This window comes from Parabacteroides sp. AF48-14 (assembly GCF_003477465.1).
GTDB classification, from domain to species: Bacteria; Bacteroidota; Bacteroidia; order Bacteroidales; family Tannerellaceae; genus Parabacteroides; species Parabacteroides acidifaciens.
The window spans coordinates 1-57,671 of the sequence record NZ_QUDI01000030.1 but is presented as its reverse complement, the minus strand read 5'-3'; the positions used below and the strand labels follow the sequence as shown (position 1 = coordinate 57,671).

Here is a 57,671-nt window from a genome sequence, read left to right as displayed (position 1 = left end):
TACAGTTGAAATGGCGTTGGTGATACCGGGATTGGTATTCCCGATTATCGGTATTTGGGGACTGCGGGAAATCCTGGCACAGAAAGTGGACGAGGCCCGGTTGAAGAAAGGATTCCTTTGGTCGTTGGGCTTGACGGGTGGTATTTGTGTGATTCTTTGGTTGATGCCGTCTTTGTTGTTGAATTTCCAGTCTGCTTATGATGCCCAGTTCCAGAATCAGGTTCCGGAATGGTATTATACGGCTTTGTTGATGGACCGTGCTTCATTGGCTTCGGCTGATGCACTGCGCTCTTTGATCTTTATTTTGTTGGGAGCCGGTTTGCTTGTCTGGTTCTGGAAAGCGAAGAATAAAAAAACGGCTGCTACGGTAGTGAGTGCAGGTGTGGCAGTTCTGATTTTGGCTGACCTTTGGACGGTGGACCGCCGCTATTTGAATGACAGCAATTTTGTAAAACAGCAGCCGAGTGAAATGTATAAGGAAACAGTGGCCGATAAGGAAATCCTGAAAGATACGGATTCGACTTTCCGCGTTCTGAATATCAATAATCCCTGGCAGGAGACGAATACTTCCTATTATCATCATTCGATTGGCGGTTATCATGCTGTCAAGCTGCGCCGTTATCAGGAACTGATCGACCATCGTCTGGATGGAGAATTGCGTGGCATTATCGGGGCTTTGCAGAAAGCACAGACGGTAGATGATGTGATGTCTGCATTGGCGGCTTGTCCTTCTTTGAATATGCTGAATACCCGCTATATTATTTATAATCCGGAGCAGCAGCCGTTGAGAAATCCATACGCGTTTGGAAATGCGTGGTTCGTTGATAAACTGGATATTGTGGAGAATGCGGATGCCGAGATCGAGGCGTTGAATACAATTAATCCGTTAGAGACGGCTGTTGTCGATAAGCGTTTCCAGAAAGATTTGGAAGGATTTGTACCGCAGAAAGATTCAACAGCGACAATCGTGTTGGAAGAATACCGTCCAAACCGCTTGACATATAAGAGTAAAGCTGATAAGGAACAATTGGCTGTCTTTTCTGAAGTCTATTATCAGCCGGGATGGACGGCAACGATTGATGGTAAAGAAGTGCCGCATTTCCGTGCAGACTGGATCTTGCGAGGAATGCGTGTTCCGGCAGGCGAGCATACGATTGTGTTCGACTTCAGACCGCAAGGTTATGTCACGGCTGCTTATGTGGCTTCCTATAGCTCATTCCTGATCTTATTGCTGTTGATTGCAGCAGTCGGTTGGTCGGGGTGGCAGTATTGGAAAAAGAATAAAGAATAAGGATATGGTAGGGGCGAGGTTTTCTCGCCCTTATTTGTAGAATGTCTTTTGAAATGCCGAAAACTCCTCTTTTTTTAGGATTAACCGGTTCCATGTGGCATCCAGGAAACCGCAGCCGTATCCTAACAGCTGGATAAACGAGGCAATGATCGACAGGAAGCCGATCTTGATGCTTTTATTCTGTATGGTGGAATCTGCAAAGATCAGCAGGCAGAATAGGCCGAGCGGTAATAAACTCCATGCACAGAAGATACTGCCGATCAGGAAGAATAATACGCCTAAAGTAAAGATTGCCGGCAGTAGGTGGACCAGTTTAAGTGAATCCGGATATTTCTTATACAGATTGATTCGGGCAATACCCGAATTGTAGACCTGGCGGAAAAACTTGCGCCAGTCTGTGCGCCGTTTGTGATAGACCCATGCAGATGGGAACAGGCATACTTTATATCCGTTTTTAAAGAGGCGGATGCTGAAATCGATATCTTCTCCAAAGCGCATGGCGGAAAAGCCGTTGAGCGCCTCGTATGTGCTTTTACGGATTCCCATATTGAAGCTGCGAGGATAGAACTTATCCATTTTCTTCTTGCCTCCTCGGATGCCTCCTGTGGTGAAGAAGGAAGTCATGGAGTAGTTGATGGCTTTTTGAACATCCGTAAAGCTGTCTGAGGCCTTGTCCGGTCCTCCGAAAGCGTCCGCTCCTGTTTCCTGTAATTCTTTGTTTACCGATTTGATATAATCGGGGGGGAGGATACAATCCGAATCAAGAACGATCAGATAATCGCCTTTACTTTGTTTTGCTCCGTAGTTACGGGCATTTCCGGGGCCTCCGTTGGGAATATAGTAATAGGAAATAGCCAATTTATCCTTAAAAGCATCGACAACATGTTCACAAGTCTCTTTGGAGCCATCTTCAACGATGACGACTTCGAAGTTTGTTTCGCTTTGCCGTGTAAGACTGTCCAGCAGCTCCTCCACCTCATTCGGGCGGTTGTAGACAGGGATAATCAGGGATAAATGGGATGTTGCCATATCTATGAATTCTTTAAAATGTAATACCCGCAGGTCGTATAGAAATTACGGATATAAGGGATATTCAATATGCCCCATAGTTTCCGGGGACGGAGATTGAATTTTGTTTCGTAGTTCGGATTGATGAAGTAAAGGACTTCTTCGAGTATCTGGTAGTTCTCTTTATGCACGATTGAAAGAAAACGCTCCAATGAAATGCCGGTATCTTTGATCTCCAACAGTCCGTCCGGATTGACGCTACCCCATTCCAAAACTTTCTTATAGACAGGACGGGGCAATAGATGAATCCAGGGTGAATGGCTGAGAAGCTTGTTGCCGCATATTTGTTGATGTCCGCCGAATGGATTCTGCCAGGGAGGAAAAGCAACAAAAATGATACCGTAAGGATTCAAGAATCTTTTAATAAAAGGCAAGAATAATTCTTGGTTTGGGATGTGTTCTATCACATCCCGGATAATGATGATATCAAATGTGTTGTTTAGTTCTGTTACTTTGTAGATATCCTCACAGATCAGTGTCAGGTTTTTATTGTTGGGGTGTGTACTGTAAATATCTTTTGCAATGGCGATCTGACCTCCGTTGATGTCGATACCTGTCACTTTACAACCGAGATCCAGGAACGGTTTGATATTACCGCCTTCACCACAACCTATTTCGAGAATATTGGATTCGGCAGTTATCTGTCGATGTTTTTCGATAAACGGTATTACATATTTTTGTGTAGTAATACTTTGTTCCTTGAAATATAATTGTCTGTCTGCGTGTCTTGTTTGCATGTCTACAAAATAGAAATCCGGAAGGAATCCCTGATTTAAACAAGATCCTTCCGGAGAGATATTAATATCTGTAATGTTCAGCTTTGTACGGTCCTTCAACCGGCACGCCGATATAATCAGCTTGCTTCTGTGTCAACTTGGACAGCTTGACACCGATACGTTCCAGGTGGAGGCGGGCTACTTCTTCGTCCAAACGTTTGGGCAGGCGGTAAACACCGATTTCATAAGGCATTGTCCACAAATCCATCTGAGCCAGAACCTGATTCGTGAATGAGTTACTCATGACGAAAGACGGATGGCCTGTTGCACAACCTAAATTGACCAGACGGCCTTCTGCCAGCAGGAAGATGGAGTTTCCTGTCGGGAAAGTATATTTGTCTACCTGCGGTTTGATGTTAGTGTGCTTGATATTCGGATAGCTTACCAGCTTGTCTACCTGGATTTCGTTGTCGAAGTGGCCGATGTTACATACGATAGCCTGGTCTTTCATCTGAGCCATATGCTCGATAGTCAGGATATCGCAGTTGCCGGTAGTTGTAACAAATACGTTACCTTCCTTAACCGCTTCTTCCATTGTTGTTACTTCGAAACCTTCCATCGCAGCCTGTAAAGCACAGATCGGGTCGATTTCCGTAACCAGGACACGGGCGCCGTATGAACGCATGGAATGGGCGCAACCTTTACCGACATCGCCATATCCGGCAACTACTACCACTTTACCGGCGATCATTACATCCGTAGCACGCTTGATACCGTCAGCCAGTGATTCGCGGCAACCATACAGGTTGTCGAATTTGGATTTCGTAACGGAGTCATTGACGTTGATAGCCGGAACCAGCAACTCGCCTCTTTCCATCATCTGGTACAAGCGGTGTACGCCGGTTGTCGTTTCTTCGGAAACACCTTTCATTTCGGCTACTGTACGATGCCAGCGGGTATTGTCTTCAGCCAGGATACGGTTTAATGTATCCAAGATCACCTGTTCTTCATGGTTGCTACCTTTGCGGTTGATTGTTTCGGCATCGTTCTCTGCACGGTAACCCATGTGAACCAGCAGGGAAGCGTCACCACCGTCATCCACAATCATCTGCGGACCTTTACCGTCGGGGAAACGGAGCGCCATGTCGGTACACCACCAGTATTCTTCCAGTGTTTCACCTTTCCAGGCGAAAACGGGAACACCATCGGCAGCGATTGCTGCGGCAGCGTGGTCCTGTGTGGAGAAGATGTTACAGCTTGCCCAGCGAACATCTGCTCCCAACGCAACTAATGTTTCGATTAACACTGCGGTCTGAATCGTCATGTGCAGTGAGCCGGTGATACGAGCCCCTTTCAGGGGTTTCTGGTCGGCGTACTTCTTGCGGAGTGCCATAAGTCCCGGCATTTCGTGTTCGGCGATTTCGATTTCCTTGCGACCGAATTCTGCCAAACTCATATCTGCTACTTTATAAGGCAGATTAGTTGGAAATAATTGTGACATAAATTGATACTAAAATGTTAATGCCGCAAAGGTAGTAAAAAAACTTATACAGGCGTAATCCCTTGCTCTGCCAATAACTTTAATCCTAAGTCTTTCAATTTGAATTTCTGGATCTTTCCGCTACCGGTCATAGGGAAAGTATCGACGAAGAAGATATATTTCGGGATTTTATGGCGGGCGATTTTTCCGCGGCAGAAATCCTTGACGATATCTTCAGTCATTGTGACGCCGTCATGCAGAATGATGAAAGCGCCAACCTCTTCCCCGTATTTCTTCGATGGGACGGCTGCGACTTGTACATCTTTCACGCCTTCCAGGTGGTAAAGGAATTCTTCCAGCTCACGCGGATAGATGTTCTCACCTCCGCGAATAATCATATCTTTGATACGGCCGGTGATCCGGTAGTTGCCGCTTTCGTCTTTCACGCCCAGGTCACCGCTATGGAGGAAGCCGTTCTTGTCGATCACTTCAGCGGTTGCCTGCGGGTTATTATAGTAACCTTTCATGTTATTATAACCCCGGTTACACATTTCGCCCTGTACGCCAACCGGACATTCTTCTCCGGTCTCGGGGTCAATCACGCGTACTTCAGTAAACTCGTAGTCGTGTCCGACCGTATTATAGCGCACTTCTGCCGGATCTTCGATACGGGAATGCGTCATGCCGGGCGATGTCTCGGTCAATCCGTACACGCTTGTTACACGCATATACATTTTCTCTTCCACCTGTTTCATCAACTCGACAGGACAGAGAGAACCTGCCATGATGCCTGTACGCAGGGAAGTCAGGTCGAACATGCTGAACATCGGATGGTTGAGCTCGGCAATGAACATGGTCGGTACGCCGTATAGCGCCGTACAACGTTCTTTATGGATAGAAGCCAACACAACCAGCGGATCGAACTTCTCGACCATAACTTGCGTGCAGCCGTGTGTCAAGACATTCATGGATGCCAGTACGACACCGAAGCAGTGGAACAGCGGCACACAGCAGCAGAGTTTGTCCTCTCCCGTGAATTTCATATGCTCACCCGTCAGCAAACCATTATTGGCAATGTTATAGTGAGTCAACATGACCCCTTTCGGGAAACCGGTTGTACCGGATGTGTATTGCATGTTGACAACATCGTGCGGTGTTACCAACTTTTTGGCTTCAATTAAAGTCTCGTCACTTACATTTTCTCCTAAGAGCAGCAATTCGGGTGTGTTATACATCCCTCTGTACTTTTCCTGTCCGATGTAAACTACGTTCTTCAGGACCGGAAAACGCTTGCTTTTCAGGTAACCGCGTTGCGATTCTTTCAGTTCCGGAAGCATCGTGTACATCATGTCGACATAGCTGCCGTCGAATACGCCATCGGTAATACACATTGTATGGATATCGGCGTTTTCAACTAAAAACTCCAACTCGCTTTGTTTATAGTTTGTATTGACTGTAACAGCTACTGCGCCTATCTTGGCTGCTGCATACAGGAAAGTCAACCAGTCCGGGACATTTGTTGCCCAGATGCCGACATGCGTACCATGCTTGATCCCGATCGAAAGCATGCCTTTTGCCATCCGGTCTACACGTTCGTTAAATTCTTTCCAGGTGAAACGCAAGTCGCGGTCTGAATATACCAGGTATTCCCTGTCCGGCGTTGTCTCGGCCCAGTGTTCCATCCATTGGCCGAGTGTTTTATCTTGTAATTGTATTTCCATAAAGGCAGCGGATTAATAGGGGGTGTAAACGACTCCGAGTATTTTCGCCGTATTGTCGGCAGCGGCGTGTACATGGTGGGCCACGATCGAATCATAGTAGATGCTGTCGCCTTCTTCCAGAATGTAGGTATTTTTGCCATAGTTGATTTCGAGAATGCCTTCCAGTACATAGATGAACTCTTCCCCTTCATGAGTAGACAGGACAAAATCGACACCTTCTTTTGTCGGCGCAACGTCGATCAGGAACGGCTCCATGTGGCGTCCGGATTTATCCTGCGACAAGGAGTGATATTCCATGTGCTTGCGTGCTTTGCTGTCGTTATTGCTGAAGCCGATACTGTTCGTATCGTTGCTGTCTTTTTTACGGCAAATAACAGGACCGAGTTCGGCCTGATCGTCCAGGAATGTACCCAGGCGGACGCCCAATACGCGGGCTATCTTGATTAACGGGGCCAGAGACGGGAAGTCGATGTTGCCCTCGATGCGTTCTATTTGATCAATGCCTAAGCCTGAGCGTTCGGATACTTCCTCGATAGAAAGTTGTTTGGATTCACGGATGCTTTTGATTTTCGCTCCGATGATTTTGTTGTTTCCCATGAGTATTATTCGTTTATTGTTTGTTGATTCTTTTAATTTGTAACTGAACGGCGCAAAATTACATTAATTTTTCATTAATCAAAGTCCTTTCGTAAAAGAAAAAAAGGATGCCCTCCGTAGAGACCATCCTTTTCTGTAACTTCTTGCGAAGAAATTGTTTCTTACTTTCTGATACCAAGCTCTTTGATGATAGTACGATATCTTTCGATATCAGTCTTGATCAGGTAGTCCAGTAAACGGCGACGTTTACCTACCAACATCTTCAGAGCTCTTTCAGAGCTATGGTCTTTGTGATTAACCTTCAGATGTTCTGTTAAATGTGCGATACGTACTGTAAACAGTGCGATCTGGCTTTCTGCTGAACCTGTGTTTGTAGCAGATTTGCCATACTTTTCGAAAAGTTCTTTTTTCTTTGCTGAATCTAAAAACATGATTCTTTTGTACTTTAATAAATTAATACTATGTTATCTAAGCGGGGACAAAGGTAGGTATTCCTTTTTGATTGACCAATCTTTTTCAGTATCTTTTTTTATTTTGAAGCGCCATTGTCATATACTTCTCGCAAATTTATTGTAATTTTGTCGCCAATAAATTAGTTTTCAATGCAAAAGATTAGAAACATCGCGATTATCGCGCACGTAGACCACGGTAAGACAACGCTCGTGGATAAGATGTTATTAGCTGGTAAGCTTTTCCGTGAAGGACAGGCAGAGCCGGATCAGTTCCTGGATAACAACGACCTGGAACGCGAACGAGGGATCACGATCCTCGCCAAGAATGTCTCTATTAATTATAAAGGTTATAAAATCAACATTATCGATACTCCGGGCCACGCCGACTTTGGAGGTGAAGTGGAACGCGTATTGAACATGGCCGATGGCTGTCTGTTGTTGGTCGATGCTTTTGAAGGTCCGATGCCGCAGACGCGCTTCGTGCTTCAGAAGGCTATCCAGCTCGGGCTGAAACCGATCGTTGTGATTAATAAGGTAGACAAGCCGAACTGTCGTCCGGAAGAAGTACAGGAAATGGTATTTGACCTGATGTTCAGTCTTGACGCGACGGAGGAACAGCTCGATTTCCCGACTATTTACGGTTCTGCAAAGCAGGGTTGGATGTCGGAAGACTGGAGAGAACCGAAAGAAGATATTACGGCAGTGCTTGATGCTATCATTAAGTATATACCGGAACCTACGGTTTTGGAAGGAGCTTCACAGATGTTGATTACTTCATTAGACTATTCCAAATATGTAGGTCGTATCGCCGTAGGTCGCGTACATCGTGGAGAACTGCGCGAAGGGCAGGACATCATGCTGTGTAAACGTGACGGCTCGATGGTGAAATCCAAGATTAAGGAAATCGACGTATTTGAAGGTTTGGGACGTACAAAGGTGGATGCGGTCCAGTCCGGTGATATCTGCGCTGTTATCGGCGTAGAAGGCTTCGAGATCGGTGAAACGATTGCCGATGCAAACGAGCCGGAAGCGTTGCCGACAATTGCTATCGACGAGCCGACAATGTCTATGCTCTTTACCATCAATAACTCTCCGTTCTTCGGAAAAGACGGTAAGTTTGTGACATCCCGCCATATCTACGACCGTTTGATGAAGGAGCTGGATAAGAACCTCGCATTGCGTGTTGTTCCGACAGATTCTGCCGATGCCTGGTTGGTTTACGGACGTGGCGTGCTCCACTTGTCTGTGTTGATCGAAACCATGCGTCGTGAAGGCTACGAGTTGCAGGTCGGCCAGCCGCAGGTAATCATTAAGGAGATCGACGGTGTGAAATGCGAGCCGGTTGAACAATTGACAGTCAACCTGCCGGAAGAGTGTTCCAGCCGTATCATCGATATGGTAACCAAGCGTAAAGGTGAAATGACGATGATGGAAAGCAAGAACGACCGTATGCATTTGGAATTTACGATTCCTTCACGTGGTATCATCGGTTTGAATAATGCTGTCCTGACTGCTTCCGCCGGTGAAGCGATCATGGCGCACCGCTTCCTTGAATACCAACCGTGGAAGGGCGAAATCGAACGTCGTACGAACGGTTCCATTATAGCCATGGAGACAGGCACGGCTTATGCTTATGCCCTGAATAACTTGCAGTCTCGCGGACGTTTCTTCATCGCTCCCCAGGAAGAGGTTTACGCCGGACAGGTTGTTGGCGAACATACAAAAGACAATGATTTGGTTGTAAACGTAACGAAGTCCAAGAAGCTGACAAACATGCGTGCTTCCGGTTCCGACGATAAAGTATCTTTGGCTCCTCCTACTGTCTTTAGTTTGGAAGATGCTCTGGAATATATCAAAGGTGATGAATACGTGGAAATTACGCCGAACAGTATGCGTATGCGTAAGATCATTTTGGATGAACTGGAGCGCAAGCGTCAGGGAAGATAAGCGATAATGTAAGAGAAATCTGTTTATGGCGGCGTCGTGTATATTTTCGACGTCGCCATAAATATTTTCGGCGGCGTCAAAAATATACACGGCGTTGTCATAAATGGATTTTCCGTAGAATATCTTATATTTGCCATCCGAAATGATAGCTTTGCTAATTAATAATGATGAAAAATGTATTTAAGGCTGTTGTGTGCCTCTGTTGTGTTGTTACTTCTCTTTCTGCTCAGGAGCGTGTAGTCGAATTGACAAATCCGGATGAAAGTTGTACGAGTATTGCTGCCGGAAAGTTGGCTACAGCCGATGGTTCGGTTATGACATCCCAAACCTGTGATGGAACTTCACGGACTTGGATGGAAGTCGTACCTGCTCATGATTGGCCGGATACGGCGAAGGTCGACATCTATTGGGATCTCCGCCATACCGAAAGTAAAAACGACCGTTTGGGAGTAATTTTGAAAGGCTCCATACCTCAAGTCCCTCATACGTTTGCTTATCTGAACACTGGCTATCCTTGTATGAATGAGAAGCAGTTGGCAATGGGTGAAACGACAATTGTAGGACGTAAAGAACTGCGTAACCCGAAGGGACTTTTCCATATAGAAGATTTACAAGGAATAGCCTTGCAACGTTGTAGCACTGCGCGTGAAGCCGTCCTGTTGATGGGACGCCTGGCTGAACAATACGGCTACCGCGATGGAGGCGAATGCCTGACAGTTGCCGATAAAAAAGAACTTTGGTTTTTTGAGATTACCGGTGCGGGACCGGATGATCCGAGTGCATTATGGGTTGCCCGGCGCATACCGGACGATCATGTGACGGTGTCGGCCAATACGCCCCGTATCTCGGATGTGGATTTTAAGGATAAAGATAATTTTATGTATAGCAAAGGGCTGAAAGAAAAAGCCCTTAAACTGGGATATTGGGATGGGAAAGAACCGTTCAAATTCTGGAAGGTTATCCACGAAACAGGGAAAAAGCCTTTTACGATTCGTGATTTCTTTGTCTTGAAAACACTGGCGCCTTCTCTGGATCTGACGATGGATATGGAGGAACTTCCTCTGTCTGTCAAACCGGACCGGCAAGTGTCATTGGCAGACATCAACCGCCTGCTGCGTGAAACATACGAAGGTACGGAGTGGGATATGACAAAAGATATAATGATCACAAAAAAGATCAAAGATAAAGATGGAATAGAACGTGATACCACTTATAAAAGCCCTCTGGCGCAAAACTGGATGACGAACGACATGTTAGAATTCTTGAATGCGCAGCGGGGTGAAGAAAGGAAGATCGAGAAACAACGTACGATATCTGTCGTCTGGTGCTCTTATTCATTTGTGATACAATGCCGTGATTGGTTGCCGGATGCGGTAGGAGGTGTTTGTTGGTGGTCGGAAGATAATCCGGGAGAAAGTCCCCGCGTTCCGTTGTTTGCCGGGATGACGGATGTTCCCGAGAGCTTTAAGGTTTGCGGGCATAAACGTTACCGGCCGGATGCTGCTCTGTGGACATATCGCCGCACAAACCGGTTGGCGCAGGTTAGCTGGGGGCATGGGCGTAAGTTGATCGAACCGGCCGTTCTTTCTTTTGAGCAAAAAGCGGCAGACGAGATGCCTCTGATCGAAAATAAAGTATTGACCCTGATTAAAGAGGGTAAAGAAGAGGAAGCCAAGGCCTATCTCACCCGCTATTCGTCCGACTTTATCTATTCCACCCTTCGTTGCTGGGAAGAGATGGAAGGAGAGCTCTGGCATAAGTTCGGGCGGGGATTCTGAATGGAATCCCTTAGTGTAAATTCTTTTGAGCTTTTTCGCGCTGCTTCTCGATTTCTTTTCGATAAGAAAGCGGGTTTATGCCCGTTTTGCTCCTGAAGAAGTAGGAAAAATAATCCGCCGATTCGAAATTCAGTTTCATGGCGATGTCTTGTATGGACATATCCGTACTACTTAGCAAATCTTTGATCTTGCTGAGCTTCAGCTGCAACATGTATTGGTGTGGGGCGATTCCCGTATATTGTTTGAATGATTTCCTGAAATTGGAATAGCTCATGTTAATCGATTCTGCAACATCCTCGGGAGTAAATTTGTCATAGATATTCTCCCGCATCAGGACACACGCTTCCTGTATTTTCTGCATGGATGCCGAACCGGAGTCCTGATTTTTGCTGATGGAATAGATCAAACCTATGGTGTGCATGACAATTCCGGCTAACACTGCCTGGAATCCAGTCCTCTGTGCCCTGGCACAGTCAAGCATTTCCCCGAAATGCTTGACTATTTGATCGTTTATGCCAATATGAAATATAGGGTTTGCGTTATTCACAATCTTGTTTAATAAATTTTCAAAATATTCTCCGTGAAATGTAACGTAATATTCATCCCATCCGATATTAGGTTTGGGTTGATAATTATGCCATTGCCCCGGGAAAAGAAAAAAAGCGTCACCTTTGGAGAGCTTTTTTTCCGGACAGGTTATAGAAGAAAAGGTCCCTTCTCCTTTTATAATGTAGACTAATGCAAATTCATCGATAATTCTACCTCTTTCAGGATTGAATGTATATCCGATCGGATGCCCTTTGAGAGGGTAGCTGTCTTTTGAGTCAATAGATTGAAATCCAATTCCGCTAATAGACATGCTCCAGATGTTTTCATCATTATTTGTCGGTAAGTACTTTATGACATTATGTTTGCTACGGTCGAAATCCATTTGGTGCTTTTTTGAAGTTATAGAATGAAATTTTATTATGTGAAATTTGCATCTTACTCGCAAAGATCATAATATATATAGTGTATCCTAATCACGCAAACATAATATTTATTTTTCAATTTCCTTTGCTACTTGTTTATTTTTTTAGCAATATACTTGTTTGTAAGTTTTTTTGTTTCGTAAAGAAATCCCTGAAAAACAGGATTTGATATTCGATTGAATTTCTCCAATAGTCGATTTGGGAAATAATAGAGAATCTTATGTTCAAACCAGCATATATCAGGAATGTTATTTTTTTATTTCCAAGGACTTATTGTATAAAACGCATTTTTTAGACTCAAAAGATATCCGAAACCAAACAAATGTTAATCTGCTTTTTGGGCCTCAAAAAGGGACTTTTTCGCCTTTTTTTGAGCGTTTTCCACAATTACGACCGTCCTCTTTGCCATTACGACCGTGCTAATAGGCAGTGCACTCGGCACCTCGCGAAGATTAGGACGGTCGTAATGGCGATTTGCACGGTCGTAATTGAAAAGAGGACCGTCTTTAGGGCAAAAAAGCACCTGAATTTCCTTGAGATATTTGGAACGCCGTCCGTTTTATTTTCAAATATCCGATTCTCCGGGAGTTAAGGTTTATCACTTTGCTGGTGTTTCCCATTTCTGGCAATCAAATTGCACGGTTTTTCAAACTGCCTGCGCACCTCGCTCCATCTGTTGTCAGTAAAGAAGATTAAAACCGTGAAAAGAGTCAATTTAAAATCGATCAAGATTTCGGACGAAATAGAAAAATAGAAGGGATAGGGGGTTATTGTAAATTTAACTTGTTTTGTAGGATATGGCAGTCGGGGATATTGCCACTCTTGATTTCCTTCCCTTAACATTTGCGGTCATTTTAGTAAATCATAGAATGGCATTATGTAAACTGAGTTTTTATACATATATAATATTGTCTACTAATCAAGTTGAACAGATATTCTCAGGGAGGCACAATTATACTAAAATTATTGTATCTGTCAAAAACCGAGGGAAAAATATCATTTTTTCATGATTTTAAAGATAACAAAGGCGGATATTTGTGAAAATAAATATCGTTTAACCTAATAAAGTTTGGAGATTATGAGGAATCGAATTCTATTATTGCTATGTTTCCTATGCGTAGGATTGCAAGCATTTGCCCAGATTTCTATTTCAGGAAAGGTGGTTGATGCTGAAGGTTTGGAACTTCCGGGCGTAAATATCGCGGTTAAGGGTCAGACAATCGGTACGATGACAGGTGCTGATGGTACATTTATACTTCCGAATGTTCCGGGAGGTAGTAAGGCTGTTTTGGTATTTTCATTTGTCGGGTTTAAAACTCAAGAGGTGGAAGTCGGCAATCAAAAAATTATTAATGTGACACTTCTGGAAGACACAGAACAACTTGATGAGGTTGTCGTTGTCGGTTATGGTACTGCACGTAAACGAGATGTGTCCGGTGCCATTTCTAATGTAAGATTTTCGGATAGTGAAATTACTGCGTTACCGAACCCGAATGCAATTGCTGCATTGTCAAGTAAAGTAGCCGGTATGAAGTATGCTCCGACGAACAGTGCCGGAGGCGACAATATGGGATCTATGACCCTTCGTGGTAAAAATGCGATTCCTACTGCTGCAACGTCTGATAAACAGGGAGTCAATGCCCCGTTGCTTATTGTCGATGGCGTTATCTCTTTTGGATCGATCAATGAAATCAACACAAATGATATTCAAAGTATCGATGTGTTGAAGGATGCCTCTGCTGCTGCTATCTACGGTTCTCGTGCCGCTAATGGTGTGATCATTATTACGACGAAGAGAGGGCAAAGTGAAAAGCCTGTTATTAACGTTAATACGAACTGGAGCTTTTCAGATTGGACCCGTCAACCCAAAATGGTTTCAAATGAAGAGAAATTCTTTAGAAATCGTTTCTACTCAAAACAGGCAAGCGGTGACATTCCTGGGGATGCTGTTTGGTCTATGGATTACGACAAAGCACAGCTGCTGAATACGGTTGAATTGGATGCTTACAACGAAGGAATGTACACGGATTGGATTGATGAAGTATCGCGTGTCGGTGTTGCACAGAAGTATGATGTCAGTGTTTCCGGTAAATCGAAAGCTGTCAACTATTATATCTCCGGTGACTATTATCGCCAAGAAGGTATTATGAAAGGAAATGATTATGAAAAATACAACGTCCTTTCCAAATTGGATATTAAGGCAAAAGAATGGTTGACCTTTGGTTTAAAGGGGAATTTTTTAAGTACTAAGAGTTGGGGCGTTCCGGCTCGTATCCAGAATGCGACTTGGATGACTCCTTATTCTTATACGCATGCACGCCAGCCGGGGTATGAAGATTGGTATAACTCTCATCCTGATGGCAACGTAGTCAGTCCATTTTGGGGTACCGGTTCGGATGACTCATATCTGTGGACGGATAAACAAGATCGTGGCTATAATGTTAACGGAGTATTTTATACTCAAGTAGATTTTCCATTTTTGGAAGGGCTGTCTTATCGTATCACATTGAACGGTCAACGTAATACCGGTACACGTGATTTATTTAACGATCCCCGTATTTGGGTAAATACTGATAACACGGCTCAGATGGATGATCCTTCACAGTTCGGAGCAAATGCCGGAGGTTATTCTTATTCTTCCCGTTCAGCAACATGGAACGTTGATAATATCTTTACTTATACAAAGGATATTAAAAATCATCATATCGATGCGTTGTTTGGATATACACGTGAAGCCTATAATAATGAATACCATAGAACGGACTTTGAAAACTTCTCTGTCCCGACTATTCTGGGCGTCTACAAACAGGATCTGGCCGGTACTGTTAAAGTTAGACGTGAACGTACCAGCAGTTCTTCTATCGCTTATTTAGGCCGTATTAATTATAACTTTAATGGCAAATATTATGCAACTTTCAACTACCGTCGTGACGGTTATTCAGCATTTGCAGCGGGTCGTAAATGGGGTAACTTCTATGGTGCATCTGCCGCATGGGTTCTGAGTAATGAAAGCTTTATTAAAGATAATGCCAATTGGTTGGATTATTTGAAACTCCGTCTTTCTTGGGGACAGAATGGTAGTCGTTCCGTAGATCCGTATGCTACGGTAGCAAGCGTAAGTACGACTTACACTTGGTTTGGCGATACAAGCTCAGGTAGTGCATTTGGTATCTCTCCTGCTTCCCTTCCGAATAAAGCTTTGACATGGGCAACAGTGGAGAAATATAATTTAGGTCTTGATTTCAGCGTATTGAACGGCCGTTTGGATGGTAGCGTAGATGCCTATGTGGGTAAGACGACTGATATGTTGATGAAACGTTCCGTTCCTTATCCTACCGGTTTTCAGGAAGCCTTTGACAATGCCGGTAAAGTGACAAATAAAGGTATTGAGATTTCCTTGAATTCTGTGAATATCGATGGTGACGGTAAAGACAAACTCCGCTGGACTTCTAATCTGGTATTCGACCTTAATAGAAACACGGTTAAGAGCTTGTACGGCAAAGATTATAAAGGAGAAGAGGCTGATGATGTGGCTAATGCAGTTGCTTATGGCTTCGATTCCTATTATGCACTCCAAATCGGACATGCAATCGGTTCTGCCTATGATCTGAAGAAGTTGGGTGTTTTCCAGAGCCAGGAAGAAATCAATAATTATGTAGATTCCAAAGGTAATATGATTCAGCCGAATGCTGTTCCAGGTGACTTGAAATTCGAAGATTACAATGGAGATGGCAAGATTACCGGAGATGACAGGCATTGGATTGGAGACATGGATCCGTTGTTCACGGTTAATTTCGGTAATACGTTGAGCTGGAAGAACTTCTCTTTGTATTTCAATTTCCGTTGGATGCAGGGTAGCGATACTCATTTCTTAGGATTCGACCCTAATGCATTTGGAACAAGTATGGGCGGTGGTGCTCAGCTGGATGCAATTGAACCATGGACTGAGACGAACCATACAGACAAATATCCGCGTTACGGTTATGACAACTCGTTGAATTACTTGTATTGGAATAGTCGGTCATTCTTGAAGTTGAAAGACCTTGTGCTCTCTTATAATGTGGATCCAAGATTCTTGCAGAAGTTAGACATTTCTTCTTTGCGTGTTTACCTGTCTGGTACGGATCTCTTTACAATTACCGGATGGTCCGGACTTGATCCGGAAGACGGCGGTACGATTGCTTCCGGCGCTGCTTCAAGCCGTTATGGACGTAATGGTACTTATAGAACGTTCTCATTGGGTGTTAACTTATCATTCTAATAACATTATTAAAAAGGAGTAAATATGAAATTCAGTAAATATTTATTAGCTATGCTTGCCGGTGCCTCTCTTACTGCGGGTTTCACCGGGTGCCAAAGTGAAGATAAATTCTTGACCGAACACTCTTATACTTTTAACGATCAGACGTTCTATACTTCTGAATCGGATATGGAGATGGGATTGAACTCGTGTTATCGGCAGATTCAGTCATTAATGATGGGACAGACTCACGGTGGGCACTCCTGGATGATTGAAGGCTTGGGACTTGATACTTATGCGCCGACTAATGGTAATGGCGACTTTGGAAACTGGGCCAACTTGAATTCGAGTAACGGTTATACCCGGCACTGGTATGATAATTTGTACACGTTGATTAACCGTGCAAATACGGTGATTGATATGATGGATGAGCGTACGAGCATTACTTATTCTTCAGAGACAAGGAAAGCAGAACTTCGTGCTACGGCTGTTTTCTTCAGAGGTTGGGCTTATCGTGTATTGGCAAGTATGTATGGAAATGTGCCTATTCTGGAGCATCATGCTACAGAAATCCAAACCGGTTATGAACCGAGTAACCGCCAAGCTGTTTGGGAGTTTTGTAAGCAAGACTTTACGTATGCGGCACAAAATCTACCAATTAAAGTCGATAAACCCGGACAAATTGTTCGGGCTGCTGCTGACCATTATCTGGCAGAAATCAATTTGGCATTAGGTGACTTCAATGGTGCGGTAGAGGCTGCAACTCGCGTTCTTAACGGAACAGACGGTGATTATCATATCATGACAACCCGCTTCGGTTCTCGTGCCAGTGAAGCGACCGACCGTTATGGAAATTCTTTGGCTGCTCCTGCTGGTGCATACTGGGACTTGTTCCGCGAAGGCGGTAACCAGAATTCTCCTGATAACAAAGAGGCTATCTGGGTATGCCAGTTTAATTATAATACGTATTCTACCGGTGGTGGTGGTGACGAATGGTGGCGTGTGCAAAGTTGTACGACTGAAGCCAACTGGTTGTGTAACACAGTTCGTATGAACAATACAAGACGTACCTTGGCTGACGGAACTCAGGTTTATTTATTTGGTGTAAATACTGCTTGTTTCGCAGACGGTGTCGTAGGTAGTGCCGTTTCTACAGTCCCGGATGCAAATGGACGCTATGAAGCCAATATTGCGCGTGACTCTATAGGAGGCAATGTCCCTTATATTGGTAATATTATGTATCCGACGCGGTATGTATATAACGGCTTGTGGGATAATTCCAAGCAGGGTAGCAGAGAAGATTTCCGTGGTTCCGAAACGATGATCCAGAAGAATTGGTACACTCCCGGAGGAACCCGTTGGTTGGATGAAAAAGCTGCTGCTTATGCAAGAGCTGCCGCCGCAGTCGGTACACCGGACGAAGAAAATCTTCGAATCACGGCAAGTGATACAATCTCTATTTTCCCGCGTTTGTGGAAATTTACGGATGACAAGCATCCTAATGGGGATAATAGAGCTTACGATTGCGACTGGTATATGCTTCGTGTTGCTGAAACCTACCTTATCCGTGCCGAAGCTTATCTGGCATTGGGTGATAAGGGTAAAGCAGCCGATGATATCAACGTTTTGCGCGATCGTGCGAATGCACCGCTTTGCTCTGCTGCTGATATCAACATCGATTATATCCTGGATGAACGTACACGTGAGTTATTGGGCGAGGAACATCGTTGGGTTACATTAAACCGTCTGTCGGTTAACCCGAATGCGACTTATATCAGTGATTGCCATCCGATTCAGGATGAACAAACCGGTAATACGATGTATGATCGTGTTCGTAAATATGGTTTCGGATACGAAAACTTATCAGGATCTAACCAGGTACGTGAATGGAGTGAGGCTGAACAGAGGTATATCCCGAACTTTGCACCATACAACTATCAATATCCGATTCCTATTCAGGTTATTCAGTCTAATAGTGGCGTAGAATATCCACAAAATCACGGTTATTAATAGAATGTATTTTAATCATATGGGAAGGACGGTACTTATACCGTCCTTTCTTGTCATTTAATATAGTTCTTAAATTGTAATAGTATTAGGATCATGGGCTTCAGAAATAAAAATAGTGTACTTTTGGGAATAGGTTTTATATTATTCTTTGTATTAGGATGTTATATCAAAGAGACTCAGCAGTATGCCTTATTTTATCGGGAGCAACAACAGTTATTTTTGTTTGATCTGATTTATATAGGAGAGCTTTTTAGGCAACCCGGAGGCTTTGCTATTCTGATGGCCAGGTTTCTTGTCCAATTCTTCTACTCGCTTTGGTCGGGTATTGTTCTTACCACACTTCTTCTGGCTTTGATAACTTTATCCGTTTGGCTTATTCTTCGCAAGATAGGAGATTATTGGTATGCATTCCCGCTCTCTTTCATTCCCGGTTTGTTTTTTGCGGCATCACTGCTCGATAATAATTATCATTATGAGGGTGTAACGGCTTATCTTTTGATGCTGTTGTTTCTGTTCATATATAGTACTGTTTTTAAGCGAAATAAGCATCTGAGGCTGGTTCTGGGTTGTATACTCACAATTGTTTTATTTTATCTGGCCGGGTCGGTGGCGCTTTTGTTTGCGATTAGTGCTTTTTTGTTTGATTGTCTGAAAAAGCGGGAGTGGGCTTTACTTTCTTCTTTATATGTGATATTTGCTTTTGCCATGGGTTTCGTCGCCGTACAAGGCGGTTGGTTGGGGATATATACTTATGCTTATACCCCGTTATGTTATTATGAGGCAACGGTTACAGCTCCGTTTGTCCATTATATCGGTTGGATAACATTACCGGCCTGTATGTTGATAACCGGGCTTGTCGGCTACTTTGCAGAAAGGAGCCGTTATTTGCAAACTGTGGTCTGCCTGGTTATTGTAATTACCGGATTCTGGTCTTTCTGGAAGAGTTATCATTTGAATATGAATGCAAACCTTGGCGCTTTTTATCAGTATGAATACTATACGGTAAATGAGGAATGGGATGAGTTGACAGCTGTCAGCGCAAAGAATATGCGGAATTATAATGGTGCAAATTATCTGAATTTCTCTTTAATACAAAAAGGAGTACTTGCGGAAAATTTATTCCTTTATCCGCAGTTTGGACCGGCTTCTCTTGTTTATATACCGAAAGATAAAACACCCGATGTGAGACTTGCCCATATATTGTTTGCTATGGGAAATATGGGGGCTGCACAGAATGTTGCATTTAATGCCTGTCAGTCTTTGAACGGTTATAATCCGACCATGTTAAAAATGATATTGCAAATCGATTTGATGCGTGGCTCTTATGCTGTTGCATTGAAATATATAGAACTATTGGAAAAGACATTACATTACTCAGAATGGGCGACTTCACAAAGAAAGTTCTTGTTTAACGATGAACAGGTAGAGCAAGATCCCGTTTTAGGAACCGGAAGGAGGGATTTCCCGAATGAGGAAGCGTTTGTCCTGTTCGATTCGCCAATGGATGATTTGTATAAAATACTTGATACTAATCCAAGTGATGTAAAAGCTATGCAATACGCGATCTCTTACTTGTTGCTGGCAAAAGATATTAATCACACGAAGGAATTTATTGAAAAGTATTACGGAACACCCGGGCTGAAGTCATTACCCGTGCCGGCACAGGAAGCCCTGGTTTTCTTTTATGACTATTACCATACGTTGGATGAAGCTTATGCCGTGCAACATGGCATAACTAAAGAGCAATTGGCCGATTATCAGCGTGTGGATCTGGACTATTGTAAAAATCACGGAGTAACGCAAGAAACGTTTGACCGCTTTGCAATCTTTAAAGAGGCGTATGGGAAGGTTCGGCAGAGCCAATCTGCACAATCTCTGACTCAATATAAAAATACGTTTTGGCATTATTTACTTTTTGTACAAATATAATATGAAGAATATCTACAAATATATATGGGTGTTAAGTCTTGTGTTCTGTTGCATTACTTGTGGAAAGAATGATATAAAAATATCAAGAACAATAGACGAAGTTCCTGTAATATTCCCGGATTATAAGGATGTGACAGTCCCTTATAATATAGCGCCTCTGAATTTTTCCTATATGGGGAAAGAGGCGTGTCGCCTGATTGTAGCAGGAGTGGACGATGAGATGCAGATAGAAGGAAAGAATGGGCTTTTTTCTTTTTCCGGTTCTGCTTGGAAGAAACTGATGGAACGTAATAAAGGCGGGACGATTGAACTGGTGGTTGCTATTCAGACAGGGAATGAATGGGGCGGTTATAAATCTTTTTTCATACATGTCGCACCGGAGCCTATAGACGCTTATCTTTCATACCGCTTAATTCCTCCCGGATATGAAGGTTGGAAAGAAATGGGTCTTTATCAACGTAATTTGGAAAACTATACGCAAACAGCTATTTATGAGAACAAATTGACGAATGGTAATTGCGTGAATTGCCATTCTTACTGTAATCGGAATCCGGATAAAATGATGTTTCATGCAAGGGCGGAGTTCGGAGGTACGATATTGATCCGGGACAAAGTTATCGAGAAGTTGAATACGAAAACAGATTCGACGATGAGTGCTTTGGTTTACCCCTATTGGCATCCATCGGGAGATTATATCGCATTTTCGGTCAATAAGACGAAGCAAAGTTTTTTTAATCACCATCCCAATCGTGTAGAGGTATATGATTTAGCCTCGGATGTTGTTGTCTATAATGTCCATACACATCAAATCGCATACTCTCCACTGACTAAATCGAATCAGGCATTTGAGACTTTTCCTACGTTTTCGCCGGATGGGCGGAGTTTGTATTATTGTTCTGCTCACGCTGTCGATTCGATGCCGCAGAGTTATAAAAAAGTGAAATATAGTCTTTTGAGAATAGATTTCAATCCAGAGGATATGACTTTCGGAGATAAGGTGGATACTTTGTACAATGCCCCTTTACATGGGAAAAGCGTATCGTTTCCACGCATATCGCCCGATGGAAAGTTCTTGGCATTTACGTTACATGAATTTGGTAACTTTTCCATTTGGCATAAAGATGCGGATTTATACATGGTTAATCTGCAGACAAAGCAAGTTTATCCTCTGTCCGAAGCTAATTCGGATGATGTGGATAGCTATCATTCCTGGAGTGAGAATAGCCGTTGGATGGTATTCAGCAGTAGAAGGACAAACGGATTATATACCAGGCCTTTTATTACTTATATTGATGAAAAAGGAAAAGCTCACAAACCATTTTTACTTCCTCAGGAAAATCCGTTGGTGTATTATAAGCAGTTGATGTTTTCATATAATATTCCGGAATTGATGGTGAAAAAGGTTGAGGTGAGTGAGCATGAGATAGCAAAAACGTTAAGATACTCGAAAGAGATAAATGTTACTGTGAAGTAATCAGTCTTCGGCATATATCTTTTCTTTTTGCCAAATTTTTAATTATAAATATCAAAAGCATAGGTAAAGTATATGTGAACATCAATATTTTTGTCCAACATGAAAGACACATGGGAACATGGATTAATCTTATTTTTGTAAATACCGTATTATGATGAACAGATATAAATTTTTCTTTTTGTGTGTTGGCCTGTTGTGTGGTATGCACCTGTCGGCCAAGGATTATTATGCGACAGACTTTGGTGTAAAAGCGGATGGTAGGACACTGAATACGAACTCCATCCAGAAAGGGATCGACTTTGTGAACGAACAGGGGGGAGGCCGTTTGGTTTTTACCACAGGCAACTACCTGACCGGCACGATCTACCTGAAATCGAATGTGACGCTTCATCTTGAAGAAGGGGCTACGTTGTTAGGGTCGACCAATCCCTGGGATTATGAAAAAGATTCGTATATTCGCTGGATGTCTATGATCTTTGCAGTCAAACAGCAGAATATCGGTATCACGGGAAAGGGGACGATTAACGGACGCGGTTTTCAGACTGCCAATAATATGGTGGACTATATCCAACGGGGCATCTATGAAGACCCGTTGAAATTGAGTCGACCGAATGAGACAAACCGTCCGCAGAACATCTACTTCCGCGAGTGCGAGAATGTGACAATCAAAGATATAACGCTAAGGGACCCGGCAAGCTGGAACCAGACGTACGACCAGTGCAAGAACCTCTATGTCGACGGGATTCATGTCGACAGTAAATCCTATTGGAATAACGACGGGATCGATATAGTCGACTGTGACGGTGTCGTGCTGAAAAACTCCTTTATCGATGCGGCGGATGATGCACTTTGTTTCAAATCGCACGATGCGAACAGCATGTGCCAGAACGTGGTGGTGGAGAACTGCGTCGGCCGTTCGAGCGCCAGCGGTCTGAAGTTCGGAACAGTGTCCCGGGGCGGATTCCGCAATTTTAAAGTGAAGGATATCAAAATATACGATACCTATCGTTCGGCCATTACATTTGCGGCAGTCGATGGGGCTCTGATCGAGAATATCGAAGTGGACGGCGTACGTTCCATTCATACCGGCAATGTGATTTATCTCCGCATCGGTGACCGTTGGAGTGCAGGGAAGAGACCGATCATGAAAAATATTACAATAAAGAACGTCTATGCCGAAATCCCGATGGATAAGCCGGATGCAGGTTATAACTATGAAGGTCCGATCGAAGACCTTCCCCGTAATATTTCTCCGGCCAGTATCGTCGGGCTGCCGGACTATAAGATTCAGAACGTGACGCTCCAGAATATAGAGATCGTTTCTCCTGGCGGCGGCAATCCCTACTACGCGTATCGTGGACTGACCCCGGCCGAGTTGGATAGCATTCCCGAAATGGTTACATCCTATCCGGAGTTTTCGCAGTTCAAGGAACTGCCTGCCTGGGGTTTTTATATCCGCCATGCGGAAGGCATCACTTTCGATAATGTGACATTCAAGGCTTTGAAGAAGGATTACCGTCCGGCAATTGTTACCGACGATGCGCAGGGGGTGACGTTTAAAGATGTCAGGTTCATAGAGCCGGAAAGTGAGGGGAAGCAGCAGATATTCCCCTATAAATCAGAAGTGAAACAGACAGGATTAAAATAAAAGAACAGGATAACAAGATGAATAGAAATAAATTATTTGCAAGTGTGATCGGTTTGCTGGTTTTTGTGGCGAGCCTTTCGGCGAAAGATTATCAAGTCTCTATGTTCGGCATCAAGTCGGACGGAGTGACGCTTAACACTCGTTCCATTCAACGGGCCGTCGATTATATCAGTGAGCAGGGAGGTGGCCGGCTGGTCTTTTACGTTGGTCGTTACCTGACCGGTTCGATCGAGTTGAAATCGAATGTGACGATACGCCTCGAAGAGGGCGCGGCGTTGGTCGCTGTTCCTTTCGTATATGATTTTAAAGGGACTAACGGTTGTAATGCTCTGATCTATGCCGATAAGCAGAAGAATATCGGGATCGGAGGGAAAGGTATTATCGAAGGTCGTAACAAAGCGCTCAGAGCCAGTATAGAAGAACAGTTGCAGAAAGGACATATCAAAGGGGATGTATCCGATTATGCCCCGGCCCTTATCTGTCTGGACGGTTGCGAGGATGTGAAGGTTGAACAGATCACGCTTCAGGATGCTTGCAATACGGCCGGGATTTATAAAGATTGCCGGAATGTGACAATCGACAAGGTGGTTGTAAACGCACAGACTTCGGAGAGTAATGCGGTCTCTATCTCCGGCTGCGACGGCATGAAGATGACTGATTGCTATTTTAATATGGTGGTGGAGCCGTTGCAAACAGCCGGTACATCCCGAAATCTAACATTTACTAATTGTCTTACACCGGACGGCAAAGCTGTCTCGACCGATAAATAAAAGGGAGGAAAAATATGCAAAGGAGATCTTTTATCAAGCAAAGTGTTTTGTGGACAGCCGGATGTGCGGTAGGTAGCCGTATGCCACTCTGGGGTGCTGTCAGTGGGACTGATGAAGCGACGGGCGCAACATTGCGTTCCGGCGAATTATATAAGTTGTTCCGTAATCCGCAATCCATCTATCGCCCGTTTGTCCGTTGGTGGTGGAACGGCGATAAGGTTGAGGCCGACGAGTTGAAGCGTGAGCTGCACTTATTGAAGGATGCCGGTATAGGCGGAGTGGAAATAAACCCTGTTAAGTTTCCGGGAAATGATACGGACGACCTGGGAAAGAAATCCCTGCACTGGTTGAGCGACGAATGGATCGACATGTTGCAGGTGACTTTCGATGAGGCAAAATCTCTTGATATGACTTGCGACCTGATTGTCGGCTCAGGATGGCCTTTCGGGGCGGAGTTTCTGACAGGAGACGAGCGGGCGGATGTGGTGGTGAACTATTCCGAGAAGCTCAGCGGGCCGATCGACTATGAGGTTTCCCGCGATGGTCTGTTCTGTGCGGCCGATCCGGCTATCAGTTCCCCTTTCTTGGGTAAGAAAATGGAGCTGGTTTCCCTGCAATTGGTCCCTGAACCTTTCGGCAGCCTTGACCAGGCGATCGATCTGATGAAGAATGAGGTGGACGGAACGTTTAAGTTTAAAGTGCCCGATGGCAAGTATGTTCTGTTTGCCCTTGTCAAGATACGTGGTTTCCTCGAGGTAATCAATGGAGCTCCCGGTGCGACTGGTCCTGTGTTGAACCACTTCAATAAGCCGGCCGTGCAGAAATACTTGAATAATATGTCTGACAAGATACAGAACCGCTTAGGCCCGTTGTCCGGTAATATCCGCAGCCTTTTCACCGACAGTATGGAGCTGGAAGGCTCGAACTGGTCGTACGACATGGCGGAGGAATTCAAGAAACGCCGGGGGTATGACGTGCAGCCTTACCTGCCTTTCATCCTCTTTAAGATGGGTAGTATGGGGAATGTACTGACCTATGAACCGAAAGTCGAGTTTACTCCTGAACTCGACGATACGATCCAGCGCGTGCGGTATGACTTTGAATACACGAAAGCCGAACTGCTGCGTGAACGCTTTACGCAGACCTATCTGGACTGGTGCAAGAGCCTGAACGTGAAATCGCGTGCACAAGCTTACGGGCGTGGTTTCTTCCCGCTTGAAAGTAGCTTAGATTATGATATTCCCGAATGTGAATCGTGGACCATGACCTGGCTGCGCCACCGTCTGGGTGAAGAAATGTCGGAAGAAGATTACCGTCGGGGCCGTGCCTATACGATGGTCAATAAATATGTCTCCTCTGCCGCCCATCTGCGGGGCAAACGTCTGGTAAGTTGCGAAGAGATGACGAATACCTATACGGTCTTCAATATGACACTGGAACTGCTGAAGATCGGCGGTGACCAGACCGCTATCTCCGGTGTGACGCATTCTATCTTCCACGGCTTCAACTATTCTCCGAAAGAGGCGCCGTTCCCCGGATGGATACGTTACGGGGCTTATTACAATGAGAATAATAACTGGTGGCCCTACTTCAAATATTATACGGCTTATAAAGGACGTTTGGCTTCCGCCCTGCAGCATGGAACCATGTATGCGGATATTGCTATCCTGAATCCGACAGCCGATATGTGGAGCACGTTGGGTATGCAGAATGAACCGTTCCCCGCTACGACTAATGTGAAGTATAAGACGTTGGTATGGGAAGCGATCAGCAAGAACGGCAGTGGCTGCGATTACCTGTCCGAATCGATTATCCGGGATGCCGAGATGAAAGACGGATATCTGTGTTATGGGCCTCGTAAATATAAGACGCTGTTCCTGATCGAAGTAGAAAGCATGGAATCTGCAACAGCCCGCAAACTATACGACTTTGTGGCATGTGGTGGCCGTATCTTCTGTATCGAAGCCTATCCGCATAAGTCAGTCGGACTGCGGGACCATGACAAGCACGACAGGGAAGTACAGGAATATGTCGAAAAGATGAAACAGATGGACGGCCGTTTCGTGCTGCTCCATAAACCGGAGAAAGACTTTGTCGGCTGGTATCAGGGTGTGCAGAAAGAGTATGGCCTGGCACCTTATCTGACAATCGAAAAGCCAGATCTTTATCTGATGCAAAACCGTTATCAGGGTGATAATAAGGAAGAAATATTCTTCTTTAGTTATGCTCATCGCTACGATTCCCACCAGACGCGCATCACTTTCAGCAACGAGATCGCGAAAGGTCGCCAGGGATGGGTATGGGATCTGGAAACGGGCGAGCGTTATCGTCTGCCGTTGGATGCGAACAATAGTTACCAGTTTGATTTCGGTCCTGCCGATTCTCTCCTGATCGTATTCGATAAGCAAAAAAGAGGAAATGACTATAAACCGCTACCTGTCTCCGGTACAGACTTGAAAGACTTCTCGTCCGACTGGGATGTCGAGTTCCGCCACAGCCGTGAGAATACGGTGCAGAATGCACATTTCGACAAACTGAAGGATTTGAAGGAAACGGACTATGTGAACTTCTGCGGAACGGCTGTTTATAAGAAGAAAATCAATGTTTCCTCGCCAGCCGGCATGACGCTAAATCTCGGATTGGTGCATGGCGTGTCGGAAGTATTCGTAAACGGGCAGAATTGTGGCGTCAAATGGTATGGTCGCCGTATTCATCCGATAGCCACCCAATTAAAACAGGGGGAAAATACAATTGAAATACATGTGGTAACCGTTATGGGTAATTACATGAAGACACTGACGGATAATAAGATTGCTCAGGCATGGACCCGGAGGCAGGATGTTATCCAGCCGGCGGGATTGGTCGGACCGGTCACTATGTATAGAGTTGAAAGTTGAAAATTAAAAGTTGAAAAATAACGAAGATATGAAGATATTGAAGAAGATCGTGATGATGTGCTTTTTGATCGGGGCTGTGGTTCCGGTTTGGGCAAAGGATTATCAGATGACCATGTTCGGGATTAAATCGGATGGAACTACCATGAATACCCGTTCCATACAGAAAGCAATTGATTTTATTTCCGAGAATGGAGGCGGACGATTGGTGTTTAGTGTCGGACGTTATCTGACCGGGAGTATCCACCTGAAGTCGAATGTGACCATTCATTTGGGAGAAGGGGCAGTGTTGGTAGGTTCCACCAATCCGTACGATTATGATATGGAGTTGAATGCCTGGTATGGTCTGATTCTGGCGAATAAACAGGATAATATCGGGATTACCGGCAAAGGGGTGATCGACGGACGAGGACGTGAGCTTGCTAATAATTACGTCAACCAGGTCTATTCCGGTGTCATTAATGACAAATTACAGTTGGGACGTGTAGCCAACCGTCCGAAATTAGTTTACTTCCGCGAGTGCAAGAATGTGGAGGTAAAAGGGATTACGCTGATGAATCCGGCTTTCTGGACGCAGACCTACGACCAGTGCGAGAACCTGTTGATCGATGGTATTACCGTACATAGCCGCGCTTACTGGAACAATGACGGTATGGATATCGTCGATTGTAACGGCGCTTTGATCCAGAACTGTTATGTGGATGCTACCGACGACGCGATTTGTTTGAAGTCACATAGCGCTGACGCAATCTGCCAGAATATCGAGGTACGCAACAATACGGCTTGCTCCAGTGCGAGCGGTATCAAGTTCGGGACAGCTTCTACAGGCGGTTTTAAGAATATAAAGATTATCAATAATACGGTGTTTGATACGTTCCGTTCGGCTATAACGATCCAGGCGGTCGATGGTGGGCTGGTTGAAAATGTGATAGTGGATAGCCTGCGTTCCATCAATACGGGTAATCCTATTTACCTGGTTGTAGGGGAGCGCCGTGAGGGCCGTCGTAGCCGGATGGATAACGTACATATCTCGAATGTCTATGCGGAGGTCCCTGCCACAAAGCCGGATGCAGGATATGAGTATGAAGGACCGACGGAAGATAATCCCCGTAATATCTCTCCCTCCGGGATTGTCGGTCTGAAGGATAATAAGATTACCAATGTCTCGATCGAGAATGTAGAGATCGTATATCCGGGCGGTGGTAATCCTTTGTATGCGAGGTTGGTCTGGACGAGTTGGACAAAGTGCCTGAAATGCCGAAGGCTTATCCTGAATTTTCCCAGCATAAAGAGTTACCTGCCTGGGGATTCTATGTACGCCATGCGGATGGTGTCACGTTCAAGAATGTGAAGTTGACTGCCTTAAAGAAAGACTATCGTCCGGCTATCGTGTTGGATGATGTGAACAATGGCACATTTACAAAGATCAAGGTCACGGAACCGTCTGCCGGGAAGAAAGAAAAGATCCATGCTTACAAATCGACGAATATAAAGAAATAAGGATCCTTTCCGCATATTCCGCACGTTCCGCACTATACACTATTTTGTACATGAAATATGCTGAACTATAGTTTGTTATATTGAAAAGTGCCTTGTTGGGTTATGCGGAAAGTTATGATAAAAAGCGTACGTCTTTCGGGGAAAAGACGTACGCTTTTTATTTGAAAAACTTACGTTTATTTATCCCAAGATCTTATCCAACGTTTTCCGGCCGGGGTCAGAATAAAAATTAAGTAGACTAATGCTAATCCACCTAAAACACAGTAGAATATAAGTCCTGCACTCATTGTATTTCTTTTTTATTCGTTATTAATAATGTTATAAAAGCAGCAATAGCTATTAGCATTGCTACAATTCCAGATATATATATCAAATTTCCTTATCAGGGAAAATATCCAATGCCGCCGTGATAACAGCACCCCCGATAATCAACTTGGATATATCCAATAAATACCTTGCAACCTCTTTCGGGATGCTTATACTCTCTTCCTTAATCGGTAGCAGATGAAAATTTACATTCTGTCTTTTTCTCATAGCCAATGAATTTAGTTATATCAAGAACAAAGATAGGAAATATTTTATGAGCTTTCCTATCTTTAAATTTTTTATTTTAGCATACCTCCCAATTACCGCATGGCGTAAATGGGGAAATATGCTTTAATGTATTGTTATATAGTAGTTTGAATGGTGGCAGGAGTGTATAGTGCGGAATGTGCGGAACATGCGGAAACTCCTCAATCAGAAGTATCCGTGTGTCTCAACATCCCCGTACTTTAGCGCGACTTCTACCCGTTTAACTGTAAATGCATCTTTGTCTTCAGATTGGAAACCGATGCTGTTATAACCCTGTTTGAGGACATTTGCAGGCAGAATGAAAGCATACTCCTTCTCGTCCCCCTCCAAGCCACGTTCTTTGTCGTAGAGGTGGGTATAAGACGGCATTTCTTTTTCGATTGTCTGTCCGTTGATTGTCAGCCGGCAGGTTGCCGGGCGGCTGATGCGGATAAACAGGATTGCTTCCTCCGGATAGCCTTCCTCTACGGCATCGCCGATATAGATATTCGCTTCTTTCTGCTCTTCCTTGTTTATTTTGAGCGGGAGGGGAGAGTCTGGCTTTATATTATACTGGACAACACCGTCCGATAAAGCATATACTTTGTTCCGGCCTTTCAATGTTTCCAGAGAACCTAATTCCTGGAGCAATTCGGGTATTCTGACACGGCAGACTTGTCCCCCGTCTTCCAAGTGCAGTTTTCCGTCATAATCGGAATAGTACTCGCCGAAATAGTAATTGAACAAATAAATGCCGTCTGCCCCCTGCGAGAGTATATGCGAGCACATTCCCCGGTGCATGCCATGTGACCAGAACTCTCTCGGACGGTAACCTCCGTCATCGATGGAGCTGTAGAACGGTATGTTAAGGTCATCTCCCAACTCTTCCCGGAACTTAGCTACAGGCATTGCCGGGTCTCCCCGCCAATGGACACCCGTACTGATAAAGTCCAGTAGCCCTAAGCGGAGCCATTCGCGTATATCCAGACCCTTCATCATATTTTGTTCGACTGTCGGGGCTACACGCGCCGACAGCAGGATATTTTTCCCCCGTTTGGCCGATACTTCGTCTACCTTTTTGCGGATATCTTTTACCAACTGGGTCATAAGCGGTGCGTTCTGCGGTCCCGTACCCGATTTGAAATAGACTATAAAACGCATGAAGTCCAGGTCGTAACCGTCTATCATGTCATACCTTTCGAGTTGTTCGGTGATAATCGCCAGCTTACGGTCGCGTACCTCCTTGATGGCGAAGTCCAGGGCACCTCCGCTGTTATAGCCTTGTGTCGTGTCGTTCAGCCAGTATTCGGGATGCTCGATCCAGAAGTCGGTGTACCAGATCGGACAATGAGTGGTTGTGTCATTGAAGTGCAGGTCATTCATCCGGTAAGTGATAAAGGCTTCCATCCCCTTCTCTTTTGCCCGCGTAAGTGTGTGGGCAACGAGATCGGTCCCCTCTTTTTCCAGATTCAGGTGATTGCGGTAATACTTGCGGAACGAATTATATTGGGCGGTATCACAGCCGCAATCCAGTGTACCGTTCAGGTCGTCCCCCATTACATGCCCATATTTGGAACGTACATAGAAGAAGTCGCTTCCGGAGCACATCATGTAAGTCGTGACTTGCGAGTTTGCGACCATATCCACGCACGAATCCAGGTCGGCCAGTGTCAGTGGACGCTGTTTGAACCAACGGTTCCCTAAAAGGTCGGAGCCATCATTGTTATGAATGATCCTGAACGTGCGTTCGGAAGTCTTTTGTACATTGGGTGCACAGGCAAAAAAAGCCTGTGCACATAAAAGGATTGAGAGATAGTTAATTATAAGTGATCTCATGGTGTGTTGTTTTTCTCTAAACAAAGATAAAGTGTATGAAAAGTAAAAATCATATACTTTTGATATTTGTTAATAGAAAAATGATTACACTTTATTGCCACCCAGGTGTTTGCTTTAACACACCTCCGGATAGATCAATTTCCTTCTGGCTGATTTGAAGGAATCCTCCGGTTGCCCGTATGCGTTCTGTCAGATTGAATTTAACGGTTGTCCAGGCACCGTTGTTGCAGACTTTGACTCCATTTTGATTCTGATCAATAACTGTTCCTGCTTCTTTACCGTACCATCTGAGCAAATCATAATAACGGGTTGCTTCTCCAAATAATTCGTAAATACGTTCGCGTTGTAATGCTTCAAAAGAGTATTGAGCCAATGGTTCCAGTCCTGCTCTTTTTCTGACGATATTCATGCCCTCCGGTGTTTTGGTCAGCTCAGAATGCATTAATAATACATCTGCAAATCGCATCAGTACCAAGTCTTGTGTATTCCCGAACACGTAATGGTCGCGTGCACCGTCAACGAATACGGAATACAGACAATATGAATTACTTTCCTTATCTTTCCAGGCATGAACCGGCATGTATTTCTTTTGCCACCACCCGGTAATTAGCATCATGTTGGATACGAATACCTGATCAGGATTAACAATGCCTTCTGCCGGATCGTATATATTAAACACTGTACCGCTACGTCTGATTGTATCATTTGGTTCGTTCTGTACCCATTGTTCAACAATACGTGGATTGACGTAACCGCCTCCCCAACCTTTTCCATAAGGGAAAGTTGTGGCATAATCAGACAAGTCGGCAAAACCGAATCCCATGCATACGTCATTGTGATAGCTTAGTCCCCAGTTCCCGTTGATACCGAACTGAATGGCAAAGATTGTCTCTTTATTATCCCCTTTCTCTCCTATCCATTTCAGACTTTTGCCTTTGTTGTAGGCGTAATCTTCACCGGTATATTCGTTTGTATAGGGCCATAATTCACGGAAATCATCAATTAAGCCATGCCCGCTGCTTTGGATACAGTTATTTAGGTAGCCGATGACATCTTCTTTGGACAGACTGCCTCCTTCGATTAGAGGGAGAGTCTCTGATTTGTAATATCCCGTATAGAACAGGAAGATACGTGCCATCATCGACTCGGCAGCCCATTTACTGGCGTGCCCCATTTCTGATTTGAGCATATTCTCAAAAGGAGTGGAAGGTAATAATTCGATCGCTTTTTTCATATCGGATGCGATTAAGGCAAATACTTCCGTTGCTGGATTACGAGGTATATTCGATACTTCAGAGGTTTGATACAAGGGGACATCACCATACATGCGTGTCAGATCGAAATAGCACATGGCGCGGACAAAGTAGGTTTCACCTAATACTTTCTTTTTAGCAGTTTCTGTTTCGAATGTAATTCCGTCGATAGCTTCCAGTAGACTGTTACAGCGGTAGACTCCTTTGTATAAGGTCGCCCAACGGTTGGAGAACATTTCTGTTGTATAATCGTTTAAATTTTCCCCGTAAACAGCTTCGGGAGATGTTCCTGAACCGTTTGCAAACATTTCATCAGAGAACTCGCAAGGAGGCTGGAAGGCATATCTGTGATTTGCTGCCAGAACCTGATAACATCCGGCCAGAGCCTGTTGGGTATCCTTTTCGTTTAGGGGAAAATTCTGATCATTTTTTTCAGTTCTGTCTATCGTGTCAAGAAAATTATCGCACTGGGTGAATGTGACAGACAGCAATGCCAGTGTGGCACAATGGATGAAGTTATATATCTTTTTCATTTCTGTTAGAATTTAATGTTAGCACCAAATAAGAATGTTCTCGGGGCCGGATATATTCCGACATCAATGCCTCTTGCCCAGTTGTCCATACCGTAACCGATTTCCGGATCCATTCCGTAATAGCCGGTAAAGGTGTAGAGGTTCTGTACCGTCATGTATAGGCGTGCTTGGCTTAATGGCATTTTAGGGAATAACTTTTTGAAATCATAGCCCAGCGTTATATTCTGTATGCGCAAATAGTCTCCGTTCTCAATGTAGATATCGGAGAAGTTCGTCCAGTTAGTTGTTGCAGCTGCATCAATACGCGGATATCGATTGGACGTTCCGGCTCCATGCCAGCGATTCTGGTAGATTTCCGCTGCCCAGTTTTGTTTATAGTTGCTGACATCTTTGTAGCTGGTTGCAATCTGATTACCCAATACGCCGTTGGTTACGATTGACAGGTCGAAACCTTTATAGGCGAAGTTCAAAGAAAAGCCGAGTGTTGCATTCGGATTGGGATCTCCGATCATGGTACGGTCTGCTGCATCTATCTTTCCGTCGTTGTTAGTGTCCAAGAAGATCAGATCACCGGGCTTTACGCCTTCTAACTTAGCACCTTGGTAGTTCTCTATCTGTTCCTGGCTTTGGAAAACTCCATCTGTTTTGTATCCATAGAAGAATCCGATCGGATTACCTTCTTGTGCACGATAGATAGAGACGTTGTTGATCGTAAATGAACCGGCCGTACCGTCAATATATCCTTCGTTATTTGCGATGCGAGTCACTTCGTTTTTGTTTACCCCAACGTTGAAAGTCGCTCCGTATCTGAAATCTCCTACGTTATCGTTCCAGTTAAGAGATAGTTCGACACCTTGGTTTCTAACGTCACCTCCATTTATAAACGGGGCACCTGTCCCGAAAGATGCTAAAATAGGTGCCTGTACTAACCAGTCTTTTGTCTTTTTCTGATACCAGTCGAAAGAGAAGCCTAAACGGTTGTCAAAGAAACGGGAATCAAACCCTAAATCAATCTGTTCGGATGTTTCCCAGGTAATGTTGTTATTGGGCAAAATACTGGGATAACCACCTACAGTCCACGTGCTTTTATCTTTACTGAAGTAATAATAAGCATTCGTAAACGAGTAAATGGCCAGATACTGGAATGGGTCGATATTCTGATTTCCGTTTTGTCCCCAGCTGGCACGGATTTTCAGGAAGCTTAGCCAGTTTTCTGTCGGGTGCATAAATTTTTCATTACTCATAACCCAGCCTGCAGAAACAGAAGGAAAGTATCCCCAACGGTTACCACGCGCAAAGTTAGAAGAACCGTCCGCCCTCATGGACAAAGACAGCATATAGGTCTCTTTAAAGTCGTAGTTGATACGTCCGAAGAATGAAGAAATGGCCGTTTCCTGGAATGGAAGACCACCTAACTTGGTCGCACTCGCATCGATTGTCTGGATATTGCCTAAATAGGCATAATCCAATCCTTCAAAGCTTGTCCCTTTATTACTTCCTGTGATGGATTCGCCTAAACCGGATTTTTCAATGGATTGTCCCACCAGTACACTGATGTTATTGTTTTCTTTGATCTTAAATTTGTATGACAATGTGTTTTCCCATTGGAATCCCATTTTCTGGTGTTGTTGCTGTGAGACGGACGCCTCTTCACGCAAAAGGGTATTTGACAGATAATAAGCGGGATAATAACCTCTGCTTGAAAGAGTGTTGTAAGAGAATCCGAAGTTCGTTTTAAAGATAAGATCCTTGATCGGTTGGATTTCTGCATACACGCTACCGATCAAGGAGTTTGTCTTTTTTACGGTTTGGGCATTATTATAATAATAGGCACCGATCGGATTCGCAGTTGTCATATCATAGTTTAATGCCTCATGATATTCTCCTTTTGCATTCATAATCGGCATCAATGGGCTGGCAGCAAGAATGGTACGCAAAGAGTTGTTGTACATGTCCCCGATACCGAAATCTCCGGTTTCCTTTTTATGTGTGTACAGTAACGTTTCACCGAATTTCAGGACATCATGTGATTTATTCTTGATGATTGTATGTTCGGTATTGATACGTAAGGAATAACGGGTGTATTTTGGGGTGACCGGTTGACCGATAATGCCTTCTTGTTCGGTGTCTGAAATTCCGATCGAGTAAATAGATTGTTCGGTACCTCCTACGACATTGAGCGAATGGTTCTGAATCAGGGCATTCTTGTTTTCAGTTTCATTCAACCAGTTTGTTCCGGTCCAGCCGTTCTGAACGTCGTTCCAGGTTGGAACTAAAGAACCGAAATCCGGAGTAGGTACACCAGTGTTGGTATAGGCTTCGTTTTGCAGGTTCACATATTGTTGGGCATCCAACATATCTAGTTTTTTACTGATATTCTGGAAACCGACGTAGCCGTCATATGTAATATTAGCTTTTCCTGCTTTTCCCCGTTTAGTCGTTACGAGAATAACACCATTGGCTGCCCGTGAACCATAGATGGCTGCAGAGGCTGCATCTTTCAAAACATCGATTGATTCAATATCGGAGGGGTTAATCAGGTTCATATCTCCTCCAACAAAACCGTCAATGATGTAGAGCGGATCAGAATTACCGACTGTGCCTATACCACGAATGTTGACTTTATAGTCACTACCTGGTTTACCGGAATTCTGTACGATAGTCACACCCGGTGATTGACTCTGCATGGCCGATAATGGAGATACGGTACTTAGTTTTTGTAGATCATCTCCTTTAACCTGTACGGTTGCTCCTGTTGTCAGTTTCTTTTTTTGTACTCCATAACCGACGACTACCACTTCTTCCAGTGATTGTGTGTCTTCGATGAGGGTGATTGTGAAATTCGATTCGTTTCCTACTTTAATCTCTTGTGTCAGGAATCCGATGTACGACACTTGAAGGATGGACTGTTCGGGGACTTCCAGCGTGAAACGGCCGTCCATATCTGTCATGTTTCCAATCTGAGCTCCTTTTACAATAACGTTTGCCCCAATAATAGGTTCGCCTGTGGGATCTTTTACAATACCAGATATTTTTCTGTTTTGTTGGACTGTACTTATAGAAGTCATATCTTGTTTCCTGGCAATAATAATATGATTGCCTTTTACCGTAAAGTCAAGTCCTTGTCCTTGTAGTATGGACTGTAAAACATTTTTGACAGTTTCTTCTTTTACATTAATCGAAACTTTCCGATTGATGTCTACATCATTGGCATCAAACCAGAAAGAGTAGGATGTCTGTTCTTTTATTTGAGTGAATACTTCATTAACCGTTTTGTTTTTCACTTTAATAGAAACTTTAGTTTCTTGTGAAAAAGATTTTGCCGATATGGAAATTACTCCTATAAATAATAGTAGTGCAGATATTCGCATAATTTTAGAGGCCTTTTTATTGCATAAAATTGAATTAAACAATTCCATGCAGCATGTTTTTTTATACATTTGCAATAATGTTTAAAGTTAATAATCAAAGTCTGAGATTGTTTACTTTTTACCGAATCGGAGAATGCGCCAACATTTTCCGATTCATTCTTTTTTTAATCTGGAGGTTTCTTCATGTGGTTCATTATTAAAATGTTAGACATTAGATATTTAATATACATTGATAATGTTTCCTTTGATTGTGTATGTGAATTTGTTGTTAGATGCCATGATATCAAAAATCTGCTCGATTGTCTCGTCGTTCACAAAATCTCCGAAATAGCAATTCTTTTTAATTGCTTCGTTGTGAATGTTGATCTCTACATTGAAATTACGTTCAAGTGTTTGAGCTATCTGTTCGAAGTTCTCTCCATTGAAAATTAGATGGTTTTTAATCCAGCTGATAGCATTGTCTGTGCTGTGCTTTAAGACTTCTGTCTGGTTTGACAATGGATTATAGAGCCCTGTCTCTGTTGGATGCAGCTTTGTGGGAGATTTTCCGGGTAATCCCATTTCAACGGAACCTTCCAGCAAAGCAACCCTGATTTCGTTATCTTCTTTATAGGCTTTGATATTAAACCGGGTCCCTAATACCCGTACATTTATCTTTCCAACTTCCACAATGAAAGGACGTTTTTTGTCTCGGGCTACTTCCAGATAGGCTTCCCCTAAAAGTTTCAGGCGTCTTTCTTCCTGGCTGAATTTCGTAGCATATTGAATGGATGATCCGGAATTCATCCATATTTTACTGCCATCTTCCAGTGTTAATTGTGTCTTTGAACCTTTGGGTGTGATTACTTCTGTGATTATGGACGAAGACCCCTTGGGTATAATGAAGTATTGATAAGAAAAATAACTAAGAAACAGGAATGGAATCAATATGGCTGCATAGCTGATGAGCCGCTTTATTCCTATTCTTTGTTTGATTATATAATTTGTTTTGGTGCGTTTTTTAAATAGCCGGAACGCTTTTCCCTGATCGTATGTCTTTTTCTTTTCAATTATAAGTAAAGAGTTCCATATTTGTCTGGCTGAATCGGAGTAAGCTTTGTTCTCGGGAGAAAACCGGATCCATGCTTCCAACTCTTGCTTGTTACTGTCAGATATAGAGCCCGTCAGATCATCAATGATCAAGCTATCCCAATAGTCTTTATGTGGTATTTCTTTTTCCATTTTATCTTGTCTTTATAATAAAGACAGATGAAAAAGAAAAGAGGGTAAATGAAAATCGAGATTTATTTCAAAAAAGAGAAAAATAGATAAACAGGATCATTATATAATCTTTCAATACTACCCTTAAATAGGCGAGTGCTGACTTGATATGATACTTTACAGCATTGACGGATAATCCTATTTTTGTGGCAATCTCGTCATATTTCATGTTTTGGAAACGGCTCATTTCGAATATTTGGCGAGTGAGAGGCGGTAGCGCTTTGAGGCTATTTTCAATTTTGAGATCCAGTTCTTTTTCAATGAGTTTCGTAAATGGATTATCCGATTGATTCTCTACATTGGCTTGTTTGATATCTTCGATTTGCTGTAATCTGTTTTTTAATTCTTCCTGACGACTTGTTTGATCCAGATAATTCAAACAACTGTTTCTGACAGCTTTTATCAGGTAGCCTCGGAGAGATTGAGTTATTTCCAATGAGTCCCGCTTTTGCCAGATACGGAAAATTACATCGCTGACAATTGTTTCTGCCGTGAAAACATCTTGTGTATATTCAGATGCAATTATACATAAGATCTGATAATGATATTCATACAAATATTTGTATGAACTTTCGTCTCCTTTTTTTAGCCCTTCAATAAGCAGTTCGTCAGAAAGCATTCCTTTTCTTTTTATATGACAAATCTCTGATATGTTGGCGAATTGCAAAACATGTCGTATTTGAATAATAAAGGCGAATGCTCAAAAATAGTTTTGATTGGTTGGAACATAATGGAATACCATTTCCGAGCATTCGCTTGCTTTTCTTACTCTGTTAACGAATAAGGCTTTTCCTCCTCCGTGAACAGCCTTTTCTTATTGGGGGTTGAGGTCATTTGGAAGACGAGTTCGCCACCGCTCATGATGTCCTGCTGGGTGATGTAAGCCTTTTTATAGGGCTTGCCGTTCAGGGTGACGGATTTGATATAGCGGTTCTTGTCGTTGACCTTGTCTGCTTTGATTACAAACGTTTTCCCGTTTTCCAGGTTTACTTTCATGTATGGAAGATAGGGAGTTCCGATTACATACTGGTCTGTTCCGGGACATACCGGGTAGAAACCCATTGCCGAGAAGATATACCAGGCGGACATCTGACCGCAATCGTCGTTTCCGCACAAGCCGTCGATGTTGTTCCGGTACATACGGTTCATGATTTCACGAACCCAATATTGTGTTTTCCAGGGCTCGGAAGTCCAGGTATATAAGTAAGGAATGTGATGGCTGGGTTCGTTCCCGTGCACGTATGTGCCGAGCAAACCTTCGCGGGTGACATCTTCTGTCTGGGCAAAGAATTCATCCGGGAGATGCATGGTGAATAGGGAGTCCAGCTTGTTGATAAAGCTGCGGTTGCCACCCATCAGGCGGATCAGGTCGGATGGCGCCTGCGGTACATAGAATGAATAGTTCCAGGCATTCCCTTCGATAAAACCCTGTCCGTGGGTGCTCAACAGATCGATATCTTCTTTCCAACTGCCGTCTTTATAACGGGGGCAAGCAAAACCCAAGCCCGGTTTGAATACGTTCCGGTAGGAGAGGGCACGCTTCCGGTATGTCTCTGCCGTTTGCTTGTCTCCTGTCAAAAGGGCCGTGTGGTAGATCGTCCAGTCTTCATAGGCATTTTCTAACGTGATGGATGCCGATATCGGGGAATTATCAAAAGGCACATAACCCAATTGTTTGTACTCGTCCGTATGGTCGTAGTAAGGAACGTTCGAACTGCTGATCATAGCTTTGACAGCCTCTTGCCTGTCGATCGGCAACCATTTGGCAATGGCATCGGCGAGGACGGAGACAGAATGGTATCCGATCATGCACCAGTTCTCATTTCCCATATGCGACCAGACCGGCAGCAGATGATGCACGCTTTGGTTATAATGGGCGAGCATCGATTTGACTATATCCGCACTGACATCCCGTTTGATGATGTTGAATAACGGATGCAAAGCCCGGTAAGTATCCCAGACCGAGAATACCGTATAGTTGGTGAATCCGTCAGCCTGGTGGATATTATGGTCGATTCCTCTGTACTTGCCGTCCACATCCATATAAACGGACGGGTTGATCATGGTATGGTATAACGAGGTGTAGAGCATTGTCAGCTGGTCGTTGCTTCCTTCTGCATCGATTACGGAAAGGGCCTTTTCCCATTTGCCGTTTGTCTCCCGGCGGATCGAATCGAACGATTTGCCGCTTGCTTCCGCCTGCAGGTTCTTCACGGCTCCGTCTGTCCCGACAGCCGAAAGAGCCACCTTGATTTCGAGCGGGGCTGCGCCTTCCTTGAATTCAAAGTAAGAGACCACTTTACGGCCACCGATCTCAGGAAAGTTCTCGGCTGTGTTGAAACGGCGGAAACCTCCCGGATAATTGACCTTCTCCCGGTCCGTGTAGCCATAATGTGTAATCGGTTGTGAGAACGAAATCGCAAAATAGGTGTAGTTCACACGGCTCCATCCGTTGGTAATGCGGTAACCGGTCAGCAACGTGTCGTTCTCGACCCGGAGGTTTGCCCACAGTACTTTGCCGTCGTAATTATAAATGCCATGATTGAGGTCGAGGATCAATTGCTTTTTCTGGTCGGCGGGGTAGGTATATTTGTGGATGCCGGTCCGCTCGGTTGCTGTCAGCTGGACTTTGATCTGGTCGTCGGCCAGGAATACTTCGTAATAGCCTGGACGGGATATTTCCGTGTCGTGGCTGAAACGGGAACGATAGCCGCTATCCGGGTTGTCGGCTGTGCCCGGATTTAGCTGCAATTTCCCGGTGAAGGGCATCAGGAGGATATCCCCCAGGTCGGAATGGCCTGTACCGCTAAAATGGGTATGGCTGAAACCAACAATGGAGCTATCCTTATGCTGGTATCCGGCACAATATTCGTAGGCACGGGGTTGATATACACCATCGATGTTGTGGGGAATGGTATCAGTGTCCGGACTAACCTGTACAATCCCAAAGGGGGCACAAGCGCCGGGAAATGTATGTCCCATTCCGTTTGTTCCGATAATCGGGTTTACCAAATTGGTCTTTTGCGCCATAACCGGTAAAGCCATGCACGCAAAGGCGAGAATCAGCGATTTCATTTGTTTCTGCATATGCTTGTTCTTCTTATTTTCAGAGATGTCCAAAAATAGGAAAAGTAACGGATATGCAAATGTGCTTTTTGTCGGATTTCTATAGATATTTGGCTAATATGGAGGGGCGTTTATAGAGCCTCTGCATATTTGACCAGCTCGAGAACCTGTTGCGGATCGTCGAAGTTCGTCTTTTGCGCTTTGATATATTTCTGTATTGTTTCTTGTTGCTCTTTCGGATATAGTTTGAGGAACTGCTTGCTTGTCTCAAATGCTTTTTCTTTTCCGTTTCTCTTTGTTGTGTACCGCTTTTGGACATCGGCAATGATGATTTTCTCCGTTTCGAGCTTGAATATATGTCCGGCTGATTGGATGCTGGAATAGGAATCGACGGAAGCTGTTTCCGAACGTCCTCCGTAGCCGACCTGTTTCCCTTGTGGGCGGGATCTTCCTCTATAGGTGACTGCCAGGTAAGGATTCTGGTTTAGATGTTCCTGTGCCAGTCCTTTTGGTGTTAACTGGAAGGTGCGGTTGTCTATCTTCAGTACCCGTACCATCTCCGGTTCGGCAAAAAGCTTGACATTATTCTTATCGTTCTCGTCAATAAACATAAAAGCATTCCTTGCCAAGCTGTAGTTGAGTTTTACTTTGAACACCCTGCCATCCTTGTAATAGACCAGGCTTTGCTGGAAGTCTTTGAACAGATATTCCGATTCGCCTCCCTGGGCGTGTACGGACAACGTGAATACCATACTGAGTAAACAGGTTGATAATATGTATAGAACTGTTTTCATAATTCAATCTATTAAATTTAGAATTTCTGTGTCTTATCTTATGTCTCAATGAGTAATAAAACCGGATTGTCATCTTCTTTCACCCCTTCGATCTCTCCGACCAGGTCTTCTGCCGGGATGAACAAGGCGATACGGTTCCCGTTGGTGTATAGGGAATAATCCGCGATTCGTATCTTTTTACCGGAAGGCAGAATGAAAGGAATGCCAACTTCCTCTTTTGTATTGAAGAACCGGGAGACGAGCCGGTTGTCTGATTTGCTCCAGATCTCTTCGATCCCTTGTTTATTCCGGGCATAACTAATCAGATAGTAGCCGGGTAAGGAGTAGATATTCAATTGCAGGATGTAGGGGCTTCCCTGTTGTAACAGTTCTAAGAATTTCTTTACTTCATCGGCTGGAATCGTATTTTTCCCTTTGTTCAGGATAAACTGCGGGATAAGTCCTTTGTCCGTTACGGAAAAGACACTGTCTGAGGTAGCATGGTTAAACAATAGTATATCCCGGTTTTTGCACCGGCTTGTTTGTAATATAGTGACTGCTTTTTCCCTAATAGTCCATGATGTGTCGAACGGACATAATCGTTGAAGAATGTTTAAGTTCTTATCTGTAATATATAACTGGTTGGGAGCTTCCGAAGTCCCCCGGCAGATTACATAATCCTCTTTGAACAGGAGGGGGTAGCTTATTTCAGATTCCGAAAAAGATATTTCTTTAATCAACTTTCCGTCAGTGTTGTAAAAAATCCATTTTTTGTTTCCATTGTCGAAAACCTGAATCAGCGAGTCTTGCGGACTGTAGTCGATACGTGAGAGATATACATATTCGCCGGGGCCGTTTCCGACATGGCGGAATGCTTTCAAGATAGTACCGTCTTTATCTATTTTGTAGATGGTCTGGGTTTGGAATTCTGCTGCAATATAGAAGTTATCACCCCAATAAATCAACTCCCTGGAGATGCCCATTAAAGTACGGCTATTAGTCGAAATAGGGACGAGGCGGATGTTTTTAGCAAGGCTGTTCCATGTAAACGTATCCGGCATTTGCTTGTCGATAACACTTGCCAGATCCAATACCGGCAATTCGGTCTTGTCTTCTTTCTGCGGAGCGGGTTCGCTTTGCTCTTGTTGCTTACTTGAACAAGCCGGCAATAAGTAAAGAATAAGGAGATACAGTATATTCTTTGTCATATTACATTGTGTTATAATGAGCTCCGAAAGATACGTATTGTTTTGGATATAACAAAAAAAGCCGCCTCTTTTTACGGAGGCGGCTTTTAAAGTATATGGAATAAGTTTGTTATTACTTAACCAAAGATGCAAATTCGCTGTTAGTTGCATATTTAGCAAATTCCAGATCGATAGCAGCTTCTTTAGCCATAGATTTGTCGGCAGCGATAGCCGCTTTCAGGTTACTGATAACACCGTTAGCGTCGTTTGTACGAGCAGCTACGACAGCTTTCAGGTAAGAAGTTGTTGCGTCAGGTTTAGCAACTGCGTTCAAAGTCTGAGATGCTTTGCTGTAATCCTTTGTCAGGATCTGAGCCAGAGCAGCGTTGTTAGACTTAACTGAACCGAAAGAGTTGGCAGCCTTAGCCCATTCGCCCTGTTCCAGATACAGAACACCCAGAGCTTCGCCTAATTCAGCAACGCCTGATGCGCTACCGAACAATTGCTGAGCCTTAGCCTGGTCACCCTTAGTCAGAGCGATCAAACCTAAGTTCATGTTAGCTTCCGGATTAGCTTTTACAGAGTTTGATTTGTTGAACATCTGTTCTGCCTTAGCCAGGTCACCAGCGCGGAATGCCATCATACCTACGTTGTTCCAAGCACGGTAGCAGTTCGGATACAGTTCAGAAGCTTTTGTATAGATAGCCATCTTTTCTGCGTCGTTGTTAGTCAGAGTAGCAGCGTACAGAATTTCTTCGATGTTCAGTTCTTTAGGATTGCTCTTAGCCAAAGCGCTGATTTCGTCGTCAGACTTACCGATGATTTCGATATTGGCAGTCAAACGAGAACGACGAAGTTGCGGCAGGATTGTTTCAGCCAGGTCAGAGTAAACAGCAGAGATGTTTTTGATTTCTTTTTCTCTTGTTTCAGGATCTTGGTACATAGAGAGAACTCTCAGCACGAGGTCTTTATCCTGCAGGTTGGAAGCCTGTACCAATTCTTTGAAACCTTCCCAGTCCTGAGCTGTGTAACGAGCGTCAACCGGAGCGTCAACTTTCATTTTCTTCAACTCTTTAGACAGATATTTGCTTGTGTTGCCTTCACGATTTTCAGCCAGGCCAGTGTTCAACTTAACACCACCGTCAGGAGAAGCGTAAGCAGAAATTTCGATTGCTACATTCTGGTTAGGAGCTTCGTCAGCATTCTTAACAAGTTCTTTCCATTCTTTGATAGCGTCAGAGTTCAACTCTTGTGCACGCAGGTTAGCCTGCTGGATAAGGAACATGATGTTAGCATCGTGAGCTTCTTTGATGATACGCTGGAATTTGTCTGCTGCGATAGCTGCGTTAGCAGTAGCTGCATCAGCCAATTCGGAAGTAGCGATCACGCCTTCGCCGATTTTTACATCCGGCAATTTAACTGTTTTGTTCTTGATCTTTGCATCGAAAGTCAGATACAGTTCGGATTTCTTCATTTCCGGTTTGTAAGTGAAAGCAGATTTCATGGTTACGTTAGCACCTTCTTTCTGCGGGATAACCTGGTTGTTACCCTTTACTTTTTCACCTTGGTAAGTGTAAGATGTTCCCCATGCTTCACCACCGGCATAACGCAGAACCGGAGTTACGGTTACAGTTGCTTTCTTGTTGAACCATTTTGCAGGGAATGTGGCATTAATAGTCACAGGAACTTTGCCTCCGATGGCCTCAAGCGGCTGCGGTTCAGCTTTGATGTACTCTTCAGCTAACGGTTTCAACTTGTTAGAACAAGAAGAAAAAGTCAGAATTGCTGCCAATACAAGGAAAGGCAATAAATACTTTTTGTTCATAATTTGATGTAAGTTTAAAATGTTACTATGTTTATATATTCACTTTCAATCATTCCTTAGCCATCAAAGTGCAAAACTAAAGCATTTTTTTGTTATGAAGAGCAAAGAAGAAATAAAATCTTTCTAATTAATACTTATTAATGAATTATGAGGATCGTTTAGCGGTTTTAGTAACCTAAATATACGATAAATTGGGCTAAATGCGGTTGTTCGAGTAAAATCTCTTATGCAAATATACCTTTTGACCGCTCTGTTATGACTGCAATCTTTCTGCTATTCAGGCAGGGGTTATTGTCAAATTTTAATCAAAACAGCACCTTTTGAGTATAAAGTTTGTTATTATAAACAACTTTCGCAATGTACGCTCCGGCAGGGATGGAACCTATTTTCAGGGTTGTTTGTTGTCCGTCGAGCGGGTACTGTCTGACAGTCCTTCCGTCGAACGACACCAGGGCAAGCGAAGCATGGCTTACAGGCGTTGCAAAGTCGATACGGATTGTCCGGTGGTACTTGTCGGCAAACAGGATTACACCGCTTTCAGCCTTTATCCGCTCATTGGCTGTTCCCGTATTATTCGGGTCTAACCCTTCGCAGACAGGAGAGTCGAGTCCGATGGGATCGAGCCAGTATTTGAGCTGCCGGCTGCTGTCTTCCGGATCGGACCAGCTTTTTTGTATGGAGAAGAAATAGTCTTCGACCGGCTTCCCGCATTGCGATGCCCCTCCGGTCAGCCCTCCGATGAGAAGGTTGTCTCCGTCGAAGAGGGGAGAGCCCGACGAACCTCCGGCAGTACAGCCGGTCGCCCAACGGTTTACTTTCCAATGGGTATTCTCGTTAAATTCGGTAACGGGTATCTTATAGGTTGTAAGTTCCACGTCTCCCTCCACGAGATTCAACCGTTTCAGCGATCCGCCCGGATGGTGGATGCATACGTAAGGAGCTGCGCCTGCGTTCTGTGCATTCCAACCGGCATAGTAAGCCCGGTAGTCGGCAGGAGGCGTATCCAACAATTCCAGCAGCGTCATGTCGGTCTTTTCATTCACCGCCCGGAAATGGGCCGATGCCAAAGTCTGGTCGGTGCGCCCTGGCTCTACCGGATCGCATTGCGGGCTGTTGTAGTTGAAATAGCAGACGATGTTGCCGGCAACCTCCTCATAATCGGGGTTTTCTATACTGAACTGATTGTTCAGGCAATGCGAAGCCGTAAGCAGGTAGGGCTTTCCGTCGTTTGCCGTATTGTTGACGAGTGTGCCGGTGCACCCTATTGTCCCGTTGATGATCAGCAGGAGGACGCTGCGCTCGATATTATCGTATCGTGTTGTCGTATCCTGATAGCAGACTACAGGCGGCATGCACCAATAGGAAGGCTGGTCGGGTATCGGTTCGGACACCCGGAAGTCGCGATAGCCGTGATTCACTTCGCCGACGGTGAGTCTGCCGGGAAAAGCGGCATCAGCCGGTTCCTGATATTCGACGATCAGTTCGTCTCCTGTGATCGGGGCGACAGGCAATAATCCCAACTCGGAGTTATTCAGATGATTGAAAGAACCCAATACTTCCGTCTGGTCGCTGTTGTATAGAAACAGGTGGCTGCCTTCGGGTAGGTGGTATTCGCTAAACATTATATTAATGGAAAGAGCGTTACGGGAACGGATTCCGAGCCTCCAGACTTTCGTCCCGTCAGGCAGGGTAAAGCGGATACCTGAATTATCGGGGGTATAATCTGTCATAAACTTATAGGCGAAACGGTAGCCGCTGCGCAGGTCGGTCGCTTCGAGCGAATCGAGGCGGAGTTGTTCCGACAGGTCGAATTCAGGCATTTGTATGAACATCTCGTCCGTCTGGCTTTTTGTGGCAGAAAGAGGCAATGGCTGTCCGCCATGACTGATCTGTGCCTTGCCGGAAACACAAAGAAGCAGGCATAACCCGATGTAAATAATAGAATCCTTTATCATAATGGCACAAATATACGATTTTAAAGAAATAATATACTTATTTCAACTCCATTTTAAAATCGTATCTGATGTCTGCCTTTCGTGGTTTTTAGGCATAAGGGGATGTGTCAAAAGTCCCTTGTCCCCGCGCTTGATGCGGGGCCGCAAAAGAACAGACTTTATCAATCAGTTGTTTATACGGTCGGTTTTAATGCGATCCCGCGTCAAGCGCGGGAATAGGGCTATTTTGACACATCCCCTCCTAATGGAGGTATGCACTCGGCACCTCGCAAAGATTAAGACGGTCGCAATGGCGAACTTTAATTCTTTTTGCTCTTTTCCTGTTCGGCTACCTGGTGGACACGGTCGGCTACATATTCGACTTTATTCAGGCCCGCATCTTTCAGGCTTTCGGCTTCGTCTTTCATTTTCGATGCAAATTTGTGCATATGTTCGTGCATGCAGTGGAATTTCCCGTCGTCTTCCATTTTGCGGAGTACATAACCTGTTACCACTCCGACTACCATACCGATTAATAAATCTTTCATACTGAATACATTTTAAATGATTACTATAATTTAGTTTCGTGCATTGAAAACAAGGGGCGAATCCGTATTGTTGCGGTTTTTAAAGTATTTATAAGTATTGCGGCATTGTTTAGGAAAAATATACGGCAACCCGTTTCTTTCCGCTGAAAGAGGGTTGCCGCATAAAAGTTAGGAATAAGGTCCTGGTAAGTAACAAAGGTAGGGTTGCAATGTTACAAAGCTGTTACAATCGGTATACAGTAATATTAAAATCTTTTACTAAAACAGGGAACGAGTATTGTAGGATCATTTAAATGCTGTATTTTTGTGGGTATAACAATCAAACGATAAAGATAATTATGGCTCAGTACAAACGTATCCTGTTAAAGTTAAGCGGTGAGTCGCTTATGGGAGGAAAACAATATGGTATAGACGAAGTTCGTCTGAATGAATATGCGGCACAGATCAAGGAGATTGCCGAAATGGGTGTCCAGATCGGTATTGTGATCGGCGGCGGTAATATATTCCGGGGTCTGAGCGGGGCTTCCAAAGGCTTCGACCGGGTGAAAGGCGATCAGATGGGGATGTTGGCTACCGTTATCAATAGCCTTGCCTTGAGTTCTGCGCTCGTGGCCCAGGGGGTGAAGGCGAAAGTGCTGACGGCTATCCGCATGGAGCCGATCGGCGAGTTCTACAATAAATGGCGGGCCATCGAGCTGCTGGAGCAGGGCAATGTCGTGATCATGTCCGGCGGAACAGGCAACCCGTTCTTTACGACCGATACAGGCTCTTCCCTGCGCGGCATCGAGATCGAAGCGGACGTGATGCTGAAAGGAACCCGTGTCGACGGTATCTACACGGCTGATCCGGAGAAAGACCCGACGGCAACCAAGTTTTCCGACATCACCTATGACGAAATCTATACGCGCGGCCTGAAGGTCATGGACCTGACAGCCACAACGATGTGCAAGGAAAACAACCTCCCGATCATCGTCTTCGACATGGACACCAACGGCAACCTGAAAAAGGTCATGAGCGGTGAGAACATCGGGACGCTGGTGCATAATTAAGAAATAATGAACCATAATATTGTCATGGAACACGGATGACACGAATTGGGCGGATGACCACAGATCTATTTATTAAAAACAAATCTGCGGTCATCTGTTTTATCGGTGTCATCCCGTGTTCCATGATAATATAAACAGGTTCATATCAGCAAATACATGAAACACATCTATTACATAGCGCTCCTTCTCTCTTTACTCCTTTCTGCTTGTGGTGGGAAGGAAAAGACGTATGTGATAGGTATTTCGCAATGTATGACCGACGATGATTGGCGGCAGGCCATGATCCGGGAAGTCGGGATCGAGGCTTCCAACTACGATAATCTGAAAGTCATTATTAAAGATGCCGACAGCAACAACGATCGCCAGATCGAACAGATACGCGAACTGATCAGGCAGAAGGTCGACGTCCTGGTCATCTCCCCCCTGGAATCAGCCCCGCTGACGGCGGTTGCCGAAGAGGCCTACCGCGCCGGTATCCCGACAATCATTACCGACCGGAAAGTCAACACCAGCCAATACACCACTTTTGTGGGAGCCAACAACTACGAATTAGGCGTGACCGCCGGGAAATATGCCGCCCGTTACCTGCCGCCCAATGCAACTATCCTCGAAATATGGGGTGCGAAAGGCTCTTCCCCCGCACAGGAGCGTCACAACGGTTTCCGGGATGCCCTCTCGGAGCGCAAGGACTTGATTTTCGTCCTGGTGGAAGGCGAATGGAAACAGGAGATAGCCGCCAGACACCTCCGGGAAACGACGTTTGACGGGCCGGTTGACTTAGTGTTTGCCCATAACGATGTCATGGCGATCGCCGCCCGCGAGTATTTCCTCTCGACAGACTCCGCCCAAGGGAAACGCCTGCCGGTTATCGGCATGGATGCCGTAGCCGAAGCCGGTTTACAGGCCATCGCCGACGGACGCATCGACGCCTCTTTCCTCTATCCGACCGGAGGCGAACAGGTTGTACGTACCGCCATGCGGCTGATCAACGGCGAAACGGTCGACCCCTTTATCCCCTTGCATAGCGGCATTGTCGACAAGGAAGCCGCCCGTAGCCTCCTGTTGCAAACCGAACGGTTGCTGAATTACCAGCAGCGTATCGAGACACAGCGTACCCGTATGGACGAGCTGCTGAACCGTTTCCTCTTCCTCCGGAGCTCCGTCTGGGTGATTACGTTGCTGATGATCGGCTTTATCTCCCTGTCGGTCTACGTCTTTTATATCAACCGGAAGATACGGCTCGCCAACCGCGAACTGCGCGAGATAAACAAGAAAGAGGAGGAACAGCGCCGCAAGCTGATCTCCCTCAATGCCGAGATAGAAGAGGTGACCGCCTCCAAGCTCCAGTTCTTCACGAACATCTCCCACGAGGTGCGTACGCCGCTCACCTTGATCCTGGGACCGCTGGACAAGTTGATCGGCCTGCTCCACGACTCGCCCTACCTGCCGGACCTCGAGCTGGTCCATAAGAATGCCGGCCGCCTGCTCCGGGTGATCAACCAGATACTCGACTTCCGCAAGGTCGAGAACAAGCAGGAGAAACTGAAGATACGCGAGACGGAGATCGTCTCCTTCACCGGCGAGGTGAAATCCTATTTCAACAGCATGGCGAAGGTACGCAACATCGACTACCTCTTTACCGCCGATACGAAAGAATGCCGTGTCTGGCTCGATCCCGATATGATCGAGAAGGTGATCGTCAACCTGCTCTCCAACGCCTTCAAGTTCACGCCGGAAGGAGGGTGCATCGCGGTGAAGCTCTCCGCCTCCGAAGCGTGGGTGACGATTGTCGTCGAAGATAACGGCTCCGGTATCCAGCCTGAAAACATCCCCTATCTGTTCAACCGCTTCTACTCCGAGAACAGCCGGACGGGGACGGGCATCGGCCTCCATCTGGTGAACGAATACATCCGGATGCACAACGGCCGGATAGACGTGGAGAGCACGCCCGGAAAAGGCAGCGCCTTTACCTTCAGCCTGCACCGCGACAAGACGCAGCTGAAAGGCGAATACATCACCGAAATACCCGTTTCGCCCCTTGCCTACGATGCCTCCTGCCTCGACGATTCCGGACAGAAGGAGTTGCTCGCGAAAGAATATCCCTACACCGTCCTGGTTGTCGAGGACGATGACGAGGTCCGCACGTTCCTCAGCCAAGAACTGACGGCCAACTTCCGCTGCTTGACAGCTGCGAACGGGAAAGAGGCGTTAGAGCTGCTGAACACGGAAGAGATATCCCTTCTGCTGAGCGACGTCATGATGCCCGAAATGAATGGCTTCGAACTCTGTAAGGCTGTCAAGACGAACCTCGCCACCAGCCATATCCCACTCATCCTCCTGACGGCGCTGACCGACGAACGCCAGCGTATGTACGGCATCTCCGGCGGTGCGGACGGCTATATACAGAAACCCTTTCGGATGGACTTCGTCAAGCTCCGCATCATCCGTATCCTCGAAGAACGCAAGAAGCTCCGCGAAACATTGTTGCAAAAGCTGCAAAGCAGCAACCTGCTGATGGGCGAGCCGGAGAAGGTCGAGAACATGGACGACTTCTTCCTGCGTAAGTTCCTGACCCAGATCGAACAGGTTTATGCCGACCCCGAATATAACATCGAACGGCTGAGCGACACGCTCGGCCTCTCCCGCGGGCATCTTCACCGGAAGATCAAAGACCTGACGGGTACGAGCCCCGTCGACTTCCTCCGCAACTACCGCCTGAAGAAAGCCGCCGTCCTGCTGAAACAGAGGCAATATAACGTAAGCGAAATCGCCTACCAGACCGGCTTTTCCTCCTCCGCCTATTTCGCCAAATGCTTCAAGGCGGCCTATAATGTGACGCCTACCGAATACCAGGGGAATTAATCGTACCCGATTGCTTATAAGTAATCGCATCCGATTACTGGTAAGGACACATACCCGATTACTTATAACTAATCGTACCCGATTGCTTAGAACCAATACGACTGATTGCTTAGAACCATATGTACCCTATTGCTTAGAACCAATACGACTGATTGCTTAGAACCATATGTACCCTATTGCTTAGAACCAATACGGCCTATTACATTTGTCACATAAACAGGACGGATTTGACAAGACCCGAAACTTTTTTATGGCATGAGACATTTGTCATACTTCCTGCTTCATTTGTTATCGCCCGCCTGTCCGGAGCACCCTACTTTTGCCTCCGTAAAACGCATTGCCACAAAAACATTTTAAAACAATCTATATGAAAACTGTTGCCATGAAAAGGTATTTTATCGCGTCCCTTGCCGGCTGTTTCCTTACATCTGCTCTTTATGCACAAGAAGCTGTAAAGGATACGATCCCTTCCGGTAGCGAAAAGAAGGGGGAGACGAACAGCCGTAACGTCATGCTGAACGCAGCAAGTGCTAATGGTCCCCGCGAGATCTCGATCGGCCTGCCCGGCGGAGATGTCAACGTACTCGAGAACGGCCTTCCGGTCGTCTATAATTCGAATCCCCATAACGTAAACACGCATTGGCGCGGCGACGGCAGCCTTTCGCATATCGGACTGATGAAGATATCCGAGACAGCCATCACGACCGGTAACATCGGCTATGCCGTCAACTCGTTTACCCAACTGGGGCTCGACGGGAAGAAAGCCTTCAACGGCACGCTGAACTACAACACCAACCACTTCGGCCGGCAGCAGTTCGACCTGAACCTGAACGGAGGGTTGGGGAAAGGCTGGTTCTACAGCGGAAGCATCTACCAGAATTTCGACCCGGGCTCGTTCAAGTTGCGCTTCGCCCAGTATCAGGACCGGACGGAAATCTATAAGTTCGCCCTGAGCAAGCGCTACAACGAAGGGCGCGGACAGTTCTCCGTCATCTATCATTACAGCAACAGCCATTGGCTATCCAACGCGACCACCGGCGCTCCCTTCATCTATGTCGGCGACGGAAGCGTGAAAGAGATTCCCGGCTTCAGCCTCGGAACTTCTTCCTACCTACCCAATGTCGGAACAATCCCTTACCTGGATATCAGGACGGGAAAAGTCGGGACCGTCAACCTCTATGATGCGACCGCCAGCCGGGGCAACCAGGTGACGCTCCTTCATTCCTACAAATGGGATAACGGGCTGGAATGGAAGGTCAATATGAAGTACGACCACTCGCAAGGCTCATACCTCTACCAGACACCGATGGACATGAAAGAACAGGATGCCTCCGCCGGCTATCAGACCCGACATGCGGACGGCGCGTTCCAGCCTTACAGCGGATACGTGCAGAGCCGTATGTCCTGCTTCAACCGGGGCAAGATAGACGAGGTGTTCTTCACAACCGAACTGTCGCGCAAGTACGGCAACCAGGCCTGGCGCATCGGGCTGAACGAATGGTATTACGATGTGGACTATGCTTCCAACACGACAATGTACGACCACACGGTCGAGGCGTACCCGCAGATGCTCTATAACACAGGCTCCGACAAGGTGCACTATTACGGCGATACGCCCTATTATAACTTCAACCAGAACGCCTCCGAATATTATAAGGGGCATGAAAACAAACTGGCGCTTTATGCCACGCACGACTGGGACATCACGGACAAGCTGAACGCCTATTATGGCGCCCGCCTCGAATACCAACGCCTGGAAGGGGAGAACCTCGCCGTCTGCAATGCCGAGGGGAATGCGGTTGGACGTTTCAACGATTACCATATCGGCGCTGTCGCTGCCGACGGGACGGTGATCGCACCGCGCAACTTCAGCTACGACTGGCTGAACACGGCCCTGACCGCCGCCCTGACCTATAAGATGACCGGGCAGTTCGGCCTGACCGGTGACTTCACCTATATCACACAGCGTCCGAACCTGTCGAATTTCTCTCCGGCGGATATGCCGAATGTAGATAAAATAACCGTACCTTTAGGACGTGCCGGACTGTATTATAACACGGATTGGGTGAGCCTGACTTCCCTGTTCTCCTACATCGCCAAAACAAACAACAACTCGACGTTGAACCTGATCAATCCGAATGACCCGACGGGCAAGGACATCAAGGCGGCTCCGCTGAGTTACGACATCAAGACGATGGGATGGACGACAGATGCGGTCTTCAAGCCGTTCAAGGGTTTCGACTTCCACTTCCTGTTCACCTACCAGGTCCCGAAGTACAAGAAGTATGAAACAGGCGTTACATTCCCCGACGGAAGCGTCTCCAGCATCAATGCGACAGGCAATATCGTGGCTGAAATACCGAGGTCCTGATTGAACTCGACCCGAGCTATATGATTACGAAAGATTTGAAAGTCTGGGCAAGTTTCCGTTACTTTAGCAAGACGTATGCCAACATCAACGATGCCTATTACTTCAACGGACGGTGGGAAACCTCGGCGGACTGAACTGGCAGGTAAACAAGCATCTGGCGTTGAGCGGAACGGTCATCAACTTCCTGAACCAGACCGGTGCGAAGGGCAGCATCTCCGGCGCCGAACTGGTCGAGAAGAAAGATGCCGACAAGTACAACGGGGCATGGATGGCCGGCAGCTATATCCGCCCGTTCACAGTGGAGTTCAGTGCAACAATTACTTTTTAACAATAAAGACTATTACATAATATGAAAGCATCGATTTCAAACATCAGCAAGAGCCTCGTCATGAGTGCAGCCGTTTCGTTCGGTCTGGTATCCTGCCAGCCGTCCGGCAAGAGTGAGTTTAAACTGGAACAGCAGGGCGACACCCTGACGCTTGTCCACATCACGAATCCGACCAAATACCTGTTGCTTCCGGTCGAGGAGAAGACCTCGGAAGGACAAGTCTGCCTCGTGACAGGCGATGCCGCCGATACGGATATGGATGTCCGCCTGGCAAAGCAGCGTGTCGACTATTTCGTACCGTTCGAATTGCCGGCGGGCGCAAAGAAAGCGCTTGTACGCATCCGCAAGACACCGAAGGACGCCGTTTGCTGGAGCCGGATTCAGTTGTCCGATACGTTCGACACGGCAAACCGCGACAAGTTCCGCCCTCTCTATCACCATACGCCGCTCTACGGCTGGATGAACGACGCCAACGGGCTGGTGTATAAAGACGGCGAATATCATCTCTACTTCCAATACAATCCTTACGGTTCCGTATGGGGCAATATGCATTGGGGGCATTCCGTCAGTCGCGACCTCGTTCATTGGGAACATCTTCCGGTAGCCCTGGCGCGCGACACGATGGGGCATATCTTCTCCGGCAGCTCGGTTGTAGACCTGACGAATACGGCAGGATATGGCGACGGCACGATCGTCTCTTTCTACACCTCCGCCAGCGACCGGAACGGACAGATCGAATGTATGGCGTATAGCAAAGACAACGGCCGGACATTCACCAAGTATGAAAAGAACCCCGTCCTGACCCCGTTCGACGGGCTGAAGGATTTCCGTGACCCGAAAGTCTTCTGGTACGAACCCCAGCAGAAGTGGGTGATGATTGTATCCGCCGATAAGGAGATGCGTTTCTTCTCCTCCAAAGACTTGAAGGATTGGACCTACATGAGCGCTTTCGGCAACGGTTACGGCATGCAGCCGAGCCAGTTCGAATGTCCGGATATGGTGCAGCTCGCGTCGATGGCGACGGGAATCATAAGAAGTGGGCGCTGATCGTCAATATCAATCCCGGTTGCCTGTTCGGCGGTTCCGCCACACAATATTTTATAGGAGACTTCGACGGCACGAACTTCACCTGCGACACGAAACCCGAAGTCGTCAAATGGATGGACTGGGGTAAAGACCACTACGCAACGGTTTGTTTCTCTAACACCGGCGAACGTGTGATTGCCGTGCCCTGGATGAGCAACTGGCAGTACGCCAATATCATCCCGACCCAGCAATACCGCAGCGCCAACGCCTTGCCCCGCGAACTGACGATGTATTCCGAAGGAAAAGACATCTATATGGCCGTCAACCCGGTAAAAGAACTGGAGGCTTTGCGGAAGGAAACGAAGGAAATACCCGCCTTCACGGTCGATAACGGAAAGGAATTTAATATCGAAACCCTGTTTGACGGAGGCGACGGCGCTTTCGAGATGAACATAGACCTGACGACCAATGCCGACTGTTCCGGCTTCAAACTGATGAACAGCAAAGGCGAATATGTCGACATCTATTTAGACATGAAGGACGGCAAGCTGGTCATGGACCGCGTACACAGCGGAATAGTCGACTTCGGCAAAAACGCCATCCCGCACGAGAAGGAAGCACACGACAACCGCGTGAAGAACTCCATCAACTATGTGGACGACTTTGCCCTCGCCACCTGGGGACCGCTATCAAAGGAGAAACAACATCGGTTGCAGCTGTTCGTCGATAAATGCTCCATCGAAATCTTCCTGGACGGCGGAAAGGTAGCCATGACAAACCTCGTATTCCCGAATGAACCGTACAACAGCCTGTCTTTCTACAGCCGGAACGGTTCGACAAAGGTTAACGCTTGCAAGCTGTACGCATTAGGCTTGTAGGAAAGGGGAACTGTAAAAAGTTTCACTCCAAGAAAAACGTGAAACTTTTGTTCCAGATATTCTCGGGCGTGAAACTTTAGTTTCATCGGCATGGAACTTTTGTTCCGTCGTGGAGAAACTTTTGTTTCCCCGGCATGAAACTTTTAAGAACAAGCTATGTTTATGAAGAGATACTTAAAGGAATAATTATATTTATAACAATAAAATCAATATATCATGGAAAATAAGAAACCAGTAGTTGTCGGCATCGGGGAACTCCTGTGGGATGTTTTGCCCACCGGGAAGCGTGCCGGAGGTGCTCCAATCAATTTTGTATATCATGCCACCCGGTTGGGAGCGGAAGGATATGCGATCAGTGCGGTCGGAAACGACGTGTTCGGGGCGGAAATAGTTCAGGAACTGGACAAGAACGGCATCTGCCATTCGTTGGGAACGGTCGAATATCCTACCGGAAACGTGATGGTGGAGCTGAAAGACGGCATTCCCACCTACACGATTATCGAAGGCGTCGCTTGGGATCACATCCCTTTGACGCAGGAGGCGATAGAGTTAGTGAAGAAAGCGGATGCGGTTTGTTATGGGACGTTGGCTTTGCGTGCGCAAGGTTCGAGGGAGACGATTCTTACCCTCCTGTCGTATGCCCGCGAAGATGCGTTGCGCTTTTTCGATATCAACATCCGCCAGTCCTATTATTCAAAGGAACTGATCGAGACGCTGCTGCACAAGGCCAATGTGTTTAAGGTAAACGATGAGGAACTGGTCTTGCTGCGCGGAATGTGCGACCTGGATGGCTCGGACGAGGAAGTCTGTTGCCAGATGCTCCGGAAATATAACCTGAAATATGTAATCCTGACTGCCGGATCGGCATTCAGTTCGATCTATTCGCCCGACGAACAGTCGACTATCCTCACTCCGAAGGTGGAAGTCGCCGATACGGTGGGAGCGGGCGACTCCTTCTCCGGTGCATTCGTTTATTCCATATTAACCGGCAAATCCTTGCGCGAAGCCCATCAGATTGCTGTCGAGACGGCGGCTTTCGTTTGTACGAAAGAGGGTGCATGGCCAGCCTATCCAAATAAGAACTGACATGAAAGAGAAGAGTTTATATCTGAAGTTAATCCCGGTGATGCTTGTGTTCTTCACGATGGGATTTGTGGATTTGGTGGGGATCGCTTCCAACTATGTGAAGCTGGATTTGGGGCTGACTGACTCGGAAGCCAATATCTTTCCTTCCTTAGTGTTCTTCTGGTTCCTGATTTTCTCTGTCCCGACAGGGATGCTGATGAATAAGATTGGGCGTAAGAAGACGGTTATGCTGAGTTTGATCGTCACTTTCGTGTCGTTGTTGATCCCTTGTTTCGGCGATGGCTATGTGGTGATGCTGGCATCCTTCTCCCTGTTGGGGATCGGGAATGCGTTGATGCAGACTTCCCTGAATCCGCTTTTGTCGAATATTATCACCGGGGATAAGTTGGCGAGCAGCCTGACCTTCGGGCAGTTTGTCAAGGCGATTGCTTCTTTCCTGGCTCCTTATATTGCGATGTGGGGGGCGACGCAGGCGATTCCTTCGTTAGGAATGGGGTGGCGTGTGCTTTTCCCGGTCTATATGGTGGTTGCCGTGATTGCGATTTTCTTGTTGGGGGCGACGCATATTAAGGAGGAGGCGCCGGAAGGGAAGCCGTCTACTTTTGCCGAATGTATTGCCTTGTTAGGTAATCCGTTCATCTTGCTGATGTTCATCGGTATCATGTGCCATGTCGGGATCGACGTCGGTACGAATACGACGGCGCCGAAGATTCTGATGGAGCGGTTGGGAATGGATATACATGCGGCGTCGTTTGCCACCAGCCTGTACTTTATTTTCCGTACGATCGGTTGCCTGACCGGTTCGCTGATCCTGGCGCATTGGTCGCCTAAGAAGTTCTTTGTTGTCAGTGTCGTGTTGATGGTTGCGTCGATGGCGGGGTTCCTGTTGTTCGATTCCAAAGTCCTGTTGTACGTCAGCATCGCCTTGGTCGGTTATGGTAACTCGAATGTGTTCTCCATTCTGTTCTCGCAGGCGTTGCTTTCGATGCCGCAGCGGCAGAACGAAGTCTCCGGCCTGATGATCATGGGCTTGTTCGGCGGAACGGTCTTCCCGTTGCTGATGGGTGTTGCTTCCGATGCGCTCCATTCGCAGACGGGCGCCCTGTTGGTTCTGGCTGTAGGAGTGCTTTATCTGCTTCTTCTGTTTCCGAAGTTGAGACGGTATTAGGGTCCGTTAAATGATGATTTAGCGATGAGCAGCAGAGGCCTCGTAGGGGCGGTTCGCGAACCGCCCGAATAGCGAGTTGTCTTAGGGCTGTAAGCCCGGCAGATCTCAGCCCAAGGCGTGAGCCTTGGGTTAGGTAAGGCCTCCCCATAAATTAAGCCCTGTAAGGTAGTGTGTCCAAAAACTGTCGTTCATTTTTATACTGCGAACTTTAGCGTTTTTATACGTTTAGTCACGAGATTATCAGTTAAGCAGACTTCTCTCCACTGCTGAATCTGGCAA

At 45.7% G+C, this 57,671-nt stretch carries 32 protein-coding genes and 4 pseudogenes (1 of these 36 running past the window's edge); 17 read left to right on the top strand and 19 right to left on the bottom strand.

The features are described 5' to 3' along the window. Window positions 1–1,291: pseudogene (locus tag DW083_RS14520) on the top strand (YfhO family protein) (it extends 1,228 nt beyond the left edge of the window). Between the two features lie 30 nt (window positions 1,292–1,321). Here the strand turns inward: DW083_RS14520 and DW083_RS14515 are convergent. The 6 genes from DW083_RS14515 to rpsO all read right to left on the bottom strand — a co-directional run bounded on the left by DW083_RS14515 (window position 1,322) and on the right by rpsO (window position 7,304). Continuing rightward, window positions 1,322–2,320 carry a glycosyltransferase family 2 protein gene (locus DW083_RS14515; protein WP_122332853.1) on the bottom strand — a complete coding sequence of 333 codons (999 nt, stop codon included), beginning with the start codon at window positions 2,318–2,320 and terminating at the stop codon, window positions 1,322–1,324. A gap of 2 nt (window positions 2,321–2,322) precedes the next feature. Next, window positions 2,323–3,096 carry a bifunctional 2-polyprenyl-6-hydroxyphenol methylase/3-demethylubiquinol 3-O-methyltransferase UbiG gene (locus DW083_RS14510; protein ID WP_122332871.1) on the bottom strand — a complete coding sequence of 258 codons (774 nt, stop codon included), beginning with the start codon at window positions 3,094–3,096 and terminating at the stop codon, window positions 2,323–2,325. 61 nt (window positions 3,097–3,157) lie between these two features. Then, window positions 3,158–4,576, bottom strand: a complete 1,419-nt coding sequence (gene ahcY / locus DW083_RS14505) for an adenosylhomocysteinase (RefSeq protein ID WP_115498365.1) — start codon at window positions 4,574–4,576, stop codon at window positions 3,158–3,160. Between the two features lie 44 nt (window positions 4,577–4,620). Next, a complete protein-coding gene (locus DW083_RS14500) occupies window positions 4,621–6,276 on the bottom strand; it encodes an AMP-binding protein (protein WP_115498366.1) in 1,656 nt (551 codons plus the stop codon). A 12-nt stretch (window positions 6,277–6,288) separates the two neighbouring features. Then, window positions 6,289–6,873: a helix-turn-helix domain-containing protein gene (locus tag DW083_RS14495; protein ID WP_122332852.1), complete on the bottom strand. Its 585-nt coding sequence runs from the start codon at window positions 6,871–6,873 to the stop codon at window positions 6,289–6,291. A gap of 161 nt (window positions 6,874–7,034) precedes the next feature. After that, window positions 7,035–7,304, bottom strand: coding sequence for a 30S ribosomal protein S15 (rpsO, locus tag DW083_RS14490; RefSeq protein WP_115498368.1), 270 nt, complete (start codon window positions 7,302–7,304; stop codon window positions 7,035–7,037). A 171-nt stretch (window positions 7,305–7,475) separates the two neighbouring features. On the opposite strand from rpsO, the gene typA reads away from it, so the two are divergent. Continuing rightward, window positions 7,476–9,272 (top strand): translational GTPase TypA, encoded by a 1,797-nt coding sequence (typA, locus tag DW083_RS14485; RefSeq protein WP_115498369.1) that lies wholly within the window; start codon window positions 7,476–7,478, stop codon window positions 9,270–9,272. A gap of 164 nt (window positions 9,273–9,436) precedes the next feature. After that, window positions 9,437–11,050 (top strand): dipeptidase, encoded by a 1,614-nt coding sequence (locus DW083_RS14480; RefSeq protein WP_122332851.1) that lies wholly within the window; start codon window positions 9,437–9,439, stop codon window positions 11,048–11,050. A gap of 10 nt (window positions 11,051–11,060) precedes the next feature. Here the strand turns inward: DW083_RS14480 and DW083_RS14475 are convergent, their stop codons facing one another. Next, window positions 11,061–11,981, bottom strand: coding sequence for an AraC family transcriptional regulator (locus DW083_RS14475; RefSeq protein ID WP_115498370.1), 921 nt, complete (start codon window positions 11,979–11,981; stop codon window positions 11,061–11,063). 1,118 nt (window positions 11,982–13,099) lie between these two features. Here DW083_RS14475 and DW083_RS14465 point away from each other — a divergent pair. From DW083_RS14465 to DW083_RS14430, 8 genes and pseudogenes are all read left to right on the top strand, one after another. Further along, complete coding sequence (locus tag DW083_RS14465; RefSeq protein ID WP_122332848.1) at window positions 13,100–16,282, top strand: TonB-dependent receptor; 3,183 nt, start codon at window positions 13,100–13,102, stop codon at window positions 16,280–16,282. 24 nt (window positions 16,283–16,306) lie between these two features. Then, the gene (locus tag DW083_RS14460; protein WP_122332847.1) at window positions 16,307–18,271 is read left to right on the top strand and encodes a RagB/SusD family nutrient uptake outer membrane protein; all 1,965 of its coding nucleotides are present in this window, start codon (window positions 16,307–16,309) and stop codon (window positions 18,269–18,271) included. A gap of 93 nt (window positions 18,272–18,364) precedes the next feature. After that, entirely contained in the window at window positions 18,365–20,200 is a 1,836-nt protein-coding gene (locus DW083_RS22965; protein ID WP_233552227.1) for a DUF6057 family protein, read from the top strand. A gap of 1 nt (window position 20,201) precedes the next feature. Next, window positions 20,202–21,674: a PD40 domain-containing protein gene (locus tag DW083_RS14450; RefSeq protein ID WP_122332870.1), complete on the top strand. Its 1,473-nt coding sequence runs from the start codon at window positions 20,202–20,204 to the stop codon at window positions 21,672–21,674. A 154-nt stretch (window positions 21,675–21,828) separates the two neighbouring features. Next, window positions 21,829–23,322 (top strand): glycoside hydrolase family 28 protein, encoded by a 1,494-nt coding sequence (locus DW083_RS14445; protein ID WP_122332869.1) that lies wholly within the window; start codon window positions 21,829–21,831, stop codon window positions 23,320–23,322. Window positions 23,323–23,339: 17 nt separating this feature from the next. After that, the gene (locus DW083_RS14440) at window positions 23,340–24,092 is read left to right on the top strand and encodes a glycosyl hydrolase family 28 protein (RefSeq protein WP_122332845.1); all 753 of its coding nucleotides are present in this window, start codon (window positions 23,340–23,342) and stop codon (window positions 24,090–24,092) included. A 14-nt stretch (window positions 24,093–24,106) separates the two neighbouring features. After that, window positions 24,107–26,989, top strand: coding sequence for a glycosyl hydrolase (locus DW083_RS14435; protein ID WP_122332844.1), 2,883 nt, complete (start codon window positions 24,107–24,109; stop codon window positions 26,987–26,989). Window positions 26,990–27,017: 28 nt separating this feature from the next. Next, window positions 27,018–28,486, top strand: a pseudogene (locus DW083_RS14430) (glycoside hydrolase family 28 protein). A 369-nt stretch (window positions 28,487–28,855) separates the two neighbouring features. Here the strand turns inward: DW083_RS14430 and DW083_RS22295 are convergent. From DW083_RS22295 to DW083_RS14375, 12 genes are all read right to left on the bottom strand, one after another. After that, window positions 28,856–29,020: a hypothetical protein gene (locus DW083_RS22295; RefSeq protein WP_199659182.1), complete on the bottom strand. Its 165-nt coding sequence runs from the start codon at window positions 29,018–29,020 to the stop codon at window positions 28,856–28,858. A gap of 204 nt (window positions 29,021–29,224) precedes the next feature. Beyond that, the gene (locus DW083_RS14425) at window positions 29,225–30,874 is read right to left on the bottom strand and encodes a hypothetical protein (RefSeq protein WP_122332843.1); all 1,650 of its coding nucleotides are present in this window, start codon (window positions 30,872–30,874) and stop codon (window positions 29,225–29,227) included. A 91-nt stretch (window positions 30,875–30,965) separates the two neighbouring features. After that, window positions 30,966–32,660: a RagB/SusD family nutrient uptake outer membrane protein gene (locus DW083_RS14420; RefSeq protein WP_122332842.1), complete on the bottom strand. Its 1,695-nt coding sequence runs from the start codon at window positions 32,658–32,660 to the stop codon at window positions 30,966–30,968. Between the two features lie 5 nt (window positions 32,661–32,665). Beyond that, entirely contained in the window at window positions 32,666–35,944 is a 3,279-nt protein-coding gene (locus tag DW083_RS14415; RefSeq protein WP_233552226.1) for a TonB-dependent receptor, read from the bottom strand. 306 nt (window positions 35,945–36,250) lie between these two features. Beyond that, window positions 36,251–37,252 (bottom strand): FecR family protein, encoded by a 1,002-nt coding sequence (locus DW083_RS14410; protein WP_122332840.1) that lies wholly within the window; start codon window positions 37,250–37,252, stop codon window positions 36,251–36,253. Between the two features lie 67 nt (window positions 37,253–37,319). Then, window positions 37,320–37,910 carry an RNA polymerase sigma-70 factor gene (locus tag DW083_RS14405; RefSeq protein ID WP_122332839.1) on the bottom strand — a complete coding sequence of 197 codons (591 nt, stop codon included), beginning with the start codon at window positions 37,908–37,910 and terminating at the stop codon, window positions 37,320–37,322. A 146-nt stretch (window positions 37,911–38,056) separates the two neighbouring features. Next, window positions 38,057–40,378, bottom strand: coding sequence for a GH92 family glycosyl hydrolase (locus tag DW083_RS14400; protein WP_122332867.1), 2,322 nt, complete (start codon window positions 40,376–40,378; stop codon window positions 38,057–38,059). 110 nt (window positions 40,379–40,488) lie between these two features. Beyond that, window positions 40,489–41,151, bottom strand: coding sequence for a hypothetical protein (locus DW083_RS14395; protein WP_147382142.1), 663 nt, complete (start codon window positions 41,149–41,151; stop codon window positions 40,489–40,491). Between the two features lie 38 nt (window positions 41,152–41,189). Further along, entirely contained in the window at window positions 41,190–42,338 is a 1,149-nt protein-coding gene (locus DW083_RS14390) for a 6-bladed beta-propeller (protein ID WP_158582116.1), read from the bottom strand. Between the two features lie 112 nt (window positions 42,339–42,450). After that, window positions 42,451–44,142 (bottom strand): hypothetical protein, encoded by a 1,692-nt coding sequence (locus DW083_RS14385; protein ID WP_115500360.1) that lies wholly within the window; start codon window positions 44,140–44,142, stop codon window positions 42,451–42,453. 305 nt (window positions 44,143–44,447) lie between these two features. Continuing rightward, the gene (locus DW083_RS14380; protein WP_122332836.1) at window positions 44,448–46,097 is read right to left on the bottom strand and encodes a trypsin-like peptidase domain-containing protein; all 1,650 of its coding nucleotides are present in this window, start codon (window positions 46,095–46,097) and stop codon (window positions 44,448–44,450) included. A 299-nt stretch (window positions 46,098–46,396) separates the two neighbouring features. Then, on the bottom strand, window positions 46,397–46,624 hold the full coding sequence (locus tag DW083_RS14375; RefSeq protein ID WP_122332835.1) for a hypothetical protein: 228 nt from the start codon (window positions 46,622–46,624) through the stop codon (window positions 46,397–46,399). A 338-nt stretch (window positions 46,625–46,962) separates the two neighbouring features. Between DW083_RS14375 and pyrH the strand changes: the two genes are divergently transcribed. The 6 genes and pseudogenes from pyrH to DW083_RS14345 all read left to right on the top strand — a co-directional run bounded on the left by pyrH (window position 46,963) and on the right by DW083_RS14345 (window position 57,392). Beyond that, the gene (gene pyrH, locus DW083_RS14370; RefSeq protein WP_005867363.1) at window positions 46,963–47,673 is read left to right on the top strand and encodes a UMP kinase; all 711 of its coding nucleotides are present in this window, start codon (window positions 46,963–46,965) and stop codon (window positions 47,671–47,673) included. Between the two features lie 156 nt (window positions 47,674–47,829). Then, window positions 47,830–50,535, top strand: a complete 2,706-nt coding sequence (locus DW083_RS14365; protein ID WP_122332834.1) for a substrate-binding domain-containing protein — start codon at window positions 47,830–47,832, stop codon at window positions 50,533–50,535. A gap of 367 nt (window positions 50,536–50,902) precedes the next feature. Then, window positions 50,903–53,234, top strand: a pseudogene (locus DW083_RS14360) (TonB-dependent receptor). Between the two features lie 21 nt (window positions 53,235–53,255). Further along, a pseudogene (locus DW083_RS14355) lies at window positions 53,256–55,138 on the top strand (DUF4980 domain-containing protein). A gap of 216 nt (window positions 55,139–55,354) precedes the next feature. Continuing rightward, a complete protein-coding gene (locus tag DW083_RS14350; RefSeq protein WP_122332833.1) occupies window positions 55,355–56,224 on the top strand; it encodes a carbohydrate kinase in 870 nt (289 codons plus the stop codon). A 1-nt stretch (window position 56,225) separates the two neighbouring features. Beyond that, window positions 56,226–57,392, top strand: a complete 1,167-nt coding sequence (locus DW083_RS14345) for an MFS transporter (RefSeq protein ID WP_122332832.1) — start codon at window positions 56,226–56,228, stop codon at window positions 57,390–57,392. Window positions 57,393–57,671 lie beyond the last annotated feature (279 nt).

Bases quoted from the DNA above. Each gene is read 5' to 3' on its own strand.
- DW083_RS14405 (WP_122332839.1), bottom strand. From the start codon at position 37,910: ATGCTTTCTGACGAACTGCTTATTGAAGGGCTAAAAAAAGGAGACGAA.
- DW083_RS14425 (WP_122332843.1), bottom strand. From the start codon at position 30,874: ATGAGATCACTTATAATTAACTATCTCTCAATCCTTTTATGTGCACAG.
- DW083_RS14380 (WP_122332836.1), bottom strand. From the start codon at position 46,097: ATGATAAAGGATTCTATTATTTACATCGGGTTATGCCTGCTTCTTTGT.
- DW083_RS14480 (WP_122332851.1), top strand. From the start codon at position 9,437: ATGATGAAAAATGTATTTAAGGCTGTTGTGTGCCTCTGTTGTGTTGTT.
- typA (WP_115498369.1), top strand. From the start codon at position 7,476: ATGCAAAAGATTAGAAACATCGCGATTATCGCGCACGTAGACCACGGT.
- pyrH (WP_005867363.1), top strand. From the start codon at position 46,963: ATGGCTCAGTACAAACGTATCCTGTTAAAGTTAAGCGGTGAGTCGCTT.
- DW083_RS14450 (WP_122332870.1), top strand. From the start codon at position 20,202: ATGAAGAATATCTACAAATATATATGGGTGTTAAGTCTTGTGTTCTGT.
- DW083_RS14385 (WP_115500360.1), bottom strand. From the start codon at position 44,142: ATGAACAAAAAGTATTTATTGCCTTTCCTTGTATTGGCAGCAATTCTG.
- DW083_RS14350 (WP_122332833.1), top strand. From the start codon at position 55,355: ATGGAAAATAAGAAACCAGTAGTTGTCGGCATCGGGGAACTCCTGTGG.
- DW083_RS22295 (WP_199659182.1), bottom strand. From the start codon at position 29,020: ATGAGAAAAAGACAGAATGTAAATTTTCATCTGCTACCGATTAAGGAA.
- DW083_RS14410 (WP_122332840.1), bottom strand. From the start codon at position 37,252: ATGGAAAAAGAAATACCACATAAAGACTATTGGGATAGCTTGATCATT.
- DW083_RS14440 (WP_122332845.1), top strand. From the start codon at position 23,340: ATGAATAGAAATAAATTATTTGCAAGTGTGATCGGTTTGCTGGTTTTT.
- DW083_RS14390 (WP_158582116.1), bottom strand. From the start codon at position 42,338: ATGACAAAGAATATACTGTATCTCCTTATTCTTTACTTATTGCCGGCT.
- rpsO (WP_115498368.1), bottom strand. From the start codon at position 7,304: ATGTTTTTAGATTCAGCAAAGAAAAAAGAACTTTTCGAAAAGTATGGC.
- DW083_RS14420 (WP_122332842.1), bottom strand. From the start codon at position 32,660: ATGAAAAAGATATATAACTTCATCCATTGTGCCACACTGGCATTGCTG.
- DW083_RS14365 (WP_122332834.1), top strand. From the start codon at position 47,830: ATGAAACACATCTATTACATAGCGCTCCTTCTCTCTTTACTCCTTTCT.
- DW083_RS14475 (WP_115498370.1), bottom strand. From the start codon at position 11,981: ATGGATTTCGACCGTAGCAAACATAATGTCATAAAGTACTTACCGACA.
- DW083_RS14400 (WP_122332867.1), bottom strand. From the start codon at position 40,378: ATGCAGAAACAAATGAAATCGCTGATTCTCGCCTTTGCGTGCATGGCT.
- ahcY (WP_115498365.1), bottom strand. From the start codon at position 4,576: ATGTCACAATTATTTCCAACTAATCTGCCTTATAAAGTAGCAGATATG.
- DW083_RS14500 (WP_115498366.1), bottom strand. From the start codon at position 6,276: ATGGAAATACAATTACAAGATAAAACACTCGGCCAATGGATGGAACAC.
- DW083_RS14515 (WP_122332853.1), bottom strand. From the start codon at position 2,320: ATGGCAACATCCCATTTATCCCTGATTATCCCTGTCTACAACCGCCCG.
- DW083_RS14460 (WP_122332847.1), top strand. From the start codon at position 16,307: ATGAAATTCAGTAAATATTTATTAGCTATGCTTGCCGGTGCCTCTCTT.
- DW083_RS14435 (WP_122332844.1), top strand. From the start codon at position 24,107: ATGCAAAGGAGATCTTTTATCAAGCAAAGTGTTTTGTGGACAGCCGGA.
- DW083_RS14495 (WP_122332852.1), bottom strand. From the start codon at position 6,873: ATGGGAAACAACAAAATCATCGGAGCGAAAATCAAAAGCATCCGTGAA.
- DW083_RS14510 (WP_122332871.1), bottom strand. From the start codon at position 3,096: ATGCAAACAAGACACGCAGACAGACAATTATATTTCAAGGAACAAAGT.
- DW083_RS14395 (WP_147382142.1), bottom strand. From the start codon at position 41,151: ATGAAAACAGTTCTATACATATTATCAACCTGTTTACTCAGTATGGTA.
- DW083_RS22965 (WP_233552227.1), top strand. From the start codon at position 18,365: ATGGGCTTCAGAAATAAAAATAGTGTACTTTTGGGAATAGGTTTTATA.
- DW083_RS14345 (WP_122332832.1), top strand. From the start codon at position 56,226: ATGAAAGAGAAGAGTTTATATCTGAAGTTAATCCCGGTGATGCTTGTG.
- DW083_RS14445 (WP_122332869.1), top strand. From the start codon at position 21,829: ATGAACAGATATAAATTTTTCTTTTTGTGTGTTGGCCTGTTGTGTGGT.
- DW083_RS14465 (WP_122332848.1), top strand. From the start codon at position 13,100: ATGAGGAATCGAATTCTATTATTGCTATGTTTCCTATGCGTAGGATTG.
- DW083_RS14375 (WP_122332835.1), bottom strand. From the start codon at position 46,624: ATGAAAGATTTATTAATCGGTATGGTAGTCGGAGTGGTAACAGGTTAT.